General features: G+C 66.1%; 57 protein-coding genes and 1 tRNA gene (2 of these 58 cut by a window edge). 25 read left to right on the forward strand and 33 right to left on the reverse strand.

The window, feature by feature from the left end; genetic code table 11:
• The 6 genes from ACQ3HB_RS12170 to ACQ3HB_RS12195 all read left to right on the forward strand — a co-directional run.
• Positions 1-223 carry the end of a S1C family serine protease gene (locus ACQ3HB_RS12170; RefSeq protein ID WP_430920324.1) on the forward strand. The gene continues 1,631 nt to the left of window position 1, outside the view, so the window shows 223 of its 1,854 coding nt (coding positions 1,632-1,854); the start codon falls outside the window, past its left edge; it ends in the stop codon at positions 221-223.
• Between the two features lie 118 nt (positions 224-341).
• On the forward strand, positions 342-1,430 hold the full coding sequence (locus ACQ3HB_RS12175) for a glycosyltransferase family 2 protein (RefSeq protein ID WP_430920325.1): 1,089 nt from the start codon (positions 342-344) through the stop codon (positions 1,428-1,430).
• The gene (locus ACQ3HB_RS12180) at positions 1,411-2,226 is read left to right on the forward strand and encodes a CDP-alcohol phosphatidyltransferase family protein (protein WP_430920326.1); all 816 of its coding nucleotides are present in this window, start codon (positions 1,411-1,413) and stop codon (positions 2,224-2,226) included. The genes ACQ3HB_RS12175 and ACQ3HB_RS12180 overlap by 20 nt, the downstream gene beginning before the upstream one ends.
• A gap of 2 nt (positions 2,227-2,228) precedes the next feature.
• Positions 2,229-3,110, forward strand: coding sequence for a glycosyltransferase family 2 protein (locus tag ACQ3HB_RS12185; RefSeq protein ID WP_430920327.1), 882 nt, complete (start codon positions 2,229-2,231; stop codon positions 3,108-3,110).
• A gap of 123 nt (positions 3,111-3,233) precedes the next feature.
• Positions 3,234-4,523 (forward strand): hypothetical protein, encoded by a 1,290-nt coding sequence (locus tag ACQ3HB_RS12190; protein WP_430920328.1) that lies wholly within the window; start codon positions 3,234-3,236, stop codon positions 4,521-4,523.
• A 100-nt stretch (positions 4,524-4,623) separates the two neighbouring features.
• Positions 4,624-5,838, forward strand: coding sequence for an acyltransferase family protein (locus ACQ3HB_RS12195; protein WP_430920329.1), 1,215 nt, complete (start codon positions 4,624-4,626; stop codon positions 5,836-5,838).
• Positions 5,839-5,907: 69 nt separating this feature from the next.
• Here the strand turns inward: ACQ3HB_RS12195 and ACQ3HB_RS12200 are convergent, their stop codons facing one another.
• The 5 genes from ACQ3HB_RS12200 to ACQ3HB_RS12220 form a co-directional block, all read right to left on the reverse strand.
• On the reverse strand, positions 5,908-7,380 hold the full coding sequence (locus tag ACQ3HB_RS12200; RefSeq protein ID WP_430920330.1) for a glycosyltransferase: 1,473 nt from the start codon (positions 7,378-7,380) through the stop codon (positions 5,908-5,910).
• A 65-nt stretch (positions 7,381-7,445) separates the two neighbouring features.
• Positions 7,446-8,282 carry a hypothetical protein gene (locus ACQ3HB_RS12205; RefSeq protein WP_430920331.1) on the reverse strand — a complete coding sequence of 279 codons (837 nt, stop codon included), beginning with the start codon at positions 8,280-8,282 and terminating at the stop codon, positions 7,446-7,448.
• 97 nt (positions 8,283-8,379) lie between these two features.
• Complete coding sequence (locus tag ACQ3HB_RS12210; protein WP_430920332.1) at positions 8,380-9,129, reverse strand: ABC transporter ATP-binding protein; 750 nt, start codon at positions 9,127-9,129, stop codon at positions 8,380-8,382.
• Entirely contained in the window at positions 9,129-9,896 is a 768-nt protein-coding gene (locus ACQ3HB_RS12215) for an ABC transporter permease (RefSeq protein WP_430920509.1), read from the reverse strand. The genes ACQ3HB_RS12210 and ACQ3HB_RS12215 overlap by 1 nt, the downstream gene beginning before the upstream one ends.
• A 97-nt stretch (positions 9,897-9,993) precedes the next feature.
• Positions 9,994-10,686: a phosphocholine cytidylyltransferase family protein gene (locus ACQ3HB_RS12220; protein WP_430920333.1), complete on the reverse strand. Its 693-nt coding sequence runs from the start codon at positions 10,684-10,686 to the stop codon at positions 9,994-9,996.
• Between the two features lie 258 nt (positions 10,687-10,944).
• On the opposite strand from ACQ3HB_RS12220, the gene ACQ3HB_RS12225 reads away from it, so the two are divergent.
• The 3 genes from ACQ3HB_RS12225 to ACQ3HB_RS12235 all read left to right on the forward strand — a co-directional run bounded on the left by ACQ3HB_RS12225 (position 10,945) and on the right by ACQ3HB_RS12235 (position 14,548).
• Positions 10,945-12,648: an ABC transporter ATP-binding protein gene (locus tag ACQ3HB_RS12225; RefSeq protein WP_430920334.1), complete on the forward strand. Its 1,704-nt coding sequence runs from the start codon at positions 10,945-10,947 to the stop codon at positions 12,646-12,648.
• A complete protein-coding gene (locus ACQ3HB_RS12230) occupies positions 12,624-14,195 on the forward strand; it encodes a hypothetical protein (protein WP_430920335.1) in 1,572 nt (523 codons plus the stop codon). The genes ACQ3HB_RS12225 and ACQ3HB_RS12230 overlap by 25 nt, the downstream gene beginning before the upstream one ends.
• Before the next feature lie 77 nt (positions 14,196-14,272).
• Positions 14,273-14,548, forward strand: coding sequence for a DUF3039 domain-containing protein (locus tag ACQ3HB_RS12235; RefSeq protein WP_430920336.1), 276 nt, complete (start codon positions 14,273-14,275; stop codon positions 14,546-14,548).
• A gap of 93 nt (positions 14,549-14,641) precedes the next feature.
• On the opposite strand, the gene ACQ3HB_RS12240 is transcribed toward ACQ3HB_RS12235, so the two are convergent.
• The gene (locus tag ACQ3HB_RS12240; protein WP_430920337.1) at positions 14,642-15,970 is read right to left on the reverse strand and encodes a nicotinate phosphoribosyltransferase; all 1,329 of its coding nucleotides are present in this window, start codon (positions 15,968-15,970) and stop codon (positions 14,642-14,644) included.
• 89 nt (positions 15,971-16,059) lie between these two features.
• Here ACQ3HB_RS12240 and murI point away from each other — a divergent pair, with 89 nt between their 5' ends.
• From murI to rdgB, 3 genes are read left to right on the forward strand one after another with little or no spacing between them, the layout of a single operon-like run.
• Positions 16,060-16,893, forward strand: coding sequence for a glutamate racemase (gene murI, locus ACQ3HB_RS12245; protein WP_430920338.1), 834 nt, complete (start codon positions 16,060-16,062; stop codon positions 16,891-16,893).
• A gap of 2 nt (positions 16,894-16,895) precedes the next feature.
• Entirely contained in the window at positions 16,896-17,633 is a 738-nt protein-coding gene (gene rph / locus ACQ3HB_RS12250) for a ribonuclease PH (RefSeq protein ID WP_430920339.1), read from the forward strand.
• Positions 17,630-18,277, forward strand: a complete 648-nt coding sequence (rdgB, locus tag ACQ3HB_RS12255; RefSeq protein WP_430920340.1) for an RdgB/HAM1 family non-canonical purine NTP pyrophosphatase — start codon at positions 17,630-17,632, stop codon at positions 18,275-18,277. The genes rph and rdgB overlap by 4 nt, the downstream gene beginning before the upstream one ends.
• A gap of 44 nt (positions 18,278-18,321) precedes the next feature.
• Here rdgB and ACQ3HB_RS12260 read toward each other — a convergent pair whose 3' ends face one another.
• Positions 18,322-19,503 carry an anhydro-N-acetylmuramic acid kinase gene (locus tag ACQ3HB_RS12260; RefSeq protein WP_430920341.1) on the reverse strand — a complete coding sequence of 394 codons (1,182 nt, stop codon included), beginning with the start codon at positions 19,501-19,503 and terminating at the stop codon, positions 18,322-18,324.
• 126 nt (positions 19,504-19,629) lie between these two features.
• On the opposite strand from ACQ3HB_RS12260, the gene ACQ3HB_RS12265 reads away from it, so the two are divergent.
• Entirely contained in the window at positions 19,630-20,541 is a 912-nt protein-coding gene (locus ACQ3HB_RS12265) for a cation diffusion facilitator family transporter (RefSeq protein WP_430920342.1), read from the forward strand.
• Between the two features lie 62 nt (positions 20,542-20,603).
• Here the strand turns inward: ACQ3HB_RS12265 and ACQ3HB_RS12270 are convergent, their stop codons facing one another.
• Entirely contained in the window at positions 20,604-21,347 is a 744-nt protein-coding gene (locus tag ACQ3HB_RS12270) for a DedA family protein (RefSeq protein WP_430920343.1), read from the reverse strand.
• A 137-nt stretch (positions 21,348-21,484) separates the two neighbouring features.
• A tRNA-Leu gene (locus ACQ3HB_RS12275) sits at positions 21,485-21,566 on the reverse strand.
• A gap of 284 nt (positions 21,567-21,850) precedes the next feature.
• Here ACQ3HB_RS12275 and ACQ3HB_RS12280 point away from each other — a divergent pair.
• Positions 21,851-23,737, forward strand: a complete 1,887-nt coding sequence (locus ACQ3HB_RS12280) for an anthranilate synthase family protein (protein WP_430920344.1) — start codon at positions 21,851-21,853, stop codon at positions 23,735-23,737.
• A 26-nt stretch (positions 23,738-23,763) separates the two neighbouring features.
• Here the strand turns inward: ACQ3HB_RS12280 and ACQ3HB_RS12285 are convergent, their stop codons facing one another.
• A complete protein-coding gene (locus tag ACQ3HB_RS12285) occupies positions 23,764-24,486 on the reverse strand; it encodes an NAD(P)H-hydrate epimerase (protein ID WP_430920345.1) in 723 nt (240 codons plus the stop codon).
• A gap of 119 nt (positions 24,487-24,605) precedes the next feature.
• Here ACQ3HB_RS12285 and ACQ3HB_RS12290 point away from each other — a divergent pair, with 119 nt between their 5' ends.
• Entirely contained in the window at positions 24,606-25,247 is a 642-nt protein-coding gene (locus tag ACQ3HB_RS12290; protein ID WP_430920346.1) for a GntR family transcriptional regulator, read from the forward strand.
• Positions 25,244-26,509, forward strand: coding sequence for an MFS transporter (locus ACQ3HB_RS12295; protein ID WP_430920347.1), 1,266 nt, complete (start codon positions 25,244-25,246; stop codon positions 26,507-26,509). The genes ACQ3HB_RS12290 and ACQ3HB_RS12295 overlap by 4 nt, the downstream gene beginning before the upstream one ends.
• Positions 26,510-26,538: 29 nt before the next feature.
• Here ACQ3HB_RS12295 and ACQ3HB_RS12300 read toward each other — a convergent pair whose 3' ends face one another.
• The 7 genes from ACQ3HB_RS12300 to ACQ3HB_RS12330 all read right to left on the reverse strand — a co-directional run bounded on the left by ACQ3HB_RS12300 (position 26,539) and on the right by ACQ3HB_RS12330 (position 33,518).
• Positions 26,539-27,318 (reverse strand): ABC transporter ATP-binding protein, encoded by a 780-nt coding sequence (locus ACQ3HB_RS12300; RefSeq protein WP_430920348.1) that lies wholly within the window; start codon positions 27,316-27,318, stop codon positions 26,539-26,541.
• The gene (locus ACQ3HB_RS12305; RefSeq protein ID WP_430920349.1) at positions 27,315-28,433 is read right to left on the reverse strand and encodes a FecCD family ABC transporter permease; all 1,119 of its coding nucleotides are present in this window, start codon (positions 28,431-28,433) and stop codon (positions 27,315-27,317) included. The genes ACQ3HB_RS12300 and ACQ3HB_RS12305 overlap by 4 nt, the downstream gene beginning before the upstream one ends.
• Positions 28,405-29,178 (reverse strand): class I SAM-dependent methyltransferase, encoded by a 774-nt coding sequence (locus tag ACQ3HB_RS12310; protein WP_430920350.1) that lies wholly within the window; start codon positions 29,176-29,178, stop codon positions 28,405-28,407. Before ACQ3HB_RS12310 ends, ACQ3HB_RS12305 begins: the two co-directional genes overlap by 29 nt.
• Entirely contained in the window at positions 29,175-30,179 is a 1,005-nt protein-coding gene (locus ACQ3HB_RS12315) for an ABC transporter substrate-binding protein (RefSeq protein WP_430920351.1), read from the reverse strand. The genes ACQ3HB_RS12310 and ACQ3HB_RS12315 overlap by 4 nt, the downstream gene beginning before the upstream one ends.
• 122 nt (positions 30,180-30,301) lie before the next feature.
• Positions 30,302-31,447 (reverse strand): fatty acid desaturase family protein, encoded by a 1,146-nt coding sequence (locus ACQ3HB_RS12320; RefSeq protein WP_430920352.1) that lies wholly within the window; start codon positions 31,445-31,447, stop codon positions 30,302-30,304.
• A 182-nt stretch (positions 31,448-31,629) separates the two neighbouring features.
• Complete coding sequence (locus ACQ3HB_RS12325) at positions 31,630-32,412, reverse strand: SGNH/GDSL hydrolase family protein (RefSeq protein ID WP_430920353.1); 783 nt, start codon at positions 32,410-32,412, stop codon at positions 31,630-31,632.
• On the reverse strand, positions 32,409-33,518 hold the full coding sequence (locus ACQ3HB_RS12330) for a helix-turn-helix transcriptional regulator (protein ID WP_430920354.1): 1,110 nt from the start codon (positions 33,516-33,518) through the stop codon (positions 32,409-32,411). Before ACQ3HB_RS12330 ends, ACQ3HB_RS12325 begins: the two co-directional genes overlap by 4 nt.
• Positions 33,519-33,619: 101 nt before the next feature.
• Between ACQ3HB_RS12330 and ACQ3HB_RS12335 the strand changes: the two genes are divergently transcribed.
• Positions 33,620-34,087, forward strand: coding sequence for a VOC family protein (locus ACQ3HB_RS12335; protein ID WP_430920355.1), 468 nt, complete (start codon positions 33,620-33,622; stop codon positions 34,085-34,087).
• Positions 34,088-34,136: 49 nt separating this feature from the next.
• Here ACQ3HB_RS12335 and ACQ3HB_RS12340 read toward each other — a convergent pair whose 3' ends face one another.
• Genes ACQ3HB_RS12340 through ACQ3HB_RS12350 form a run of 3 tightly spaced genes read right to left on the reverse strand, consistent with a single transcriptional unit; the run spans position 34,137 to position 35,378 of the window.
• Complete coding sequence (locus ACQ3HB_RS12340) at positions 34,137-34,481, reverse strand: iron chaperone (RefSeq protein WP_430920356.1); 345 nt, start codon at positions 34,479-34,481, stop codon at positions 34,137-34,139.
• Positions 34,482-34,512: 31 nt separating this feature from the next.
• Positions 34,513-35,130, reverse strand: coding sequence for a hypothetical protein (locus tag ACQ3HB_RS12345; RefSeq protein WP_430920357.1), 618 nt, complete (start codon positions 35,128-35,130; stop codon positions 34,513-34,515).
• Positions 35,127-35,378 (reverse strand): hypothetical protein, encoded by a 252-nt coding sequence (locus ACQ3HB_RS12350; RefSeq protein WP_430920358.1) that lies wholly within the window; start codon positions 35,376-35,378, stop codon positions 35,127-35,129. Before ACQ3HB_RS12350 ends, ACQ3HB_RS12345 begins: the two co-directional genes overlap by 4 nt.
• Before the next feature lie 274 nt (positions 35,379-35,652).
• Here ACQ3HB_RS12350 and ACQ3HB_RS12355 point away from each other — a divergent pair, with 274 nt between their 5' ends.
• The 8 genes from ACQ3HB_RS12355 to ACQ3HB_RS12390 all read left to right on the forward strand — a co-directional run bounded on the left by ACQ3HB_RS12355 (position 35,653) and on the right by ACQ3HB_RS12390 (position 42,625).
• Entirely contained in the window at positions 35,653-36,888 is a 1,236-nt protein-coding gene (locus tag ACQ3HB_RS12355; protein WP_430920359.1) for a TadA family conjugal transfer-associated ATPase, read from the forward strand.
• Positions 36,885-37,754: a type II secretion system F family protein gene (locus ACQ3HB_RS12360; protein ID WP_430920360.1), complete on the forward strand. Its 870-nt coding sequence runs from the start codon at positions 36,885-36,887 to the stop codon at positions 37,752-37,754. Before ACQ3HB_RS12355 ends, ACQ3HB_RS12360 begins: the two co-directional genes overlap by 4 nt.
• The gene (locus ACQ3HB_RS12365; protein WP_430920361.1) at positions 37,742-38,683 is read left to right on the forward strand and encodes a type II secretion system F family protein; all 942 of its coding nucleotides are present in this window, start codon (positions 37,742-37,744) and stop codon (positions 38,681-38,683) included. Before ACQ3HB_RS12360 ends, ACQ3HB_RS12365 begins: the two co-directional genes overlap by 13 nt.
• A 9-nt stretch (positions 38,684-38,692) precedes the next feature.
• Positions 38,693-39,109 carry a hypothetical protein gene (locus ACQ3HB_RS12370; RefSeq protein ID WP_430920362.1) on the forward strand — a complete coding sequence of 139 codons (417 nt, stop codon included), beginning with the start codon at positions 38,693-38,695 and terminating at the stop codon, positions 39,107-39,109.
• Positions 39,106-39,516, forward strand: a complete 411-nt coding sequence (locus tag ACQ3HB_RS12375) for a hypothetical protein (protein ID WP_430920363.1) — start codon at positions 39,106-39,108, stop codon at positions 39,514-39,516. The genes ACQ3HB_RS12370 and ACQ3HB_RS12375 overlap by 4 nt, the downstream gene beginning before the upstream one ends.
• 150 nt (positions 39,517-39,666) lie before the next feature.
• Positions 39,667-40,116, forward strand: a complete 450-nt coding sequence (locus ACQ3HB_RS12380; protein WP_430920364.1) for a hypothetical protein — start codon at positions 39,667-39,669, stop codon at positions 40,114-40,116.
• Positions 40,117-40,431: 315 nt separating this feature from the next.
• Positions 40,432-41,706, forward strand: coding sequence for a hypothetical protein (locus ACQ3HB_RS12385; RefSeq protein ID WP_430920365.1), 1,275 nt, complete (start codon positions 40,432-40,434; stop codon positions 41,704-41,706).
• A 91-nt stretch (positions 41,707-41,797) separates the two neighbouring features.
• Complete coding sequence (locus ACQ3HB_RS12390; RefSeq protein ID WP_430920366.1) at positions 41,798-42,625, forward strand: hypothetical protein; 828 nt, start codon at positions 41,798-41,800, stop codon at positions 42,623-42,625.
• Here the strand turns inward: ACQ3HB_RS12390 and ACQ3HB_RS12395 are convergent.
• The 13 genes from ACQ3HB_RS12395 to ACQ3HB_RS12455 form a co-directional block, all read right to left on the reverse strand.
• Positions 42,622-43,119 (reverse strand): DUF488 domain-containing protein, encoded by a 498-nt coding sequence (locus ACQ3HB_RS12395; protein WP_430920367.1) that lies wholly within the window; start codon positions 43,117-43,119, stop codon positions 42,622-42,624. The genes ACQ3HB_RS12390 and ACQ3HB_RS12395 overlap by 4 nt on opposite strands.
• A gap of 93 nt (positions 43,120-43,212) precedes the next feature.
• A complete protein-coding gene (locus ACQ3HB_RS12400; protein ID WP_430920368.1) occupies positions 43,213-46,059 on the reverse strand; it encodes a phage tail tape measure protein in 2,847 nt (948 codons plus the stop codon).
• A 291-nt stretch (positions 46,060-46,350) separates the two neighbouring features.
• Positions 46,351-46,638 carry a hypothetical protein gene (locus ACQ3HB_RS12405; RefSeq protein ID WP_430920369.1) on the reverse strand — a complete coding sequence of 96 codons (288 nt, stop codon included), beginning with the start codon at positions 46,636-46,638 and terminating at the stop codon, positions 46,351-46,353.
• A 76-nt stretch (positions 46,639-46,714) separates the two neighbouring features.
• Positions 46,715-47,254 (reverse strand): hypothetical protein, encoded by a 540-nt coding sequence (locus tag ACQ3HB_RS12410; protein ID WP_430920370.1) that lies wholly within the window; start codon positions 47,252-47,254, stop codon positions 46,715-46,717.
• Positions 47,255-47,395: 141 nt separating this feature from the next.
• Positions 47,396-47,779, reverse strand: a complete 384-nt coding sequence (locus tag ACQ3HB_RS12415; RefSeq protein WP_430920371.1) for a hypothetical protein — start codon at positions 47,777-47,779, stop codon at positions 47,396-47,398.
• Positions 47,766-48,119 carry a hypothetical protein gene (locus tag ACQ3HB_RS12420; RefSeq protein WP_430920372.1) on the reverse strand — a complete coding sequence of 118 codons (354 nt, stop codon included), beginning with the start codon at positions 48,117-48,119 and terminating at the stop codon, positions 47,766-47,768. The genes ACQ3HB_RS12415 and ACQ3HB_RS12420 overlap by 14 nt, the downstream gene beginning before the upstream one ends.
• Entirely contained in the window at positions 48,116-48,319 is a 204-nt protein-coding gene (locus tag ACQ3HB_RS12425; protein ID WP_430920373.1) for a WhiB family transcriptional regulator, read from the reverse strand. The genes ACQ3HB_RS12420 and ACQ3HB_RS12425 overlap by 4 nt, the downstream gene beginning before the upstream one ends.
• 38 nt (positions 48,320-48,357) lie before the next feature.
• Complete coding sequence (locus ACQ3HB_RS12430; protein ID WP_430920374.1) at positions 48,358-49,659, reverse strand: DUF3631 domain-containing protein; 1,302 nt, start codon at positions 49,657-49,659, stop codon at positions 48,358-48,360.
• Positions 49,656-50,105 (reverse strand): hypothetical protein, encoded by a 450-nt coding sequence (locus ACQ3HB_RS12435; protein WP_430920375.1) that lies wholly within the window; start codon positions 50,103-50,105, stop codon positions 49,656-49,658. Before ACQ3HB_RS12435 ends, ACQ3HB_RS12430 begins: the two co-directional genes overlap by 4 nt.
• A 656-nt stretch (positions 50,106-50,761) precedes the next feature.
• Positions 50,762-51,226: a hypothetical protein gene (locus ACQ3HB_RS12440; protein WP_430920376.1), complete on the reverse strand. Its 465-nt coding sequence runs from the start codon at positions 51,224-51,226 to the stop codon at positions 50,762-50,764.
• Between the two features lie 19 nt (positions 51,227-51,245).
• Positions 51,246-52,145, reverse strand: a complete 900-nt coding sequence (locus ACQ3HB_RS12445) for a tyrosine-type recombinase/integrase (protein WP_430920377.1) — start codon at positions 52,143-52,145, stop codon at positions 51,246-51,248.
• Positions 52,142-52,426 carry a hypothetical protein gene (locus ACQ3HB_RS12450; protein ID WP_430920378.1) on the reverse strand — a complete coding sequence of 95 codons (285 nt, stop codon included), beginning with the start codon at positions 52,424-52,426 and terminating at the stop codon, positions 52,142-52,144. Before ACQ3HB_RS12450 ends, ACQ3HB_RS12445 begins: the two co-directional genes overlap by 4 nt.
• 131 nt (positions 52,427-52,557) lie before the next feature.
• Positions 52,558-53,978 carry the 3' portion of a recombinase family protein gene (locus tag ACQ3HB_RS12455; protein WP_430920379.1) on the reverse strand. It continues 1 nt past the right edge of the window, so only the last 1,421 of its 1,422 coding nucleotides appear in the window; the start codon is cut by the window's right edge — 2 of its three bases fall inside, at positions 53,977-53,978; the stop codon is at positions 52,558-52,560.

Consider the following 53,978-nt stretch of genomic DNA (forward strand, 5'->3'; position numbering starts at 1 on the left):
CGGTGCACTCATCGACAAGCCGACCGCGAACGGGGCCGCCGAGAAGGCAGGGCTCCAGGCCGGCGACATCGTGACCGAGTTCAACGGTGTGCCGATCGGCAGTGCGAACGACCTCACCGCTCAGGTCCGTGCGCTCGCCGGTGGAGCCTCTGCGAAGCTCACGTTCGTTCGCGGCAGCGACACCAAGACCGTCGACGTGACGTTGGGAACACTCGCCCTCTAAACTGACAACACCCAAGCAAGCGCCCGCGCGGACACGCTCCGCGCGGGCGCTGTCGTGGGCGGCCGACGACGAGACCCGGCTGGTAGGCTCGACCGAACGATTCACGGAGTGAAACTGCATGCCGAACGACGCGACTGGGCCTGACGACCGATCGGTGCCCGGCGTCTCCTATGTGATGCCGGTACTGAACGACGTCCGTCATGTACGGGCGGCGGTGCACAGCCTCCTCGCGCAGGACTATCCCGGACCGTTCGAGGTCACGATCGCCGTCGGACCGAGCATCGATGGGACCAACGAACTCGTCGAGGAGCTCTCTCGAGCCGATCGGCGGATCCGGGTCATCGAGAACCGCGTCGGGTCGACGCCCGCCGGTCTCAACCTCGCGATCTCCGCATCGCAGTACCCCATCGTCGTCCGCGTCGATGCGCACTCCGAGCTGCCGACCGACTACGTGAGCAACGCGGTCGAGGCGATGCTGCGCACGGGCGCGGACAACGTCGGCGGCATCATGGACGCGCAGGGGCGAACGAGCTTCGAGAAGGCCGTTGCGCGGGCGTACGGTTCGCGCGTCGGCCTCGGCGGCACCCCGCATCACGTCGGCGGCGCCGAAGGGCCGGCCGACACCGTCTACCTCGGCGTCTTCCGCAGGGAGATGCTCCGTCGCGTCGGCATGTTCGACGAGCGGGTCAAACGCGGTCAGGACTGGGAACTCAATCGCCGGATCAAGCAGGCGGGCGGCCTCGTCTGGTTCACCCCGCAGCTCCGCGTCGTCTACCGGCCGCGGCCCACCGTGAAAGCCCTCGCCAGACAGTTCTTCTCCACCGGTCTGTGGCGCGGCGAACTCAGTCGCAGCTTCCCCACACGCGGCACGCTGCGCTACTTCGCGCCGCCCGTCCTCGTCCTCGGGATCACGATCGGCACCCTCCTCGGCATCGCCGGGCTCGTGCAGGCGGCAATAGGCGCCACTCCGTGGCTGCTCATCGGCTTCGCCGCGCCTGTCGCGTACGCGCTCATCGTGCTCGCCGCGAGCTTCCTCGTCACCGGTCGCGACGGGTGGCGGACGAGCCTCTGGATGCTCGTCGTCCTCCCGTGCATCCACTTCTGCTGGGGCGTCGGCTTCATCCTCGGCTATCTGACGCTCGCCAAGGACATCTCGGCGCTCAAGAATCAACGAGGGGGACCCACCGGTGTCCGATCAGCACGATGACCGACCGGTGCGTCCGCGCACCATCGCCGAACTCCGTGCCATCGCGCAGCCGCCGGAGGTGCGCAGCCGCCGCAACGCCGAGCACTGGACGGCCAACCTCTACCTGCGGGACCTCTCGCCGTACGTGACGTGGCTGCTCCTCCGTACGAGCATCAGTGCGAACGGCGTGACGGGGCTCATGATCCTCACCGGCTGGGCGACGGCCGCGGCCCTACTCATCCCCGGCATCGGGGGAGCGGCGCTCGCGCTCGTGCTCGGTCAGACGCAGATGCTCGTCGACTGCTGCGACGGCGAGGTCGCCCGCTGGCGGCGCACATCGAGCCCGGCGGGTGCATTCCTCGACGCGGTCGGGCACTACTCCACCGAGTCCCTCGTCGCGATCGCCCTCGGCATCCGCGCCGCCGGCTGGCCCGTGGACGCCCCTGCCGACTACGGCTGGATGACGCTCGGCGTCCTGCTCGCCTTGCTCATCGTCCTGAACAAGGCCCTCAACGACATGGTCCGGGTGGCGCGGGCGAACTACGGCGCTCCGAAGCTCACCTACTCGGAAGCGGAATCGGCTCCGCGAGGCGGCGCACTCGCCCTCGCCCGCCGGGTCGCGAAGTTCCTGCCGTTCCACCGCCTCTTCCACTCGGTCGAACTCACCATGGTCATCTTCGTCGGTGCGATCGTCGGACTCTTCATCGGCGACGTCGACGCGATGCGCTGGACGCTCGCCATCCTCGTCCCACTCGCGTTCCTGACGCTCATCGGCCACTTCGTCGCCATCATGACCTCGCAGAGGCTGAAGGCGTGAGCATGGCCGCTCCTCAGCCGGATCGGAGTGTCGGGGTCGTCGTGCTCACGCAGGGGACCAGGCCGGACGACCTCGCCAGGGGACTTCGCAGCCTCCTCGTCCAGAGTGGCGTCGAGCTCGACATCGTGGTCGTCGGCAACGGGTGGGTGCCCGAAGGACTGCCGGAGGGCGTCGCCGGACTCGCACTCGCCGAGAACCTCGGCATCCCGGCTGGTCGGAACCGCGGAGCGGCGAAGGTCTCGGGGGAGTTCGTGTTCTTCCTCGACGACGACGCGTTCCTGCCGGACCCCGCATTCCTGCGCGAGGCGATCGGACGGATCGATGCGGACCCCGGCATCGGCCTGATCCAGCCCCGGCTCGCCGATCCGACCGGGAAGCCCGCGCCGACGCGCTGGGTCCCGCGCACACGGGACAAGGACGCCACGCACTCGAGCGACGTCTTCTCCTGCCTCGAAGCCGCCGTTCTCCTGCCGCGGCCCGTCTTCGACGCCGTGGACGGCTGGGCAGAACCGTTCTTCTACGCTCACGAGGGCATCGAGCTCGCGTGGCGCGTCTGGGATCAGGGGAAACGCGCTTGGTACGACGGCGTCCTCGAAGCGAACCACCCGGCGACGGAGCCGACGCGCCACGCAGACTACTACCGTCTGAACGCCCGCAACCGCGTTTGGCTCGCCCGGCGCAACCTCCCGGTGATCCTCATCCCGATCTACGTCGGCTCGTGGACCGGCATCCAGATCCTCCGCTGGTGGCGGAAGCCCGAGGCGCTGCGCCCGTGGTTCGGCGGATGGCGGGAAGGCTGGCGGACCGCTCCAGGCGGTCGGCGGCCGATGCGATGGCGCACCGTGTGGCGGATGACGCGGGCAGGTCGTCCTCCGGTCATCTGAGCAGCCTCCGGTCATCTGAGTCGTCGGCGTTGTCCTCACCTGTCGACGTCCACGGGCCGGCCGCTTCCGGCGTGATCGGACCGTGATGTGGCGCGGCTACGCTGGAACGGTGCTGGGTCTGACATGGGATTGCTGAAAGACGGGAAGCGCGCGCTCACGCTCGCGCGTGAACTGTTCGCGAACCGCAAAGCGCGGGGGGTCCTCGCGCAGAAGATCGCGGCGGCGCCCGACATCGAGCGGGGCCGATTCAAGATCGCCGTGTACTTCGCCGACGGCGCGGTGAACCTCTACCAGATCCGCCAGTGGTACAAACCGCTCGAGGAGCTCTCGAAGACGTGGCCCGTGGTGATCCTCAGCCGCGGCGCGACCGCGGCGACGCAGCTCTTCGAGGAGTCGCCCATCCCCACGGCGTACGTGCGCACGGTGGCCGCGCTCGAGCAGACGCTCGATGAGCAGGACATCCGCATCGTGTTCTACGTCAATCAGAACGCCAAGAACTTCCAGATGTTCCGGTACGGCGCCAGATGGCATGTGTTCATCAATCATGGCGAGAGCGACAAGATGTACATGACCACGAACCAGTTCAAGGCGTACGACTACAGCCTGATCGCCGGTGCCGCGGCCAAGGAACGTCTCGAGAAGGTGCTCTGGGACTACGACTTCGACAAGCGCGCCATCCAGATCGGCCGACCGCAGGCCGACCACTACTCGGGAACGCTGCCCTACACGCCGGACGACCGCACCGTCGTGCTCTACGCGCCCACCTGGGAGGGCGACCGCCCCGCAGCCGCCTACGGCTCCATCGCCTCGCACGGGGTCGGCCTCGTCGAAGGCCTCGTGGCATCGGGTCGTCACCGGGTCATCTACCGCCCGCACCCGCGCAGCGGTGTGCTCGATCCGGCGTACGCGGCAGCGAACCGACGGATCATCGCGACGATCGAGGCGGCCAACCGCACCGACCCGTCTGCGCAGCACGTGTATGACACGGGAGCCGAGCTCGGTTGGCAGCTGTCCGCCGCAGATGCCGCCGTCGTCGACATCTCCGCCATGGTCTACGACCGTCTCGCGAGCGGGAAGCCGTTGTTCATCACCCGGCCGCTCAACCCCGAGGCGGAGATCGACACGGGCGGATACCTCTCCGCGTGCGAGTGGTTGACGACGACGCAGGTTACATCGGTCGTGTCGGAAGTCGACCGTCTGCTCGAGGATCCGGAAACGGTCGCGCGCCTCCACTACTGGGTGCAGCACTACTTCGGCGACCCGACGCCAGGCGCGCCGACCCGGCGCTTCCATGAGGCCGTCGAGACGCTCATGGGGGAGTGGGAGCGTTTCGCCGCCCTGCACGCCTCGGATCCGAAGACGGCCAGGGACCCCAAGCGGAAGCCAGACGCGGACGACGACTCCGACGACTGACCTCGGGCCGGAGCGGCAGGTCGCGTCGCGGTCGGCTCGGGATCACCCCGTTCAGGGTGCATGGAGGTTCCGCCCAGGCGGGACCGCTAGCGTCGGTGCGATGAGTCCAGTCGCAACGGGTCGCCTGCATGCGCTCGACGGCATGCGCGGAGTGGCCGCGCTCGTGGTGGTGTTCTACCACGTGTCCCTGCTCGCCCGACCGTTCGCCGGATCGGGCTTCTCCGGCACGGCTTGGACGGTCGCCACGGAATCGCCGCTCAAGCTCGCCTTCGCTGGCACGGAAGCGGTTCAGGTCTTCTTCGTCCTGAGCGGTCTCGTCGTGGCGCTGCCCGTTCTGAAGGGGGGAGTGTCCTGGGTCGGATTCCTCGTCTCACGCTTCGCCAGGCTCTACCTCCCGGTCTGGGGTGCGCTCGTCTTCGCGACGCTCCTCATCGGCATCTTCCACCGAGACCCATCGGCCGTGACGCCGGACGCGTGGATCATCAATGCGAACGCGACGTCGGTCACGCCCCTGGCCTTCCTGCGGGAAGCCACCCTCACCCCGGCGAGCTACAACATCGTCAACACGCTGTGGTCACTCCGTTGGGAGCTCATCTTCTCGGCTCTCCTGCCGCTCGGCGTCGCGATCGTCGTGGCGATCCGTCGCCACGCGTGGATCGCTGCGGGTGCGTTCATCGCGCTCATGGTCATCGGCCGAGTGGTCGGCAACGACGCGCTCGTCTACTTGCCCGCGTTCCTCCTCGGCAGCCTCATGGCGGTTCGGCTCGACGACATCCGCGCATGGTCGGTGCGACCGCGCCCCTGGCTCTGGAGCGTCGTGGCCATCGGCTCAGCCGGCCTCCTCGTCGCCAGCTGGATCGCCCGTCCGCTCGTCGACAGCGGATCGCCCGCGGGCAAAGCGCTCTGGGGACTCTCTGGAGCCGGCGCGGCGGGACTGATCCTGCTCGCGATCGGCTGCGCAACTGCCGCACGCGTGCTCGAGTGGTCGGTCCCTCGCTGGCTCGGCAAGATCTCCTTCAGCCTCTACCTCGTACACGCACCGCTCTTGGCGACCCTCGCGTTCGCACTCGGCGACGAGCGCTGGTGGCTCGTCGGCGTCATCGGCATTCCGCTCAGCATCATCGTCGCGGCCGGCTTCTACCAGATCGTCGAACGACCCTCGCACCGCATTGCGCGCTGGTTGGGCGCGCGCGCCACCAAGCAGCTTGACGCAGTCCGGCAGCCGAAACCCGTGCAGGACGTCGTCATCGACGACGTCGCCGTCGAGGAATCTGCTGCTCAGCGGGCGGCGCTGTCCGCCAACTCGTACCGCTGAGTCGTCGCGGCCGGGCGGCAGGCGAGCATGCTCGCGAGCCGCCGGGTGCGCAGCGCTTCCGCCGCGTGCTCAGGCGCGCAGGCTCGGTTTGACGCGCTTCCGCCGAGCAGCCCGCTGCAGTTCGGCCGCCCACTCGCGGGTGACCTCCTCGTCGCTGAATCGACGCGCGGAGGAGCGTGCGTTGGCGCGCATCCGTTCCACTTCTGCCTGGGGGAGGGAGAGGAGGCGCTCGACCGCGGCCGTGACCGCTGCCTGGTCCCCGTCTGGCACGAGATACCCGTTCCAGCCGTCACGGATGATGTCCGCTGGGCCGTACGGGATGTCGTAGACGATGGGCAGGCATCCAGCGGCGAGACTCTCCACGAGCACGAGCGGGAAGCCCTCCGAGGTCGACGTCATCACGAGGAACGACGAGTCGAGCAGGCGGTCCCGTGCCGCGGGGTCATGGCCGTGGAGACGGATGGCGTCCGCAGCTCCGAGGTCCTCGATCACCGTTTCCATCGCCGCGGTGAGCTCGCCGCCACCGTAGAGGTCGAGGGAGACGGATGCCCCGGCGGGTGTGCGCGCCGCCGCGAGAGCACGGATGGCGTGCTCTGGTCGTTTGCGGGCGGTGAGGGAACCCAGGAAGATGCCACGATCCTGCGGGCGCGGGGCGGCATCGGCTGGGATGTCCGGGAAGTCGCGCGAGTTCGGGACGACGCGCACGTTCTTGTGCTTGCCGAGCAGGATCTCGATGTCCTGCCGCTGCCGCTCGCTCAGCACGATCACTGCGTCGTACTTGTCGAGCTCCTCGAAGACGGTCCGACGGGACTCCCGCAGCGTACCGTGCGGCCTCGCCGTGCCGCTCAAGTGCGAAGCATGAACGACGTGGGCGGTCACGACGCTGCGTCGACGATACGTCAGCATGAAGTTGGCGATGGTCTTGCTGTCGACGATCATCCAGCTCTGCTCGCCCGCCGTGAGCGCGTCGAGCCACGAGCGGTAGAGCTGCCAGACGCCGCCCCAGGAGCGGACGGGCTGACCCTGCGCATCGCACAGGACGACCGAGCGGCCCCCGAGCGTGCCGCGTTCCTTGACGTCCCGGCGATCGCTCGCGAGGAGCGTGCCGTCGATGCGGTAGTAGTCGTTCTGCAGAACGGTCTTGCCGTCGGCCGCGTGACGCGTGCGGGAGAGGACGTGGCCGTCGCGCGATCGCGTGGTCGTCGTGTCGTCCGTCTCGTCGAGCGGCAGGAACGGGTGGCTGCTGAGCTTGAGGGAACCGCCCGGCAGCGGGTTGCTGCGGAGCCAGTCCCACAGATTGACGATCCGCACGCCGTCGATCAGCTGGCCTTGCTCGCGCAGGCGCGCTTCGAGCTGCGGATAGTCCGGCCGGGCGTCGAACGTCACGATGTCGACCGACTGGCCGCCGAGGCGGACGAACGCCCGTGAGCGATGCAGCATCGCGTTCGTCATGCCGCCGAAGTCGTCTGGGATGCCCCAGGTCACGGCGAAGTGATGGCCATCGGGGAGTCGGACCTGCCGACGTGGGAACCTGAGCTGCACCGACTGGACGCTATCTTCTCAAGCTGAACGTTTGCTTTCGATCACCCATGGGCGTTCGGCCCGGATCACTCCTCCCCGACGCCGTCGACCGCCTTCTGCTTGCGACGGAGGACCTGGTCCCGCAGCTCCCGCATCGACTTCTTGGGTCGTTCGACGCGCATGCGTGGCTCGAGGTCGAGCGGGACGACGAACGGCGCCGGTCCGAAGGCCAGGCGCGCGGCGCGGACCACCTGCCGGCCGAGGACGTGGTTGCCGATGCCGCCGACGGCAGCACCGACGCCGAACGGAAGTGCTTTGCCGACGAACCCGGCCGTGCCGCTCGCCGCGAAGTGCTTCACGAAGCGGATGCGGATCTGGTCAGCGACGGGACCGACGAGGACCTGCGGGACGTTCTGGGCGATCATCTCGCCCCAGAAGACCTTGCGCGGTTGCCCCTGCCCGAGCACCTGGGTGCCCATGTTGCGGAGGAGATCAGTGCCGGCCTTGCCGAGCATCATCGTCATCACGAGCGCACGGGAACGGACGGGATCGGCGAGTGCGATCCCGTGGACCTCGGTCACGGACTGGGCGAAGAGTGCCGTGGCTTCGAGGAAGCTCGCCGTCTCGACCCCGGACAGGGCGAGTGTCGTCGCCGTGCCGACGGCTGGGATGACGGCTGTGGCTCCCACCGCCGCTCCGGTCGTGGTGACGGTCGCGAGGTAGCGGTGTTCGAGCACACGGATCAGCTGGTCGGCCGTCGCGTTCGGATGCGCGCGGCGGATGCTCCTGATGTGCGCCACGACGACGGGTCGTTGGACCCAGAGCAAACGGTCGAGTCCGCGCACCCACGTGGGCTCGCGGAAGGCCTGGGGCGGCACGGTTCCGGTCTGGATCGGACGCGCGCCATCGTTCGGATGCGACATGTGGCCTCCTGGGGGACAGGCGAACAGTCTACGTCCGGGTTGCCTGGAAGACGCCGTGATCAGCCGTCGTGGCGTCCATCGGCCGGCGCACCCGGGATCAGCTGTTGTAGTCGGCGTTGTAGCGGTCGAGCACCTCGCCGATCGACGCGTCGAGGACGAGGGCGCCCTTGTCGAGGTACAGGCCGCGCGTGCAGAAGCGGCGCAGGTCCTTCTCGTTGTGGGAGACGAAGAAGAGCGTCCGTCCGCCTTCCAGCATCTGTTCGATGCGTCGGTAGCACTTCTCACGGAACGCGCGGTCACCGACGGCGAGCACCTCGTCGACGAGGATGACGGGCTCTTCGAGCTGTGCGATGACCGAGAACGCGATCCGCACCTTCATACCGCTCGACAGGTGCTTGTACGGCGTGTCGATGAAGTCGCCGATCTCCGCGAAGTCGATGATCTCGTCGAAACGGTCATCGATCTGGCGCTTCGACATGCCGTGGAGGCCGGCCGTCAGATACACGTTGTCGCGGACGGTCAGGTCGTTGACGAACCCACCGGTGATCTCGATCAGGGGAGCGACGCCCGCGTTGACCTTGACCGTTCCCTCATCGGGCAGGACCACGCCGGCCACGAGCTTGAGGAGTGTTGACTTGCCCTGGCCGTTCCGTCCGACCACGCCGATGGCCTCGCCGGCCTCGACGTGGAAGGACACGTTGCGCAGCGGCCAGAACTCGCCCGGCCGCGAACGGCGGTCCCGCGAGGACAGGAGGTCCTTGAAGCTCCGCCTGCCTCCGCGGTTGCGCCGGAATCGGATGCCGACCCCGTCCACGCGAATGGCCGTCGTCTCCGTCTTCGTCGACATCAGATCTCCTTCAGCACGGAACGCTCGCAACGACGGAACACGGTGAGCCCGATGCAGAAGATCAGGACGCACATGCCGGCCGAAACCCCCACGAGACCCCAGTTGAGCTCCTGCGTGAAGAACGCCGATCGGTACAGGCTGAAGATGCCGGACAGCGGGTTGAACGCGCCGATGACGTGGAAGCCGCTCGGCAGATCCCTCGCGCTGTAGATGATGGGCGATGCGTAGAACAGGAAGCGCAGAAGGAGCTTGACGGCCCGCTCCAGGTCGCGGAAGAACACCACGAGCGGGGCGACGAGCAGGCCGACCCCCATCGTCAGCACGATCTGCATGAGGATCGCCACGGGGAACAGGAAGATGTTGAGTGTGACGTGCGCTCCGCCGATGATGGCGAAGAGCGCGAGCACGGGAAGGGCCGCGACGAACTCGATGCCCTTGGAGAGGACGATCCGATTCACCCAGATGGTGCGGGGGATCGTCGTCGACCGGACGAGCTTCGCCTCACGGATGAACGCGCGGGTGCTGTCCGAGACGGCCCCGTTGAACCACATCCAGGGCAGGAGCGCCGCCAGGAGGAACACGATGTACGGTTCCTCGCCGACGTCGCGCTTGAACACCTGCGTGAAGACGAACCAGTAGATGCCGCTCATGAGGAGCGGATCCAGGATCGACCACACGTAGCCGAGGGCGCTCGTGGAGTATCGGACCCGCAGGTCTCGAACCGTCAGGAGCCACAGGGCGTGGCGGTAGCGTTTCGCCGGCGACATCCGGGGGCGCACGTCGGCAGATGAACTCACGGGATAAACATAATCGCAAACACGGCCGCTCGCGGCCCGTGACCCGCTGAGGGGAAGCGAGGACCGATCAGACGAACAGGTTCGCGCGGACGAGGTCCTCGGCGAAGTCGACCTCGACGGCGTACAGATCCGAGATGTCGACGGGCTCGACGAGCATGCCCTCGTTGGCGATCGCGAGCTCGATGCCGCGCTCGAAGTAGTCCTGGTCGCCGACCTTGGTGAGGTAGCGGTGCAGCATCGCCTTGTCCGCGGACGAGATGTAGTTGATGCCGACGGCTTCGCCGAGGCCGCCCACGACGGTCTTCGAGAGTTCCTTGATGTAGCCCTCGGCGCTCGTCGTGTACTTGACCTCTTCGTCCGAGACCTTCGAGGTGTTGACGGTGACGAAGGACTGGTCCTTGGCGATCATGGCCGCCGCGCGGTCGAGGACGGCGGGGTCGAAGACGACGTCGCCGTTCATCCAGAGCACGCCGCCGGCCTGCGACGCAGCGAGGGCGCGCATGAGGCTCTTGGACGTGTTGGTCTGGTCGTACTGCTCGTTGTAGACGAACGATGCTTCCGGGAAGGCTTCGATGATGTGCTCGAGCTTGTAGCCGACGACGATCGTGACCTTGGCGCTCGAACCGAACGCGTGGTGGATGTTGTCGAACTGCTGCTGCATGATGGTGCGGCCGTCGTTCAGCTCGGTGAGGGGCTTGGGGAGCGAGCGGCCGAGACGGCTGCCCATGCCGGCGGCAAGGATCACTACCTGGGTGGTCACGATGTTCTCCTCTTGAATGAATGGAATCACGCGGAGCCACCATGCTGTGGAGAGTTCACCGCGGATTAACCAAGACGTATGTAGAAAGACACTCCGTTATGCCAGTGTCTAAACTAGCCGGGGCGCGGTGTGCCTGTCCTGAGTTCTGGGCGTCCGTTGTCCTTTTGTGATCGAGCACCCGGCGTTTACACAGCTTGGGTTTCGCCATCCTGGGTCACTTCTGTCGGCTTCGACGCTGCTTCTTGGTAGGTTTGATCGGTGACTTCCGCGACTCCGCCAGACCCAACTGACAAGAAGCCGACGAGTCCGCGTTCTCCGCGTGCGACACCAGCCTCGACAGGCCCGTCGGAGACCCCTGCCGAGGGCGTTCCGGACGATCAGGCTGCGCCGAAGACCCCGGCGAAGCGCCCTGCGGCTCGCACGACGGCCGCCTCGAAGACGACGGCGGCGAAGCCGACGACCGCGCGGACGAGCACCCGGACGACGGCGGCGAAGACTCCGGCCACCAAGAGCTCGACGACTCGCAGTCGTGCGGCGGCGAAGCCCGCCACCGAGGGTGAAGGCGCCCCCGAGACACCTGCCACGAAGCCTGCGGCCCGCACCACTGCGGCGAAGAGCACTGCGGCGCGATCAGGCACCGCCGCGTCGCGAGCCAAGACCACGACGACCCGCACCACGGCGACGAAGTCCACGGCCACGGGCGTCCCCGGTACCGGAGCCACCAAATCCACGGCCTCCCGCACGCCCGCCAGGCGCCCGGCCGCACCGCGCACCACTGCCGCGAAGAAGCAGGACGTCGCAGCGGCCAACGCCGGAGTCCTGGACGAGGTGCGTGCACCCGAGGCAGAGAAGGCGGCCGCCGAGACGTCCCTCAGTGCGACCGCGGCGCCGGAGACGACGGTCTCGCCCTCGACCGCCGCGCCGGCCGAGGAGGTTCCCCGCGTCGAGGACGCTCCCGTCGCCGAGGTGACGTCGGCATCGTCTTCCGCATCGGCCGCTCCCGTCGAGACTCCTGCCGCTCCCGCTGCCCCCGCTGTACCCGAATCGACGAAGGCCGACGCGGAAGCGGCGGACACGACCACCGCGCCAGCCACTGCGAGCAAGCCCGCACGCCGCCCCGCACGCCCGACCGCAGCGCCGAAGTCGGCCCCCGCCGCATCCCCGGCGACCACGACGAAGCCGGACACGGCGTCTGAGGCCAATCCCGTCGTCCTCTCGATGACCGGCCTGATCAAGCAGTTCGGCGAGACGCGCGCGGTCGACGGCATCGACCTCGAAGTGCACCGCGGATCCTTCTACGGCATCGTCGGCCCGAACGGCGCAGGCAAGACGACCACGCTCTCGATGGTCACAGGCCTGCTGCGCCCGGACGCCGGAACGATCACCGTCCAGGGCGTCGACGTCTGGCAGGAGCCCGAGATCGCGAAGCGGTCCATCGGCGTCCTGCCCGACCGCCTGCGACTCTTCGACCGCCTCACCGGCAACCAGCTCCTGTACTACTCCGGTGTGCTCCGCGGACTCGACCCGGCCACCGTCCGGTCCCGCACGGCAGACCTCGCCACCGCGTTCGGCCTCGACGACGCCCTCGGCCGTCTCGTGACCGACTACTCGGCCGGCATGACGAAGAAGATCGCCCTCGCCGCGGCGCTCATCCACTCGCCCCGCCTCCTGATCCTCGACGAGCCGTTCGAATCGGTCGACCCCGTGTCGGCCGCGAACGTCATCGAGATCCTCCAGAAGTACGTGGACAACGGCGGCACGGTCGTGCTGTCGAGCCACGGGATGGACTTCATCCAACGCGTGTGCGATCACGTCGCCATCATCGTCCAGGGCAAGGTCCTCGCTGCAGGATCGGTCGACGACGTCCGTGGGTCGGGAACGCTCGAAGAGCGATTCGTCGAACTCGCCGGAGGCCGCAAGTCGGCAGAGGGAATGGAATGGTTGCACAGCTTCTCCGACTGAAACTGCAGCTCACGCTGAACACGTTCCGCCGGAGTGCGTGGCAGGTCGTCGGCCTCGTCCTCGCCGTCCTCGGCGGCCTGTGGGTCATCGTGCTGGCAGGTACCGGCCTCGTCGCCCTCCGCCTCGTCGAGCCGGAGATCGCGCGGAACATCGTGGTGCTCGCCGGCTCGCTCGTCGTGCTCGGCTTCATCCTGCTGCCGCTCGTGTTCGGCGTCGACGATCAGCTCGATCCGCGGTCGTTCTCGCTCTTCGGCATGAAGAACCGCACGCTCGCGGCCGGTCTCTTCGCCGCTGCGCTCATCGGCGTCCCCTCGATCGTGCTCGCCGTCCTGAGCGTGACGACGGTCGTGACCTGGTCGCGTGGCGCACTGCCCGTGGTGTTCGCCATCCTGTCGGCGGTCCTCGCGGTGGCGACCTGCGTGCTGCTCGCCAGGGTGACGACGTCCATCGCCGCCAGCCTGCTCGCCACCAGGCGCGCCAAAGAGGTCATGGGCGTCATCGGCCTCGTCCTCATCGTCGCCGTGAGCCCTGCCATCGTTGCCCTCGCTACGGTCGACTGGCAGCGCGACGGGTTCGCCGTCGGCGCGCGGGTGGCCGACATCCTCAGCTGGACGCCGCTCGGCGCCGTCTGGTCCTTCCCGGGCGATGCCGCGCTCGGCGACGTCGGCGCCGCCGTCGTGAAACTGCTGCTCGTCCTCGTCACCCTCGGCCTCCTCTGGCTGCTCTGGGAGTGGATCGTCGCAAAGATGCTCGTCACCCCCGAGCGCGCGGGCCAGGCCAAGGAGTACGGCGGCCTCGGCTGGTTCGACCTCCTGCCGGGTCGTCCCGCAGGCGTCATCGCCGCTCGCAGCATGACCTACTGGCTGCGCGACTCGCGCTACCTCGTGCCGCTCATCATGATTCCGATCGCGCCGTTCCTGATGCTCGTGCCACTGAGCTTCGCGGGAGTGCCAGGCAACGTCCTGGCCCTGCTGCCGTTGCCCGTCATGTGCATCTTCCTCGGCTGGGCCATCCACAACGACCTCTCCTCGGACTCGACGGCCATCTGGTTGCACGTGGCGTCAGGCGTGAAGGGAACGGCGGACCGCATCGGCCGGCTGTTCCCCGTGCTGCTCGTCGGCATCCCGCTCGTGATCATCGGTTCGACCGTGAGCATCCTCTTCTTCGGGGACTGGGACGCACTGCCCGCCATGATCGGCGTGAGCACGTGTCTGCTCCTGAGCGGTGTCGGCATCTCCAGCTTCACCTCGGCGATGTTCCCGTACCCGACGAGCCTTCCCGGCGACAGCGCGTTCCTGCAGCCGCAGTCGTCCGGAGCGACCGGAGCCGCGGTGCAGTCGTTCAGCCTGCTCGGCTCCCTCGTCCTGACGATCCCGGCGGGCATCTTCGCGGGTCTCGGACTCGCCGGGAACCCGAACTGGCACATGGCATCGCTCGTCGCGGGCGTCGGCATCGGACTCATCGTGCTCGTCGCGGGAGTGCTCGCCGGCGGACGCGTCTTCGACCGCCGCAGCCCCGAGATCGTGGGCTTCGCGACCGCGCACTGACGCGGCTCGACATCGCACGCACGCACGGGACGGGTCCGTCCGACCGGCGGTACCATGGAGGAATGGTGGAGCACAGCATGAGCATCAGCGATCCAGGCTCGATTCCGGACGGCGGCGGCACGGCCACGCTGGACCGTGAACTGCAGGAGCTGCTCGAGAACGAGAGCATCGAACCCGGCGACCACGAGCGTTTCTCCCACTACGTGAAGAAGGAGAAGATCCTCGAGTCCGCGCTCAGCGGCAAGCCAGTGAAGGCTCTCTGCGGCAAGAAGTGGACGCCGGGGCGCGATCCCGAGAAGTTCCCGGTCTGCCCGCAGTGCAAGGAGATCTACGAGAAGCTCCTCCGCGACTGACGCACCCCTCCCGACACCGCGAAACCTCCGTTTTCGTGCAATGTGACCCGTTTCGAGGGCACGTCTTGCACGAGAACGGAGGTTTCGTGTGGGTCAGGCCTCGAGGTAGACCGTGGGGATGACGGGGTCGCCGCGGGTGAGGCTCACCGCGCGTGGCGGCAGTTCGGCCACTGAAGCGGCACGGTGCTCACGTGCGAGGAGCGTCCCGGCGCGTCCGAGATAGCGTTCGTCGATCTCGCCGCCCTCGACGAGCGGGACGACGAGCCGACGCTCGGTCGCTCCATCGGCTGCAGCCTCGACGGCACCGCCCGGGCCGTCGCCGAGGTAGACGCGCTCCTCGCGGGCCACGCCGTGCCGGTCGTAGGCGCGAGCCGCGCTCTTCCGGCCGCCGACGGTCGCCTTCTCGGCAGACTTCTTGGCAACGCTCACCCACTCGCCGTCGTCGCCGCGGTGGGCGACGAGCTTGTAGACCATGCCCATCGCGGGGGAGCCGGAACCCGTGACGACCGACGTGCCGACGCCGTAGGAGTCGACGGGCGAGGCGGCGAGGGCCGCGACGGCGTGTTCGTCGAGGTCGTTCGTGACCGTGATCTTCGTGTTCACTGCGCCGAGCGAGTCGAGGAGCGCCCGTACCTCCGCGACGACCGTCGGCAGGTCGCCGGAGTCGATGCGGACGGCTCCGAGTTCCGTTCCCGCGATCTCCACGCCGAGGCGCACCGCCGCGTCGATGTCGTAGGTGTCCACGAGCAGCGTCGTCCCGGCGCCCATCGAATCGATCTGGGCGCGGAAGGCGTCCGCCTCGGTGTCGTGGAGGAGTGTGAAGGAGTGCGCGGCGGTGCCCATCGTGGGGATGCCCCACGTGCGTCCGGCTTCGAGGTTCGAGGTGGCGCTGAACCCGGCGATGAACGCGGCGCGCGCGGCGGCCACGGCCGAGCGCTCGCCCGTCCGGCGGGATCCCATCTCGGCGAGTGGCCTGGTTCCGGCAGCCGAGGTCATCCGGGCTGCGGCGGTCGCGACGGCGGAGTCGTAGTTGAACACGCTGAGCGCGAGGGTCTCGAGGATGACGGCTTCGGCGAAGGTGCCCTCGACGACGAGGATGGGGGAGCCCGGGAAGAAGACCTCGCCCTCCTGGTAACCCCAGATCGAGCCGGAGAAGCGGTAGTCGGCGAGCCAATCGAGCGCCGCCGCGCTCACGACCTGCTCCTCACGCAGCCAGTCGAGTTCGGCGTCGCCGAACCGGAACCGCTGGAGAAGTTCGAGGAAGCGGCCGGTACCGGCGACGACGCCGTAGCGGCGTCCGCCGGACAATCGCCTCGCGAAGAGCTCGAAGAGGCACTCGCGATCCGCCGTGCCGCGCGCCAACGCGGCGTCGAGCATCGTGAGTTCGTATCGGTCGGTGAGGAGAGCTGAAGACTCGTGCACCCCGTCAGCCTATCGCCGGGACGGCGGCGGGCGTCCAGCGGTCCGGAAGGAATCGGGTCGCGGCGCTCGCGAGGGTAGGCTTGGACATCGTGAACGACGCACCCATCGGCATCTTCGACTCCGGCGTCGGCGGCCTCACCGTGGCACGCGCGATCAGCAATCAGCTGCCCGGAGAGTCCATCATCTACATCGGTGACACGGCGCACTCGCCGTACGGTCCGAAACCCATCGCGGACGTGCGGCGCTACTCGCTTGAGGTCCTCGACACGCTCGTCGACCAGGGCGTCAAGATGCTGGTGATCGCGTGCAACACGGCTTCTGCCGCGATGCTGCGCGATGCCCGGGAGCGGTACTCCGTCCCGGTGATCGAAGTGATCCAGCCCGCCGTGCGCGCGGCGATCCGGAGTACGCGCAACGGTCGCATCGGCGTCATCGGAACGGTCGGAACCATCAACTCCCGCGCGTACCAGGACATGTTCGAGGTGCACCCGGACCTCACGGTGTACGGCCAGGCCTGCCCGAGATTCGTCGAATTCGTCGAAGCCGGCGTCACGACCGGCAGCGAACTGCTCGCCTCCGCCGAGGAGTACCTCGCGCCGTTGCGCCACGCGGGCGTCGACACCGTCGTCCTCGGCTGCACGCACTATCCGTTCCTGAAGGGCGCCATCAGCTACGTGCTGGGGCCGGACGTCTCGCTCGTGTCGAGCGACTCCGAGACGGCGAACGACGTGTACCGCACGCTCGTGACCCGTGACCTGCTCCGCACCTCGCCGCTCTCTCCCTCGTACAGCTACGAGGCGACGGGGACGAGCGCCGAGGAGTTCATCACACTCGCCAACCGTCTCATGGGCCGCGAGATCCAAGCCGTCTCGCTCGTCCAGACGGGCGTCATCGATCTGCCATCCACCATCACTGAGGAGTGACCATGTCCGACACCCTGCGCGCCGACGGCCGTACCAACGAACAACTGCGCGAGATCACGATCGAACGCGGATGGAGCGAGCAGGCCGAGGGGTCGGCGCTCATCTCCTACGGTCGCACGAAGGTGCTGTGCACGGCATCGTTCACGAACGGCGTGCCCCGCTGGCTGAAGGGCAAGGGCACCGGCTGGGTCACGGCCGAGTACTCGATGCTGCCCCGCTCGACCAACGAGCGCATGGACCGCGAGTCGGTCAAGGGCCGCATCGGCGGTCGCACCCACGAGATCTCACGGCTCGTCGGACGGAGCCTCCGCGCCGTCATCGACACGAAGGCCCTCGGTGAGAACACGATCGTGATCGACTGCGACGTCCTCCAGGCGGACGGCGGCACTCGCACCGCTGCGATCACGGGTGCGTACGTCGCCCTGGCCGACGCGATCGAGTGGGCCCGCACGCAGAAGTTCATCGCCCAGAAGGCGACGCCGCTCACCGACAGCGTCTCCGCGGTGTCCGTCGGCATCATCGACGGCGTGCCCATGCTCGACCTGGCATATGTCGAGGACGTCCGCGCGGAGACCGACATGAATGTCGTCGTGACCGGTCGCGGGCACTTCGTGGAGGTGCAGGGAACGGCCGAGGGCGCGCCGTTCGACCGCGCCGAGCTCGACTCCCTGCTCGACCTCGCCGTCGGCGGCGCAGCGACTCTGGCGACCATCCAGCAGACGGCGCTCGGCCTCCGATGACACTCGAAGTCGTCCTCGCCACGCACAACCAGCACAAGGTCGAGGAGTTCCAGCGCCTCCTGTCGCGGGACGTGCCCGGGATCCACGTCGTGGCCTATGACGGTCCCGAGCCGGTCGAGGACGGCACGACGTTCACCGAGAACGCGTTCATCAAGGCGCGCGTCGCGGCGGCCCACACCGGCAAGATCGCCCTCGCGGACGATTCCGGACTGAGCGTCGACATCCTCGGTGGCGCCCCCGGCATCTTCTCCGCGCGCTGGGCGGGTTCACAGCACGATGCTGCAGCCAACCTCGCGCTCCTGCTCGACCAGCTGACCGACGTCCACGCCGAGCACCGTGGCGCGATGTTCTCCTGCCACATCGCACTCGTGGTGCCTGGGGATCCCGGCCTCGAGCACGTCGCCGTCGGCGAGTGGCGCGGCGAGCTCGCGACGGGACCGCGCGGCGCCGACGGATTCGGCTACGACCCGATCTTCGTGCCGGCGGGTGACACCCGCACGGCCGCGGAACTCTCGCCGGAGGAGAAGAACGAGGTCAGCCATCGTGCGCTGGCCTTCGAACGACTCGTACCGGTCCTCCGCGGACTCATCTCGACGACGCGAGGACGCCAGGACGACGCAACGACGGCGCGACGACGACGCTGAACCGGATCCCGCGGGATCGGCTCAGCGTCGTCGTCGTTCAGCCGCTAGTGCGCCGCGACGCGTGACTGCAATGCGAGCGAACGGGGCTGCTCCGTCAGGGGCGTGGGGAGGGACAGCGGTCCGGCACCCGGCGTGAACGTGCCGAGGATCCGGGGTTCCCGTGCGCCCGTCCCGGCGATCGTCGTTCCGGCGAGGCCGTGCGCGGAGCACCAGCCGATGAGCGCGAACGCGATCGCCTCCTTGTCGTCCGCCGGGGCTCCGAAGGAATCCGACAGGACGACGTCGACCTCGGGAAGTGCTGCGCGCAGGCCGCCGAGGAGGACCGGGTTGCGGCACCCGCCGCCCGAGACGACGAGGGTCGTGACGCCCGCAGCGGCCACATCGGCAGCGACCGTCCGCACGGTGAGCTCCGTGAGGGTCGCGATGAGGTCGGCGGGTTCCGGGGCTGTTCCGGCCTCGGCGATCGCGTCGTCGATGTAGCTGCCGTGGAAGTGCTCCTTGCCCGTGCTCTTGGGCGCCTGGATGGCGTAGTAGGGGTCGGCGAGCAGCACGGCGAGCAGGGTGTCGTCGATCGTGCCGGAAGCGGCGATGCGGCCGTCCTCGTCGTACCCGAGGCTGTTCGCGCCCGTCGAGACGATGACGGAGTCGATGAGCGCGTTCGCGGGGCCGATGTCGTACGCCGACAGCCCGCGGTCGGGCGAGACGATCGTGATGTTCGAGATGCCGCCCAGGTTGAGCGCGGCCGGAGTGCCCTCGACGTCGGCGAGGAGGAGCTCGTCCATGTACGAGATGAGCGGAGCTCCGTGGCCGCCCGCCGTGATGTCGCGGATCCGCACGTCGGACAGCACGGGTGCGCCCGTGCGCTCCGCGATCCAGGCCGGCTGGCCGATCTGCAGCGTGCCGAGCGCGTGGCCGCCGGCGACCCAGTGGAAGACGGTCTGGCCGTGGGTGACGACGAGGTCGACGTCCCCCGCGGCGGCGATCGCGTCGGCCGGGGCGCCGGCGAACGCCTGGCCGATGAGGGTGTCGAGCTCGCACACCTCTGCGAAGGTCGTCGGAGCAGGAGGGAGCGCCGCGACGAGCCGTGAACGGAGCTCGTCCGGGTACGGCGTGCTGTCGGTGAACTCGACCGTTCCCGTCAACCGCCCGTCGATCAGATCGAAGTCGACGATCGCCGCATCGATGCCGTCGTGGGACGTGCCGGAGATCATTCCGAGAACGCGCATGCCGTGATTCCTCCTGGGGGATTCGGGGTGGGGAGCGGATGCGGATCCTTGTTGATCATGCGCATCATTCCTATCTTGCCCGACCCTCTGGCGCGCCCCGGACGATCCTCGTACGGTGAGAGGGACATGGCACACGATCACTCCCACACCAACTCCGCGAACCGCACCCGATTGACGATCGCCATCGCGATCATCGGGACGGTGCTCATCGTCGAAGTCATCGGCGCCTGGATCAGCGGTTCGCTCTCGCTCCTCGCCGATGCCGGCCACATGCTGTCCGACCTGACCGGCCTCATCATCGCGCTCGTCGCGACGATCGTCGCGGCCAGGCCCGCCACCGACCGTCAGACGTTCGGGTATCAGCGAGCCGAGGTCTTCGGTGCGCTGATCAACGGCCTCATCCTCGTGGCCGTGGCGATCTCCGTGCTCATCGAAGGCGTCTCGCGGCTGATCACCCCCGCGGAGGGTGAGGTGCAGAGCCTCCCCATGCTCATCGTGGCCATCATCGGCCTCATCGCGAACGTGTGTGCGCTCGTCGTCCTGAGCGGCGGCCGGGGCACCTCGATCAACATGCGCGGCGCCTACCTCGAAGTCCTCGGCGACATGCTCGGCTCCATCGCCGTCATCATCGCGGCAGTCGTCATCATGACGACGGGCTTCGTTCAGGCGGACGCGATCGCGTCGCTGGCCATCGCAGCGATGATCGTGCCGCGCGCCCTGTCCCTGCTCCGCGACGTCGTGCGCGTGCTGAGCGAATCCGCCCCCGCCGACACGAACGTGCAGGAGATCCGGGACCACCTCACCGGCACCGACGGCGTCGTGGCCGTGCACGACGTCCACGTCTGGCAGATCACCTCCGGGCACCCGGTGTTCTCGGCGCACGTCGTCGTCAAGCGCGAGGTGTTCGAGCGCGGCGGCACCGGTGAACTCCTGGACCGCCTCGGCTCCTGCCTCCACGACCACTTCGACGTGGAGCACTCGACCTTCCAGTTGGAGCCGGAAGAGCATGCGGCGCACGAGGACACCCACCACGCTTAACGCACGGATCCTCCGCACTCAGCAGGGCTGAACGCGGAGGATCCGGTGCGTGGGACGGGCTGCTACGACTCGGTGCCTTCGCGCTTGCCGAAGACGTCCTCGTTCGCGAGACGGGCCGCCGCAGCTGCGCGCTCCTCGTCGGTGACGGAGTCCTGCAGCTGCTTGGCCTTGCGTGTGGACTGGATGTAGTGCCACACGGTGGGGATGAGGGTGACGACGACGGCGCCGATGAGGATGACGTCGATGTAGTTCTGCACGAACGTCGCGACCGGCGGGATGTATCCGAGGAGGTAGCCGAAGTAGGTGAGACCCGCGCCCCAGATGAGCGCACCGATGAGGTTGTACAGCGAGTACTTCTTGTAGTTCATGTGGCCGATGCCGGCGGCGACCGGCGCGAAGGTGCGCACGATCGGGACGAAGCGGGCCAGGATGACGGCGAGGGCGCCGAATCGCTCGAAGAACGAGTTCGTGCGTTCGACGTTCTTGATGCTGAAGAGCCCGGACTCCTTCTTCTCGAAGACCTTCGGCCCGAGCTTGTGTCCGATCAGATAGCCGACCTCGCCACCGAGGAACGCCGCGAACCCGATCGCGAGACAGACCCACCAGATGTCGATGTGGATGATCGCCGCCGGACCGAAGGTGAGGAGTCCGGTGATGACGAGCAGGGTGTCGCCGGGGAGGAGGAAGCCGACGAGGAGGCCCGTCTCTGCGAAGACGATCGCGCAGACGACGACGAGCGCCCACGGCCCGACGGACGTGATGATGCCCTCCGGGTCGAGCCACGGGATGAGTGCGGTATGGACCATGGGCTGGTGCTCCTGAAGTTCTCGTGGCCCGAGGGTGGGCCGTGAAGGTCGGGTCGGTCGGAGTATCGGTTCTTCGGCCGGCAGCAGCCTGCTGGAGGTCAGGCGTCCGCGACAAACGGTGAACGGTGCCGCTCACGTACGGGAGAAGGGACTTGAACCCTCACGCTCGAAAGCACAGGAACCTAAATCCTGCGTGTCTGCCAATTCCACCACTCCCGCGGGTGGGATCAGTCTACGTGAGCAGAAGGCCGACGCTATGAGGATTCCCTGAGCTTCCCAAGGTTCATCACAGGGTCGCGGAGGACGATAAAACGCCATCCGCGTGCACGTGAGGCCGTCGCCCGTGTAGGATCATCGCCATGCAAACCCCGTGCGTTCGAAGCTGGTGGCCCGCCTCTTAGGCGGACATCGCTCGTACCCACACGACGAAACGACCGCCCTGCAGGGTGGTCGTTTTCGCGTCCGGTGCCCTGCACGGACGGTCCCATCACCGAGGACCCGCCATGCCAACGCTGCTGCACCGCCTGCTCCGCGCCGCTCCGGAGACCCCGTTCGCCGTCATCCGACGGCAGGGGAGCCCCACGGTCGACGTCCTCACGGGCGACGTCGTCGACGTCGACCTGCTCCGTGACATCCCGCTCGGCGCCGATGGTGACGCCGAGCGACCCGAGGTGCTCGCGATCGTCCCGTTCCGCCAGGTCCGCGAACGCGGGTTCGAGGCGATCGACGACGACGCCCCGCTCCGCTGCCTCGTGGTTACGGAACGGGAGGAGCTCGCCGTCGACGACGTGATCGCGGCACTCCCCGACGTGCGCGTACCGCTCGATGGCGGCGGATTCGACGTCGATGACGAGGAGTACGCCGAGATCGTCCGTCGGGTCATCGAGGACGAGATCGGCCGCGGCGAGGGCGCCAACTTCGTGATCCGACGCGAGTACCGCGCCACGACCGGGGTTCCGGCCGCCCAGGTGGTGCTGGCGTGGTTGCGTGCGCTCCTCGTGGGCGAGACGGGTGCGTACTGGACGTTCGCGGTGCACACCCCCGGGGTCTCGATGGCGGGCGCGACGCCGGAACGGCACGTCGGCGTCGACGTCGACGGCGCGACGGGCGACCGCACCGTGACGATGAACCCGATCAGCGGCACCTATCGTCACCCGGCGAGCGGCGTCACGGCGGATGCCTTCCGCGCTTTCCTCGCCGACGCCAAGGAGACCGAGGAGCTCTTCATGGTGGTCGACGAGGAGATGAAGATGATGAGTCGGGTGTGCTCGTCTGGTGGGCGCATCGTCGGCCCGTTCCTTGCACAGATGTCCCGGCTGACGCACACCGAGTACCTCCTGGCCGGGACGAGCGACCTGGACGTGCGCGAGGTGCTCCGACTCACGATGTTCGCGCCGACGGTCACCGGCTCGCCCATGCAGAACGCGTGCTCGGTCATCACGCGTCACGAGCGTGGCCCGCGCGGCTACTACTCCGGCGTGCTCGCCCGCTTCACGCCCTCGATCGACGGCGCGTACTCGCTCGACGCCCCCATCCTCATCCGCACGGCGTACGTGGACGACCGTGGCGCCGTTCGGGTCCCGGCCGGTGCGACGCTCGTCCGGCACTCCGATCCGGTCTCCGAGGTCGCCGAGACGGCCGCCAAGGCGTCCGGCGTCCTCACGGCCCTCGGCGTCATCGAGCCCAAGGTCGCAGGCGAGACGATCGACCTCGCATCGCAGGACGGCGTGGAGGCGGCCCTGCGCGGACGCAATGAGCGGCTCGCATCGTTCTGGCTGCAACCGCAGCATCCGGCGTCCGACGACCGTCTCGCTGGACGGACCGCGGTGATCGTCGATGCTGAAGACGAGTTCACGGCGATGCTCGCGCACCAGCTCCGTCACTTCGGCATGACGGTGCACGTGGAGCACTGGTCGACGACCGAGACGGAGCACCCGGAGGCCGATCTGCTCGTCGCCGGTCCTGGACCGGGCGACCCCACGGATCTCACCGAACCGCGGATCCGACGGATGCACGAGATCGTGGCCGCCCGGCTCGCATCGGGCGCCGCGCTCCTCGCCGTGTGCCTCAGCCACCAGGTGCTCGCGCTGCACCTGGGGCTGCCGATCGTCCGACTCGATGCTCCGCGTCAGGGCGTGCAATTGCAGCTCGACCTGTTCGGCGAGCCCTCGCTCATCGGGTTCTACAACACCTTCACGGCGCGTGCGGGCGACGTCTCCGTCCACGACGAACCGGTCGAACTCGCGGCTGACCCGACGTCCGGGGACGTGTTCGCGATGCGGGGGAGGAACCTCGCGTCAGTGCAGGGACATCTCGAATCCGTCCTGTCGCGCGACGGACTCCGTGCACTCGGCGCGCTCGCCGGGCACGCGCTGGCGGACGGGTCCTGACGGACTAGCCCTCGGGGCTGGGCCGACTAGACCTCGCGTGCGACGGTCACGAGCGGTTCGACGCCGTCGAGCTCGGGAAGCAGCCCGATGTCGACGAACCGGAGGTCGCCGGCGTACGCGGAGGCAGGCGGGATGAGGAGGCCGGCCTTCACCGCGCCGAAGGTGACGGTCACTTCCGCGGGGAGGACCGATCCGTCGGGGACGGTGCCCTCGTCGGCATCGATCCCGCTCGGCAGGTCGACGGCGACGACGGTCGGGCCGCGATGCGACTGCACCACCGGGAGCAGTGCTTGGACCAGCTCGAGGGCCGCGCCCCGGAGCGTCGGGTCGATGCTCGCGCCCGTGCCGACGATGCCGTCCACGATGAGGTCTGCGTCCTTGGCCGCAGCCACGGCGTCGTCGGTCGGCGTCGGCGCCTCGCCGAGCTGACGGGCTCCTGCCGCGAGGGCCGCTTGCAGGCCGTCCTGGTGCACGAGGGTGCTCGTCCGGGCGATCGCGACGTCCACGCCGGAGGCTGCGAGTGCCGCTCCGGCGAAGAGCGCGTCACCGCCGTTGTCGCCGGAGCCGACGAGGAGGAGGACGCTGCCTGGGCCGTCGGCTGCGAGATCCGGGTCCGCCAGGCGGGCGGCGAGGAGTTCTTCGAGCACCGAGGCGAGTCCGGCGGCGGCGCGTTGCATGAGCGGTTCACCCGCGGCGATGAGCGCCGCTTCTGCTGCGCGGACGTGGGCTGCTGCGTATCCATCGGTCATGGCTCCACTCTCGCGGGTCGGCGGGGACCGGGCAAGGGGGACGGGTGGTCGGTGGCCGGTCGGCGACAGGACGTCCCGTTATGCACGCATCGTTGCATGCAAGAGCGTAGACTGTTGTGGTGACCGATGCTCCGACCGTTTCCAGCGCTGAACGCGCCTACCTCTTCACCAAGGCTCAGATCATCCGCGGTGTGCTCCCGGGCGGTGAGCTCGTCAGTGAGGGACAGATCTGCGACGAGCTCGGCATCAGCAGGACGCCCGTCCATGAGGCGTTCCTGCGCCTCGCGGCCGAGCACCTGCTCGTCCTGTCCTCGCGCAAGGGAGCCGTCGTCGCCCCGATGTCGCCGAGCGAGGGGGAGGACGTGCTCGAGATGCGGGAAGCCATCGAACGCGCTGCCGCCGACCGCCTGATCAGAGCCGGCGGTCCGGCTCCGGAGGTCGCCGCGCGCCTGCACCTCCTGCTCGAACGGCAGCAGGCCGCGCTCGAAGCGGACGACGTCGACGAGTTCGTCGACGCGGACGACGAGTTCCACTCCGGTGTCGTCGCCGCGAGTGGCAACGGGATCGCCGTGCACCTCTGGGGCCTGCTCAGGGATCGCCAGCAACGCATGCGTAGTCAGCTGCTCCGCATGCGCCCCGACCGGTTGCCCGCGGCGCTCGACGACCACCGGCAGCTCCTCGACCGACTCGTCGCCGCCGACCTCGCCGGATTCGAGGCGGTCCTCACAACGCATCTCGAACGCCATCGCGGCGCCCTGTGAGCGGCGACCGACCACTTCGCAACGACGCGTCACATCGAGCACCCCGTCCCTGGGTCGCCCTGTTCGGACTGATCTTCATGATGTCCTGGAGTGGCAACCAGTTCACGCCGCTCCTGCTGCTCTACAAGGCGGAGGACCACTACTCCTCGCTCGTCGTGAACGCATTCCTCGGCATCTACGTCCTCGGGCTCGCTCCGAGCCTGCTGCTGGCCGGTGCGCTGTCCGACCGGTACGGACGCAAGCCGGTCATGTTCATCGGCGTGTTCGTGACGATCGCCGCCAGCGCCGCCCTGGGGTTCGGGGTGTTCGGCGCCGGTCCGCTCTACCTCGGCAGGCTCCTCGCAGGCGTTGCAGTCGGCATCGCGATGGCCGTCGGAACCAGCTGGATGAAAGAGGTCTCCAGTGCGCCGTACGACACGAGCGGCGATGTCGGCGCCGGGGCGAGGCGCGCATCGCTCGCCTTCACGATCGGTTCGGCGACGGGTGCGCTCGTTGCGGGAGGCGTTGCTCAGCTCACGCCATTCGGTGAAGTGCTCCCGTTCGTCGTGAACATCGCCCTGACGATCCCGTTCCTGTGGCTGATCGCACGGGTGCCGGAGACGAGTCTCACGGGTGGTGTCCGCGGGCCGCTGCGTGAGCAGTTCCGGATCCCGGCGGCAGGTCACAAGCGATTCGTCCGGGTCGTCGCGGTCATGGCGCCATGGCTGTTCGCCGCCGCCGCGATCGGCTACGGCTACCTGCCGGTGCTCCTCGACGGACCGAGTGCGGGATTCGGTGTCGGCTACGCGACGGCCCTGTGCGTCATCATGCTCAGCACCTCGGCCCTCGTGCAGCCGTTCGCGAAGCGGCTCGATTCGCCGACGAGTGCGCGCGCGATGCTCGTGGGGCTCGGCATCATCGTGGTCGGTCTCGCCGGAGCCATCGTCGTGGATCGGACGCAGTCGCTCGTGCTGGGAGCGGTCGTCGCGTTCGTCTTCGGCGCGGGATTCGGCATCGGCCTCGTGTCGTCGTTGCTGGAAGTGCAGCGCATCGCGAAACCGACCGATCTGGCGGGCCTCACCGGTCTGTTCTATGCGCTCGCGTACTCGGGATTCGTCCTGCCAGCGCTGCTCGCCGCGATCACCCCTCCGTTCACCACTCCCGTGCTGTTCTCGGTGCTCGTGGTCCTTGCGATCGTCTGCTTCTTCGTCATCCTCGCCTCCACGAGACGGCACCTGCCCGAGCTGGAGCCGAGGACCGACTCGAACCCTGACGATCGGTAACGCTGAGAGCGCGAGCCTGCCCCGCGCCCTCAGCGACTCCGTCCGAGGAACCGCAGCGAGACGGACCCGGCACTCCGGTCGACCACGGCACGCACCCGGAAGACCTCGTCGATCAGTCGTTCCGTCAGCACTTCCGTCGGAGGCCCCGCGCCGACGGAGCGCCCCTTCTGCATGACGAGCACCCGGTCGCAGTGCATCGCGGCCATGTCGAGGTCGTGCAGCACCACGACCACCGTCGCCCCGGACGCGCGCAACAGGTCCATGAGGAGGAATCGGTGATGGAGGTCGAGGTGGTTGGTCGGCTCGTCCAGCAGGATGATCGTCGGATCCTGGGCGAACGCCCGCGCGAGCTGCACCCGTTGCCGCTCTCCGCCGGACAGGGTGCTCCACCGGCGCTCGCCGAAGCCGTCGAGCCCGACGCGTGAGAGCGCCTCGGTGCAGCGCGCGGCGTCCTCGGTGGACGGTCTGTCGAGTCTGGATCGGAACGGGAGCCGTCCGAGGCCAACGACCTCCTCGACCCGAAGGTCGACGTCAGTCTCTGACGACTGCTCCACATAGGCGAGGCGTCGTGCGACATCGCGGCGACGCATCGACGAGAGCTCGTCGTCCCCGAGCCGAATCGTGCCGAGGGTGGGTGTCAGGAGCCCGGCCAGGCAACGGAGCAGGGTCGACTTGCCGGAGCCGTTCGGACCGACGATGCCGAGCACCTCGCCCTCGCCGACGTCGAGCGAGACGTCGTCGACGATGCGTCGTCCCGCCCGAGCGACCGTCACGCCGGTTGCGCGCAGTCCCATCGCCTTCGCCCTCATGCGACGGCCCTCCTCCGCATGATCGCGAGGAACACCGGGACACCGAGCAGCGCTGTGATGACACCGGCGGGGATCTGCTGCGGTTGGAACAGCAGGCGACCCACAGCGTCTGCTGCGACGAGGAACACCGCGCCCGCGAGCGCCGACACGGGGAGGAGCAGACGATGCGAGGAGCCGACGAGGAACCGGGCAGCGTGCGGAACGATGAGTCCCACGAAGCCGATCGCGCCGACCGAAGTCACGATCGCGGCGGTCGCGAGGGCGGCGCACACGAGGACGATGATCCGGGTCCGCCCGACGTCGACACCGAGGGCGGACGCCGCATCGGTCCCGAACGCGAACGCGTCGAGCGCGGAGGACCTGCTCACCAGGACGGCGACCACGACGACGACGACCGCCGCGCACAGCCCGACCGAGGACCAGCGGGCGGCGGCGAGCGAGCCGAGGAGCCAGTAGGTGAGCCCTCGCGTCGAATCCGCGTCGCCCCATGCCATGAGGACGAGGGAGGTGAGTGCGGTGAAGAGCTGACCGACCACGACGCCGATCAGCACGATTCGCCCGGCGCTCGCCGACTGGCGGCCGAGGAGGCCGAACACGAGGGCGAACGCGGCGAGTCCACCGATGAGCGCTCCGCCGGCGAGCGAGACGGTGCCGGCTCCAACGCCGAGCACGAGGACCAGGACGGCGCCCGTGGACGCGCCGGACGAGATGCCGAGCAGGTAGGGCTCTGCAAGGGCGTTCCTCGTGATCGCCTGCAGGACGGCGCCGCAGCACGCGAGGCCGGCTCCCGCGAGCGCCGCGAGCAGCACGCGGGGGAGTCGGAGTTCCCAGACGATCGAGTCGGTCAGCTTCGGCAGCGGCGCGACCGGCAGACCGAGGTGCGAGGCGAGGGCCGTGAGCGTCTGCGGGAGCGTGACCGTCCCGCCGATCGTGATGGCGAGGAGGACCGTTGTGATCAGGACCAGGGGCAGGACGACGCGGATCGTGAGGGTCCGACCGCGCCCACGGACGGACCCTCGCGAGACGGGAGCGCTGGAAACGATGAGACCGTCGGCGTCGTCGAGCACACCCGCCGATCGCTCCGACTCAGCGACGGGCGAGGACGATGAAGTCATCGAAGTGCTGCCACACGGGACCCGCCTCTGCGAAGCCGGCCATCCGCATCGACTCGACGTGGAAACCGAGGCTCAGTTCCGGATTCGGCGGCCGCTCGGAGAAGCGGCGCTCGCGTTCGGGGGCGAGCGCGGCGAAGTGCGGCACCGCGACGAGCTCGTTCCACCATTCGTCCCAGTCCTGGGCACCGTTCCGGCGGTCCTGTCGTTGCGTGCGCTCGTCGTCGAGACGGCTGAGCTCTTCGAAGAGCGGCCGACCCTCCTCGAAGCGCAGATGATCGGCGTTGAGGACGATCCCGCCTTCAGGGACCACCGTGGCGAGGTCCGAGTAGACCCTCGTGAGGACGTCCGCCGGAAGCCAGTGCAGGGCGGTGGAGCTCAGGACGGCGTCGGGGGTACGGCCGTCGAGGGCCAGCAGCCAGTCGCGATCCCAGAGGTCGGCATCGATGAACGTCACCCGGTCGCCGTGCTCAGCCAGCGCCTGCCGCCCGAGTTCGAGGAGCACCGGGTCGACGTCGACGGCGATGCATGTGGCGTCCGGCAATCGCTCAAGGATCCGCGCGCTGATCGACCCCGGTCCGCACGCGAGATCGAGGATCGTCCCGTCGGAGGGAATCGTGTCGGCGACGATGTCGAGCATGAACGTGAACCTGGCTTCACGGTTCGTGATGTACGCGGCCTGCTGCGCGTCCCAGGCGGCGAGGAGCTCCTTGCTCCGTGCCGTGAGACCGGGATCGGCGGCGCTCATGCCGCGGGTCCGGCGAAGTCGTGCAGGCTCTTCGACAACTGCCGGAGGGCCTGGATGCTGCGGACGGACGGGTCGAGTTCGGTCGCCGGGAGCGCGATGATCCGGTGGTCCACGACTGCGCGCATGTGGGAGGTCACGGCGTCGCTCGTCAGGAAGGCGAGCTTGTCCGATGCGCTGTCGCCGGCGATGCCGCGGGTCGAATCGGCGATCACGAGCACGTCCGGATCCCGCTGGGCGATGTCGTCCCAGCTCACCTCGGTCCACTGACTGCGCAGATCGCTGAACGCGTTGGTCCCGCCGGCGAGCGTCGTCATGACGTTCGCGAGGCCGGTCGAACCGGCGACGATGGGGGAGCCGTTGATGGTCGAGTACAGCCAGACGATCGACGGCTGCTTCGGAAGAGGTGTCGCCTTCGCAACGTCGTCGAGCACGTGCTGCTGCTTCGTGACGAGGGCTGCGCCTCGCTCCGGCACGTCGAAGATCGTGGCGAGGTCGGTGATCTCGTGACCGATCTGTTCGAAGCCGGCGGGCGCGATGAGGGACTGGTCCTCGCAGTCGTTCGAGGAGAGGTACGCGGGGACGCCCAGGTCGACGAGGTCCTTGCGGCTCCCCGCGGCATCTGGGCCGAACGCGGAGGAGCGCATCGAGTACACGAGGTCGGGATTCTGCTCGCGGACCTGTTCAGTCGTCGGGTACTGCTCGGAGAGGACGGGGACGGTCGCGTAGTCCTTCTGGAACTCGGTGCCGATGACGTCGGTTCGGTAGGCGGTGCCGATCATGCGGTCGTGGAGGCCGAGGGCGAGGAGCATCTCGGTCGCCCCTTGGTCCATCGTGATGGCGCGGGTCGGCGGCGTGGTGACGTCGAGGGGGAGGCCGCAACTGTCGATCCGGGTCGCGGAAGCGGTGGGGGATGGGGCGCCGGCTGCGGGCGATGAGCACGCGGTGAGGACGAGCGCCGAGGCGATGAGGGGGACCATCGCCTTATTGAGAATGATTGTCATGAAGGGTACTTTAGGGCATGCCGAGCTGCCGGAGCGAATCCGAGAGACTGTCGGATTCGCTCCGGTGCAGGCGAGGACCCCGGCGCCTTCGCAGCGCCCGGAATCCGGCGGAAACGCGCGGCTCAGCGCCCGAACGCGGTCGCCGAAGGGCAGTCGAACGGATCTCCGCCGGCGGACAGCCCCACCCGGTTGAGGTAGCGGATGACGATCGCGTACGACTCCCGCAGACTCGTCTCCGTGTACGTCACATCGCGCGACTCGCAATATTCCCTGGCGATGAGACGCGCCCGGTGGAGGTTCGGCCGGGGCATGTTGGGGAAGAGGTGATGCTCCACCTGATGGTTCAGGCCGCCCATGAAGGTGTCCATGACCCAGCCGCCGCGGATGTTGCGCGAGGTGAGGACCTGGCGGCGCAGGAAGTCGACCTTCGAGTCCTTCGGCAGGAGCGGCATGCCCTTGTGGTTGGGCGCGAACGATGCGCCCATGTAGACGCCGAACACGGCCAGTTGCACTCCGAGGAAGGCGAACGCCATGCCGAGCGGCATGAGGAGGAACACGATGGCGACGTACACGCTGATGCGGGTGACGAGCATCGAGATCTCGAGCCACCGCTTGTCGACCTTGCCTCGGCCGAACACCGTGCGGAAGCCGTGCAGGTGCAGGTTGATGCCCTCGAGCATCAGGATGGGGAAGAAGAAGTAGCCCTGGCGCTTCGTGAACCACGCATACGGGCCCTTCGCTCTCGCGGCGTCCTCGCCCGTGAAGGAGACGACGTCGCGTTCGATGTCAGGGTCCTTCCCGAGGACGTTCGGGTTGCCGTGGTGTCTGCTGTGCTTCGTCATCCACCACGAGTAGCTGATGCCGACGAAGAGGTTCGCGAGCGTCCGGCCGGCGACATCGTTCGCCTTGCCTGATTCGAAGACCTGGCGATGGGAGGCCTCGTGGGCGAGGAACGCGAACTGGGTGAATACGATGCCGAGCGCGCCGGCGAGGATGAGTTGGAACCAGGAGTCGCCGAGCAGGGCCATTCCCGTGCCGATGCCGGCGAGCACGAGTGTGAGGCCGGAGAACATCGCGAGGTAGAAGCCTGTCCGGCGCTTCAAGAGGCCGGCGTCGCGCACCGTGTGGAGGAGCGCGGAGTATTCGGAGGTCGGGTTGGGGCGGCCGTCTCGCGGCGTCGTCCTGCGGACGGGCCCGAGGCTCGCATCGCGGGCGACGGCTGGCGTGTGCGCACTCGAATCTGCTGCGGGTGCTGCTGAGGTGGTCATGAAGCCCTCCAAGCCTCGAGTCGCGTGGAGCGCGACATCTGCGGAACGGTGACCGAGGTCTGGGGCTACCACGGCCAACCGTACGCTCGTTCCCTGCGGGTGGCGCCCAGCCAACGGTCAGGCCGGAAGGGGCGAGTCAGATCGACGGGTCGTTGACCGCGCGGACGTTGGGATCCGGGCGCTCAGAGTTGCAGCTGGGAGAGTGCCTTGTCCATCTCCGACGCCATGTGCGCGTAGCCGTCGTCGTTCGGGTGCAGGCCGTCCGCGGCCATCCACTCCGGGTGGCCTTCGATCCAGTGGGACGCGCCGGGGACCGTGTCCGCGCCGATCCGTTTCGCGGCATCGGCGACCCAGTCGCTGATCGTCTGCAGCGAGGCAGGCCGCTCGTCGGTGTACCAGAACGGTTCGACGACGATGAATCTCGCTTCCGGCAGTGCATCGTGGAGCCGCGTCAGGTCGGCGTCGATCTGCGAGTGGATGCGGTCCGCCGCGATGTCGAAACTGAAGTTGTCGTTCAGTCCCATCGTGACGAAGACGATGTCCGGGTGCTGTTCGATGATGAGGGACGGGAGGTCGCCGCTGCCCTCGCCTGCACCGTTGCGGTTGTTGACGAATCCGAGGCCGTTGACGCTCGGGTTGAATTCGCGCCAGCCGCGTTCCTGGCAGATGATCGTGGACCATCGTTTCGCGGGATCGCTCGCCCCCGTGCCGAGCGTGTAGGAGTCGCCGTAGAACGCGACGAGTGGTTCGCCCTCGTTCGATCCGACGGGGCCGGCGTCGTTCCCCTGAACGCCGGCGGTGGCGCAGCCGGCGAGGCCGATGCCGACCGTGGCGACGGCGAGCGCCGCGAACAGGGCCGTGCGGACTCTGATCCAGATCGGGACGTGCGACTCTCGCGGGTCCAGCCTCTGGGACCGACTCCGCTGGAGGCGGGTGGGCTCTGTGCGTGCTCGGCGCGTGGTCATGTCGGGAGTTCGGAGCCGACGGTCGATCGGCTGGGTCTGTCGGCCGTGGCGGCAGCGCCGGCCGTGGCGGCAGCGCCGGCCGAAACGGCACGGCCGGATGAAGCGGCGTTCCGTCCCGCGAGCAGTGCGAACGCTTCGGTGAGCTCCGGCGGCCCGATCACGTCGACGTCCGTGTCGAACCGACCGAGCGATGCGGCGAGCGCGACCCAGGACCACGACCCGACCGTGTAGCGGGAGCGGTCCGGCCCGATCGCCTCGACGGTGCCGTCTCCGGCGAACGGGAGCACGGCGCTTGCCGGGAGGTGGAGGACGACCGTGCCGATGCACGGCCAGGCGTTGTCCCGCTCGGAGCCCTTGAAGCGGGCGGAGACGAATGCGCGGGCGTCACCGCCCGGGACGCGGCGCGGGGTGAAGCGCGGACCGTTCGGTGTGCGCGGGACGATGCGGTCGGCGCGGAAGATACGCCACTCGTCGTGTTCGAGATCCCAGGCGACGAGGTACCAGCGCCCGAGGGACGTCACGAGGTGGTGGGGCTCGACTTTGCGGGGCGGCCGGATCGCCTGATCGCCGCCTGCAGGACCGGTGTCGACACGGGAACCGGTGACCTCGTCCGGACGACTGCTCCTGTCGTCGAATCGCAGGACCTCGTGCGCTCGGACGGCCGTCGACAGTGCGATGAGCACGTGCGGCGAGACGGAGGCCGCGGGTCCGTCGCCAGGGCGCGGCACGGTCGTGAAATCGATGGCGTCAGCGCGATGGCGGAGCCGTGACGGCAGGACCTGCCGGACGGTGGTCAGCGCCCTCAGCGCCGATTCCTCGATGCCCGCTCCCGTCATCGTCGCCGTCTGGAGGGCGAGTGTCAGCGCGATGACCTGGTCGTCGTCGAACAGCAACGGCGGCAGCTCGCTTCCCGCGTCGAGCCGATATCCGCCATCGGGACCCATCGTCGCCTCGATGCGATAGCCCATCTCCCGGAGCCGATCGATGTCCCGACGCACCGTGCGATGACTGATCTCCAGACGCTCGGCGAGGACCGCACCCGGCCAGTCGCGTCTCGTCTGCAGGAGCGATAGCAGATTGAGGAGGCGCGTGGTCGGAGTGGGCATGGTTTGAGCATATTCGGAGTCGAGGACCGAAAGTGTCCTAGATGATTGCGAGAGTGGATGCTGTCGGGGAGACGCCCCGCGCAGTGCACCGAGGAGCAGTCATGAGCATCACAACCACCACCCACCTCAACTTCCGCGGAGACGCTCGTGCGGCCCTGGAGTTCTACCAGTCGGTCTTCGGCGGCCGGGTCACGATCGCCACGTACGGCGATTTCGGCATGCCGAAGGACCTCCCGGGCGCTGACGGCGTCGTGTTCGGTCAGGTCGAGAACACCGACGGCTTCCGTGTGATGGCGTACGACATCCCCGGCCAGTCCGGCGGTTCGGCCGCACACGCGGGATCAACCCGTCGTGAGAACGGCGCCACCATCACCGATCAGCCGTTCTTCGTCTCGGTCCGCGGCGACACCCTCGAAGCAGTCCAGACCTACTGGTCGGCCCTGTCCGTCGGCGCCACCGTCGTCGAGCCGCTCGCGGCATCGGCGTGGAGCCCTGGATTCGGCATGTTGACCGATGCCTTCGGCGTGACCTGGGTCATCGACGTCGCCGCTGCGTACAGCGCCGAGTAGTCATGAGCTCTGCGGCGGTTCGGGCGTGCCCGCGCCGCTGCAGACGCTTTCAGCTGAGCTCCGCCAGGCGGGTTCGCACGATCGTCTCGATCACGTCGTCCGGCAGGGGATGGTCGGCCGTGAACCTGATCGTGCCCTTCGAGAGGGAGTAATCGCCCAGCTGGTCCGCCACGGCTTCGACGACGGCGGGGGAGAAGGGGAGCACCGACAGGTGCTTCGCGGACGCGGCGACGCCGATGAGCGGCCGGCCGTCGACCTTGAGTGCCGGCATCCCGTAGCTCGTGCCGTCGACCGCGTCCGGTGCGATGCGTCGTGCGATCTCGATGACGTGCAGCAGGCTTGCCCGGTCCGCCGGTGTGGCCTCGGCCAGTGCTTCCTCGATCGATGCCGTCATGCGGCGATCCTGCCAGCCCACGGCCGATCCTTCAACCGTTCCGTGTGCTCGCGAGGTCCTCCTGCCCGAGAGGCGGTCGCGTTCTCGCTCCCAGGACGATCCCGAGGATACCGATGAAGATCTGGACGGTGGCAGTCACCAGGGCGGCCCATGATGTGACCACAAAAACAGCCCAGTCCTCGGCGCCGCGCGCGTTGGCGAGGACTGCTTGCGTGAGCAGCCAGCAGACCGTCTGCACGGTGACGGCGCCGAGAGGTGCCCAGCGCCATCTCGGTGGAAGGGTCACTGTTCTTCCGAGGTGCACGACGACCACAGCGATGATGCCCAGACGCACGAATCCTGCCGTCGCGCTGACATCCGGCACGGTGAGCGGGGCGGATGCTTCGTCCGGGAGGATCACGGCGAGCCCGGCGGCGAGCGAGCCGGCCGCGAGTACGACGGTGGCGAGTGTTGCGGTATGTCTGCCGCGGAAAATGTTGTGTACGGAGCCTCCGCCGAAGGCGAACAACAGCAGCCCTGCCGCGAAGAGAATTCCACCGATCAGCCCGGACCCGAGCACATGAGCTGGAAGGGTGAACTCCACGATGGACGACGCGACGAATGCCGACCCGCCGAGAATCCAGTCCCATCTCACGGTTGCCTGCGTCATCGTGCGTCCTTCATTCCGGGGTCTGCTCGGGGAGCGCTGCGTCGTGAGGAATCGCTCATGGTGCGGCGAATGTGGCGCCAGACGGAGAAGTTCACGTACCAGAAGAGGGCGTCGATGCCGGCGACTCCGACGGCGTCCGAGGGTGACACGGTGCCGATGTCTAAGAGGAAGAGGACGAGTTGTAGCGCTACAAGCGGCGACATCACGATCGTTGCGAGCAGCGCGGGACCGATCCGCTTCCGCGTCATGCGACGCCTTCGATCCTCTCCGACGGCTGAGGTCGAGTGACGGCAGCTCCTGGACGCGGTGCGGAATGCTTGCTTCGGAACCATCTCATCCGACCAACATACGACAGCACTGAGCATCACACATATTAAGCTTGAGTAACGACCGCTGCAGCGCGGAAGCTGCCGAGCTGTTCCCGATCGACACGCTCCGGTAGACGGCGCCGGCGGACCGAAGCCGTCGGCCGCCTGTGGAGAACTTTGACGGGGGTCGTGCCGCTTCGAGCATGATGCTCCGATGGGTTCTGCAGCGGAGTACATCACGGGTCGGGTTCGTGAGCGGGTGCGCGCGGAAGGCGATCGTGATGCGAGACGGTCGCCCGATGCCGCCGGCCGGATCACGCGCGAGGAGGTGCGGCGGTACAACGAGCACGCGTTGAACGGCTCGGCTGCGCTCATCGGTGATGAGGCCGGCATGGAGTTCGAGGTCCTCGCATCGGTCACGGGTTTCGGCGCACTCCAGCAGTACCTCGACGATCCGTCGATCGAAGAGATCTGGATCAACGAACCGACGAAGGTGTTCGTCGCCCGCGACGGCCTCGCGGAACTCACCGGGACGGTCCTGACCGAGTCGATCGTCCGAGACCTCGTGGAGCGGATGCTCCAATCCACCGGCAGGCGCGTGGATCTCTCGAGCCCCTTCGTGGACGCGTCGCTCCCGGACGGCTCGCGTCTTCATGTGGCGATCCCGGATGCGACGAGACGCCACTACTCCGTGAACATCCGCAAGTTCTCCTCCCGCATCCGTGACCTCGGCCACCTCGTCGCTTCGGGCTCCCTCAGTTACGACGCCGCCGACTTCCTGCGCGCGAGCGTGCTCGCCGGAGCGAACATCCTCGTGTCGGGTGCCACCCAGGCTGGCAAGACGACCCTGCTCAACGCGCTCATCTCCACCGCGGAACCGCGACTCCGGATCGTGACCGTGGAGGAGACGTTCGAACTGTCCCCGCAGAACCGCGACATCGTCGCGTTGCAATGCCGACAGCCCAGTCTGGAGGGGACCGGCGAGATCACGCTTCGCCGCCTCATCAAGGAGGCGCTGCGGATGCGTCCTGACCGACTCATCGTCGGCGAGGTCCGCGAGGCCGAGAGCCTCGACCTCCTCATCGCTCTGAACAGCGGTATCCCCGGCATGTGCAGCATCCACGCGAACTCCGCACGAGACGCCCTCGGGAAGCTCTGCACGCTGCCGCTCCTGGCCGGACGCAACATCGACTCGTCGTTCGTCCTGCCCACCGTCGCCGCGTGCATCGATCTCGTGGTGCACTGCGAACTCGACCGCCACGGGCGTCGTCATGTGGCCGAGATCGTCTCGGTGAGCGGTGCGACCAACGGGCACATCATCGAGACCTCCTCGCTCTTCGAACGGCACGACGGTGAGTTGCGGTCGACGGGGAGGCATCCGATGCGTGACGGGAAGTACCGCCGTGCCCGAATCGATCTCGGGCCGATGCTGCGCGGGGACGGGCGATGAGCCTCGTCGTCGGATCGATCCTCGCCGCAGGGCTCCTCCTCGTCGGCGCGCCGTGGCTCTGGCCCGACCCGATCGGCGTCCGAGCGTTCATCGAAGGCATCGGACCGATCAGCACGCTGCGCGAGATGCTGCAGCACGCGGGACTTCCCGGCCGATTCTGGGCGCCGTTCCTCGTCGTCTGCGCGGTCGTGGGGGTCGTGATGGCCGTCGTCGTCCATGGACTGTGCCGGGTGCTGCCCCTCACGATCGTCGTCGGTGTGGTCGGGGTGGTCGCCCCGGTCGTGGTGCTCCGGACCCGATCAAATGGCAGACGTCGTGTGCAACGAACGCTCTGGCCGGACGTCGTCGACCATCTCGTCTCCGGCGCCCGCTCCGGCCTCGCGCTGCCCGACAGTGTCGCGGCCCTCGCGACGGTGGGACCCGTCATCCTCCAACCCGCGTTCACGGAGTACGTCCACGATTACCGGATGACCGGCAACTTCGCCGTCTGCCTCGATCGACTCAAGACCGCGCTGGCCGATCCGGTCGCGGATCGCATCGTGGAGACGTTGCGCATGGCTCGCGATGTCGGCGGCACCGATCTGCCGATCGTCCTCCGGACCCTCGCGAGTCAGCTCCGGGAGGACGCCGCGATCAGAGCGGAAGCGGAAGCCAGGCAGGGCTGGGTTCGGAACGCAGCGCGGCTCGGCGTCGCCGCACCGTGGCTGATCCTCCTGCTGTTGGCGTCGAGGCCCGAAGCAGCGGCCGCCTACAACTCCCACGAGGGAGCCGTACTCATCGTCGGCGGTCTCATCGTGTCTGTGCTCGCCTACCAGGTCATGCTGCGGGTCGGCCGGCTGCAGACCGAACGGCGATGGTTCCGATGACGGCATCTGGCGAGTGGTCCATCTGCTTCGGCGTCCTGCTCGGCCTCGGTCTGTGGACGCTCGCGCATCTCGTCCGTCCGCTCGGCACCCCGCGGCTGCTGGACCGCACGGCGCCGTACCTCCTCGACGTCTCGCCCGGAGCTCGGACCCACCTCGCACGGCGGAGCTCGGATCCGCTCCCGGTCGTCGGGGTGCTGCTGGCTCCCGTGTTCGGGTGGACGAGGCATCTCATCGACACCACGCTCGGCGATCCGGCGATGTTGGCGCGGCGACTCGCGCAGGCGGGGACGCCGGGGACGGAACGGTACCGTGCCCGCCAACTGCTCTGGGCGGTGGGCGGCCTCGCGCTCGGTGCCGCTGCGGCCGTGCTCGGCTACAGCTCTGGACGGTTCCCGGGCCTGATCGCCGCGCTGGTCCCGTTCGCGGGAATGGCAGGCGCCGTGCTCCTCCGAGACCGGTTGCTCCAGCGGGCCGCGAAACGTCGCTTGGGGCGCATCGAGGAGGAACTCCCGACGATCCTCGAGTTCGTCAGTCTCAGCCTGGCCGCAGGAGAAGCGATCACCGATGCGATCGCTCGCGTCTCCCGGGTCGCCGGCGGTGAGCTCAGCGGAGAATTCGAGACCTTGACCGCGGAGGTGCGGACGGGGATCCCGTTCGTCGCCGCACTCCGCGCGCTCGACGCCCGGCTCGACCTGCCGTCGTTCACCCGATGCGTCGAACAGGTGCTCAGCGCGCTCGAACGCGGCACCCCGGTCGCGGCGGTGCTGCGATCACAAGCGCAGGACAGTCGCGAAGCCGCGAAACGGCAGCTTCTCGAATCTGCGGGCAAGAAGGAGGTCGCGATGCTCGTGCCTGTCAAGACTGATTTAAGACCTCTTTTTGTGCTCCATGCCTTTCGTGATGCTAGCTGTGCCGCCCATCGCCGATAGGGTTCTGCCATGCTCCTTGATCGCTGCGTCCTCGATGGCCCGACCGTTGACGCACAGCTGCAGCAACTAGCGACCTGTGTGGAGTCCTCCGACAGCGCCGATCCGTGGCAATTCAACCTTGGCATGCTGATGACGATTGGTGTGGCTGTCTTGGCGCTCATCGGTGTTGGGGTCACCGTCCATCAGCGACGGCGCGCGGACGGCAACGATCACCTTTGGCATCGGATGCAGTGGGCGTTGGAGCAAGCGGAAACCGGCAACGAGAACGCAAGGACTGCTGGGTTTCTGGTGATGGCAAAGTTACTGGATCCGAGCGAAGCGAAAGCTGCGGGCTACAAACTCTCAGGGGTGGACAAGGATCTTCTTCGCGTAGTATCGCAACAGGGGCTCCCCGCGCGCCCTGCGAGACAGGAGGAAGCCAAGTGAAGAACTCTGAGATTGCTGCGGCTAGAGTTCAGGTCGCACTTGCGAAGATGGACAAGACCACAGTCGACGACTGGGTGGCGGAGCTCGCCTCGCGAGAATTCTCGGTCGAGTCAGAACAGGCTGAGGCGCCTGCGGTCGAGACGAGAACGGCCCAAACCCCGGATCGAAGCGGGATTATTAAGTATACCCATGGTCATGGTTCCGCCTTCTTCAACGCAGGCGCGATTTCGCCTTTCATACTGGTGGACGGATCTCGTGAGCCTTTCCGTGAGTGGGTGCACGGCGGGATTGGCAGTCACAACTGGGTAGCCCGGGATCTGACCGAAAAGGCTCACGCCGGGTCGGGGTTGACTGACTCTGGAACTGATGTCGATGTGGAACCGTCGAAGAGGTTCATGCGGCCGTAGGCCGATTTCGATACGTGGGTCTGCATTCGCAAGCTCAGTGTCTTTCGAACAGAACTAGGGCACTCACCCTGCTCTGTAGCTCGGCCGGCCGCACTCCAGGACTGGCGACGTGAACTGCTTTTGTAGTAGGTCAACCGATACGCTTCGACAATGAAGCCCCTGCTGCCAATACTGATTGCCGCTTTCCTGCTCACTGGATGTGCCGGTGGTCAGGCAGAATCGGCCTCGACGCCGAGCCCCACACCGACACCGACGACGAAGATCCCGGCCGTGTCCCTCGAGACGAGCTGCACCTTCCTCTACGGACGCAATGTCGATGGCCCGCTCTCCACTACCGCTGACATCATCGGCCGGTTCGTCGAGGCACCCGACGGGACGACAATCACCACCGACGAGCTGCGGTCGACGATCGATAGCATCCAGTCGGCTCGAGATCGTGCACAGCCAGAGATCCAGCCGTTCATCGATGCGCAGATCGCCCCGCTCGCCCAACTCCTTGACGCAAAGACTGGCGGCGGGAACGGGACCATCAACTTCGAGGACTACAAAGCTTCAGGGATCGAACTCCTCAACCAGTGCAAGCCCTACCTGCTGGGCTGAGCGGGCGCTGACTACCCCCGGACAGGGATATGGCGCCACAACGTGGCCAGCAGTACGCTTGCCCCTCCCCGATGGCAGTCATACACGCCCCACGACTCGCCCAGCCCCCGAAGCGAGTCGTGGGGCGCATCACCGTTCTCGACGGCCTCGGCCGCGCACACTGATGTAAGGCACCGAGCGAGCTGAGCTCGACGATCGCGCACGGCTATGGTCGCCCGATTGCAGCACCCCTGTCGCTCGCGACAGGTTGCACCCCGGTTCTCACGAAGCATGAAACCAACGCTATATTCAGGGTAAATCTGATTAGGGGGCGCAATGCTCAGAGCTGACTTTGAAGCGCACATACTGTGGCGGAGACTCAAGAACACAGACCAGCAGGTCAGCGAGGTACTCAGCCTTGGTGAGATCAGTGACGCACCGGACCTTGAAGTCGTCCGATTCGTTGCGGGGCACTATTGGTCCTTCCACAAGCAACGAAATCGGCTTTCGTCGCTCTTCACTGCGGCCATGCTCGACCAAGTCGATCAGGCATGGAGCGAAGTCGAGGGGTATGTCAACTCGCGACTCTCGTCGGGAACGGTCACCTACTCCCAGTACGCTCGTGATTCGGCTGAGAGCAGCCTTCTTCGCAAGGCCGCCTGGCCAGCGCTTCGACCGTCACCTGCTCAAATCAATGGCGATCGAACCTTGTTCGAGGACCTGCTGGAGACTCAGCGGCTCTCGATTGAGGCACTCGACAGGGCTCATGCGAAGCTCAGAGCCGAGATCGTTGAGTTGAAAAACGATGCGTCGATAAAGGTTGACGAGACGGCAACATCGCTCGACGAACTCGTGAGTCTTGGCCGGGCGATCCGTGCTGATATGGAAGTACAGAAGGGCCGCGTCGACGAAGTGGTGGCCGACGGAGTGAAGGAGGTTTCTTCGCTCCAGACAAAGAACGAGTCAGCGTATCGAGAGTGGCGAAATGCTCGCGAAGCAGAATTCAACGAGAATTTTGAGCCGCTTCGCCTATCGATCAAGGAGAAGCTAGACGAAGCTTCCGAGGATTTGACTCAGCTTCGAAAGGTCGTCAAAGAATACAAGGCGTTATCCTCTGCCGATGCGGCAGACACTCTCGCCAAGAACTACGAAGCGGAGGCCAAAGCCAGCCGTCGCTGGGGCGGGTTGCTCTACGCAGTGGGCATCATACTGCTCATCGGCGGCGCAACGCCACTCGTGCTCGGCCTGGGGCAGCAACCGACTGACTCTGGAGCCGAGGTTCTCAATTGGCAGCAGATCACACTTCGAGTTGCTGTGGGTGCGCTCGCAGCATCTGCGGCGACCGTTGCCATCAGGCTGGGCTCGAGACTCATCTCGGATGCAGGAGCAGTCAAGCGGATGGCGCTTGAGTTCAGGGTGATCGACCCATTCCTCGCGAACGTTCGTGACCGCGAGAACGTTGATACTGTTCGCGTTGACCTCGTCGATCGTACTTTCGGAAGGAGCTACATTCCTGCGCAAGGAGACAAGTCCAAAGACGATGACGAAGTCGTAAACGTTGGTGCCGTCTCGCAGTTGCTCGGAGCCGTAGGGAAAATGCTCAACCGTTGAATGAGGTGGCTAACCGGCTTCGTGTCGCCCACATCGGCTAGGGTTCGAATGTGCAGAAAGGCGCTTCGATGCAGAACCCAACTCTGATCCGATGATCGACGGACAGTCTGCTCGGGTTTTGATCACCGTCAAAGCTTCTCCCGAACCATCTGAACAGCATGGTGACACTGTTTGCGTCGCTGGTGTGAGACTTGACCGCGGGAAACCAGAATGGATCAGGCTCTACCCTGTTCCTTTTCGCTGGATGTCGACGGCTCAGCAGTTCGGCAAGTATGAGGTCATCGACGTAGACATTCATCGTCCCCGAGATGACACCAGATTCGAGAGCTACCGCATCAATGGTGAATCCGTATCACGCTCGGTGACTGCAGTCAAAGATGCTGCTGCTCGCGGTGCAATCCTCGATCCGATGATCGGTCCAACCATGTGTGAGCTGCGGCAGGGCGTGATCGCAGACCCTCGGGCGCAGTCTCTCGGGCTGGTTGAAGTGCGCGAGATGAAGGGCATGACTGTTCGTCAGCACCCCGGATGGAGTCCCGAGCAGCAACGGAAGATCGACCGGGCTCTAGAGCAACAACCACTATTTGGAGATGGGCCACCGCCTCGTCTGGATGCTCCGCGTTTTTTGGCGCAGTACAGCTACCTCTGCATGACTGATACGTGCGCTGGACACGACCAGCGCATGCTGGACTGGGAATTGACTGCCTTCGAACGTCGCTGGCTGGGACGGAGCGACGAACTCACGAAGGAAGCGATCAAGAAGCGCTTTCTCGATGAGCTCTGTGCACCGTCAAAACGGGTGAACTTCTTCGTTGGAAACATGGCGCACCCAACGAAACGCCGAAGCTACAGCATCCTTGGCGTGTACGCGCCGTCCCGACATTCCGACTACTCAAACGCGCTCGTACTCGATTTCTAGGCCTCTACGAGCATGGACTTCAAGACGCGCTCGATGATCTGCTCGCGATGGCAGTTGCGCTCGTTCGCTTCGAAGCACAGCAACGCCACGCGGGACGCGGAGGCCCACTGTGCGATCGCGGAGATCGCTTGCTGCCCCGACGGCGTCTCAATGCGCTCCACGTACTGTGCGCGGGCTCGATCTGCCGCAGGAGTAGCGCGCTCAGCGTAGCCATCTCGGTTGTCCTTCAGGTTGCCGAGCTCCGGCATGTGAACGTACTCAATGTCCGCGCTTTCCAGCGCAGCTTTGAGAGCAGTCTTCGAGAATCCACGTTTTCTCGACAGCGGAGTGAGGCGGACATCCACGAGCTTGGTCACCTGCCACGCGGCCAGCCCCTCGACGAACTCATCGATCGAACGTCCTTCGTAACCGACACCGACGAGTCCATCATTCTCATTCCACACGCCACCAGTGTGACACGCGTCAACGGGCCACAACTCGAGTTCCAAGGTCATTCTGTGTTCCACATCGGCACCTTTCCGTCTGCTTCACGTATGGAACAGCCCCGCCTGAACCCACCCGAAGGTGAGCCCAGACGGGGCTGAGCGCTAGATCCGTCGTGAACCAGCGCGTGAGCGCTCTGCTTCGGAGGTCAGGGCTTCGTGTACGACGATCTGCGCTTCACCGTTCGCCATCTGCCGCATGACACCGAACAACTTCCCGTCCATCATGATCGGCCGGTCGCCCACCGTCGGAGAAACGTTGATCGTCTGAGCCATCGACGAGCTGGCGTACTGAGGAGAAGACCCGACAGCACCAGAGGCGAAACCTTGGACGCCGAGACGACGACCGGTTTCCTGCCAGATGTTCAACGAACGGACGCGCTTCGACGGCGACAGGGGGATGTACGCCTCGCCACCCGTTTCCGGTTCAGCCCACACCCGCCACGACCCAGCCGGCGCTATCTGCGCCACATGGTTCTCACGAGTGCCGCCATCGGCATAGAAGTCGAGGGTGCCGCCGTTCGCCATGCCGCTCCCGCTACCTCCGCCACCGAGGACAGGAAGCGACAGGAACACATCGCGCAACTTGCCGATGGCGGCCTGCAGGTCTTGCACCTTGGCTTTGGCGTCCTCGGCCCCCAGAAGCGTGACTTGCGTCTGAATCGCGGTGGGTGTCGCGATGAGTCGATCGGCGTAAGCCGAAGCCGCCTCAGCGCTATCCCCAAGCGCAAGCCGGGTATCGATGATGCGCTGGCGACCCTCATTGAGGCGGGCGGCGATCGCTTCCGTTGAGCCGCCGACCGCCGCGATAGCGCCGGCGGAATCGTTCGCTGAGGACGCGACAGCGAGCATGGCGTCGCTGGTGCTGCGGCCCTGATCGGTGAGCTGGTTGAGGCTTCCGCCGCCCTCATCCATCAGCGCATTGAGCGCGTCGAGCGAGTCGTAGAACGAGTTCGTGGACTTCTCGACGTCGAACTGAGCTGACCCGAAACCGCGGATCTGCTTCGCCAGCTCGTCGATCGCCTCGTTCGTATCAACCGCCACCCCTGCGATCTCCTCCAGAGACTTCTTCGGCGCCTCAGCCGCCGGTCCAAGCTTCCCGAGTGCGATCGCGAGGATGTTGTTCTTGTCCGCCGCGTACCCCGCTCCGGTGGCCTGGGCGGTGAGCGCTGCGAGCAGTTCCGGTGATTCGGAGATCAGCTGGTAAAGCTCGTCTCGTGTGAGTTTCCCTTCTTCTTTGATCCGAGAGAGGTTCGCGGCGACGGTCGGCATGCCTCCCGAGCCTGCGAGTGCTGCCATCTCCTTGCCGAGCTTTCCCCAGCCGTCGGTGAAGTCATCGAGCTCGTTCACCATCGGGTCGAGGGTCTTGAGGGCCTCGCCGAAGAAGTCCTTGCTGTAGTGGGCGCTCTCGGCGAGTACGTCCTTGAGCCGTCCCATGTCTTCGATGAACGGCTTGTAGTCCGGAATCGCGGCGGATCCCTTGTTGGTCAAGGTCTTCGCGAACACATCGGCCGCGCTGGTCGACGTTGTGAGTGCGTTCGTGAGTTCTTCCGACGAGACAGCGGCGCTCTCTACTGCGGTCTGCCATGCATCGAGGAGCGCGATCGCGGTGGCGACGGTGGCGACAGCGCCGAGGGCCTTCGAGACCCCACCGATGATGCGCCCGGTTGTCTGTGCCCTGGGTCCGAGCTCTTCGAGAGCGAGACGAAACTCGGCGATCTTGGGAACCATGGTGAGGAAGGTGCCGCCAGCAAGTGCCGTTGCAGCGACGACACCGCCAAGTCCCAGAACCGCTCCCTGCACTGGCCCGGGCAGATTTCCGTATGCGTCGACCACGGCTGTGACGGCCTGGACCATTCCGCGAAGCATGTCATTCGCTGCCGAACCGGACTTGATCAGGACGGTGTCGAACGCGCCGCCGAGAGCTTCGATGTCGCCCTTGAGGTTGTCGAGACGCTTCCGTGCCTGCTCGGCCGCATAGCCCTGGTCGTCGACTGCCTTCGTCCACTCATCGATGCCCTGAGCGCCTTCGGAGTAGAGGACGGTCGCAGCACGCACAGCATCGGATCCGAAGATCGTCGCCATAGCTGAGTTCCGCTGCTCCGGCGTGAGGTTCTTGAGCGCGTCCTGAAGGTTCCCGGCGAACTTCGACAGGCCGATGAACTGGCCCTGAGCGTCATACGCGGAGATGCCGAGCTCGGTCATCTTGTTCTTCGCTTCAGCAGACTGAGGGGTGAGGCGCTGCAACATCGACTTGAACGACGTACCAGCGTCAGAACCCAAAAGCCCCTGCGAAGCGAACGCCGACAGGGCTGCAGTCGTCTCTTCGATCGAGAGCCCCGTCTGCGCGGCAACCTGACCGCCCTGCGCGAGCGCAGCAGACAGGTCACTCACGTCACCCATCGCCTTACCGGCACCCGCAGCCAAGAGGTCGGCGACGTGAGACATGTCCTTGCCGTTCAGGCCGAACGTCTTCAAAGCGACAGCAGCGATACCAGCAGCGTCAGCGACACCGAGCCCGCCAGCCGCGGCAAGATCGAGTGCGCCGTCGAGACCGCCGGACAGGATATCGGCCGTCGAAACGCCCGCCTTACCCAGCTCCTCGATCGCGTTCGCGGATTCCGTCGCGGAGAACACCGTGCGAGCGCCAGCGTCAAGTGCCGCAGCGCGCAGGAGTTCCATGTTCCCGGCGGACTCATTCGTCGCAGCAGCAACGTTCGACATTGCCTGGTCGAACTCAGCGAACTTCGCGACGGCGATACCCACAGCAACACCAGCAACCGTGCCGATCGCGAGCATCGAACGCCCGAGGATGTCGAACGCTTCCTTCTTCTGCGCCAGTTTCTCAGCCTCAGTACCCGTCTCACGGGTCGACTGAGCCGCTTTCTCCATGCCGGCGATGTATTGCGCTACGTGCGCTGTGAGCGTGACCTTGACCGTTCTATCTGCCATTTCCTTACCTCGTTTCTGGCGCCTGGAGCGCCCTCGTTAAACCAAGAACCCGGCCTCTCCAAGCGGAGAAACCGGGTTTGGCCCTGATGCTTCTGTGCCCTGCGAGGGCTCAGTTTGTGGAAAAAAAAGACGGGGAGAGATATCGCCTAGCCCCGGAGGTCCATCTATTCGAGGGGTGGGGGGACCCCGGGGTGGGGTCTGATTCGTCCGTCGTCGACCTCGATCGGGCACTCGAGAGGACTTGCTTAGTCGTGCTTGTGATGCCCTACAGCTCACCCGCTGTGCGCCCGCTCAGACGACGTGCGCGCTGCGTGTGCGCATGGCTTGGTCGAGCGCTCCTTGTGGGTTGTACTGGTCGGTGAAGCCGTCGCTGATGGTGATGGTGACTTGGGTCGCTGCGGTCACGATGATGGTTGTGTCGTTGTCGATGACGAGTGGGCCGCCGCGTCGGCTGATGAGTGCGGCTGCGGCGAGGAACAGTGTTCGTCCTTCCTCTTCTGGGAGTTCGATGGTGCGCTCGTTGATCGTGACGGTGCTGGTCACGCTCTCGTTGGTCGACTGGGTTCGTCGTGGGTTCATGTGGTCCTTGCTGCGTGGATATGGCAAGGGCCGGCACCGTGTGAGGGTGCCGGCCCGAGGCGTGTGTGGTGGGGTGTCAGCCGAAGTAGGCGTAGTGCATGGCTCGTTCGAAGCCGGCGGCCTGTTCTTCGCGGATGTTGAGGAGGTCGGTCGCGGCCTCTGCTGCGCTCGGCTTCTCGTCGGCGAAGAGGTTGACTGGCTTGGCCCACCGTGATTCGAGGGACCGTCGGAAGACGGCGTAGGCGAGGGAGTCGTCGTTGTTGCGGAGGGCGCGGGCGATGACTCGTTCGGCTTCGTCTGCGTCAGTGATGTTCTCTGCCCGGTCCTGTGCGTCACGGAACGCGATGATGTCGGATCCAGTGTGGCCGACCTTCGCGTCGAGGGTCTTCTCGATCTCTTTGGCCTTGTCGGCGACGAGCGCCTTCTCCTTCTCGCGGAGATCCCGCAGCTTGGTCTTTGCCGTCTCCGTGTTGGTCTTCGTCAGTTCGTCCTTGTACGCATCTGTGAAGTTGGGGTCGCGACTGATGCGCTGGGCTTCCTCGGAGTGGAAGGTCTGTGCGCGTGCCGCTTCCTGACGGACGGTGCTGATCTGGGCCTTGAGGTAGTCGAGTGACATGGTGTCTCCTTCTTTCGCGCACGGCGAGGGTTCTTGTGTGGGCGTGTGTTCTGCCCTGCTGTGGTGGTTCCAGCTGTTTCTAGGTTCGCGGGACTGCCGCCGACTGCCGCGGTTATGTGCCGTTGACGGCAGTCCCTGCGTTCACTGGTTCCTGTACCGCTGGATGGAAGCGCGACTGATCTGCCAGCGGCCGTCGACGAGCTCCCCGTCGAGGCGCCCTTTCTCACACGCATCCCTCACACCTCGAGGTGTGAGCTGCAGCTGTGTTGCCGCCTGACGCGTGGTGAGCATCGTGGGACGCTCCACCGCCTCCGCTGTGATGATCGTCGAGGTTCCGGCCCTGTACGAGAGAGCGGCACGGTGGAGGCTGTTGAGTACGTGGTACACCTCCGCGTCGCGCATGTCCCTGGCGTTGAGCCTGAGCTCATCGAGCTTGATCCGCTGTTTCAGGTAGGCGGCGACTCGGGCCGGCACGATGACGATTGGCCCCTCTTCGCCGTGGAGATAGGAGTCAGGGGCTTTCATTTCGCTCACCTCCCCGGGTTGGGGCAGTGATGTCGAGCGCGCGGCAGAGCATCGAGAACCGCGTGAAGCCTTTCGTGTATATCGGCATGAGGCTGATGTTGCCTTCAGCCATGACGTATGTTGACCAGAGTCGTGCTGCTGCCAAGCACACCTCGCGGACGTACAGGGGTTCGGTGGTTTCACGAAGGTTGTACACGCTCTGGAGGTTGTTGCCCGGAGCGAGAGGCGTCATGATCTCGACGCACACAGCACGGACGTCTTGCTCGAAGAGATCGCCGATGAAGAGCGTCCGTTCACCCTGTGGACCGATGATCTCGTAGTCGTCGAACTGGGAGCTCACGTGGTGTCCTTTCTGGTCGTCGAGTGTGTTCCCCATCTGCGTCCCGCCCAGATGCCGCCGGCGGGGCGCTCTTTCGCTGCGTAGTCGCGGCAGAGCGCCATCAGCGGGCACCTATGACAGATGTAGGCGACGGACTCGGTTGGTTGGTCGTCGAGGATGAACCGGCCGTCGTCGTGACATTCCGGGTCGGTGAGCCGCATTGCATCCTGTAGCGCGGCGAAAGCCGCTTGTGAGCCCTTCACAGCGACGCTCCCGGGTCGCAGTTGGGGTGAGTTGCGGTTGACCCCAAAGCCGGATGCATCGGGTTGTGGCAAGTGACGCAGGTCCTTCCCTGTGAGTCAAATGACTCACCTGTCCCAATTGGGACAGGTGCCGGGTTACCGGAGTTACTGTCGTTACCGACTTCCGGGACAACGGGGGAGGCGAGGTAGCGGTCCCACGCGTCAGCGAAGTGACTGCGCTGATACCCCTTCACGGCGTGCCCATCGACCTTCAACGTGTTGTTCGTCGGGATCTCATACTTCGCTAGTGTGCGAGCGAGAAAGCGGGAGTCGATCGCTTCGCCCTTGATATTTCCCCAGGGTGAGGTCTCGAGGCCGTGCAACCGCGAAAGCAAATCGTTGGTACTGAGTCGGTCATCGTTGAACATGACGTCGCGGATGTCCGAGAGCAACTTGATGCCGAGAGTCGCAGGCTTCTTCTTCGCATCGGCGACCATCATCACCGCGGCGTCCCGAGCTGTTGTCGGCCAGTGCCCGCCGGCAGCGTCCGCGATAGCGAGGATCGGTTCCCAGATGTCAGCGTCGCGATCCTCGATTCCTTCAGGGAGGTCAGGCCATGCATCCGACACCTCCGTCCTGACGCCAGCCGTGGCATTTGCGAGGCGCTCTGTGAGAGATCGTGCTTGGGGTTCGTTTACTCGTCTCCTGTACGGCTCCACGATTTGTCCGTGCTTCCGTCGCTTCATGTTGACGACGATCGACCGGGTCATCAGTGTGTCGGGAAGTTGGTTCAGGCCAGCGAGGGCGACCGCACAGTACGACGGCCATTCCTCCGTGACGATCTCCTTCCCTCGGATCGCTGCTCGTCCGGCCGTTGCTCCCTTTCTGTATCCGGAGTTGAGGAGGCCTCGGAGGTCCTCGTTTCCGTCTGACTTACTTCCACTGAATACCGCATCGATCTCGTCCATCAGCAAGGTGGGCAGTCCGGCTTCGTCTGAGATCTTCCGGAACACGTACGCCACCGAAGCGTTCACCGACAGCACTGGCCGAGGGACGAGAGCTTCGGTGAGCTCCATGCATCGGCTCTTGCCGCTACCCGGTTCAGGGGAGAGGAAGGCAAGACGAGGGGTGTTCTCGAAGGAGTCCACGAGGTGGGCGTGGGCGATCCACAGCGTGTGTGCTGTGGACGATTCGGGGGAGGGGTAGGCGATGAATCGTTCCAGGAACACCTTCACCTCATCAAGGAGCTCAGAGAAACGAACGCCCCCGTCTTCGCCAGAATCGGTAACTGCGGTAACGAAGGTAACTGGTGCGCTCATCGTGGGCCTCCTGCAGCAGCGGCCGCGACTACAACGTTTAGTACGTCGAGTTCGGTGACGAGGGCGCCTGCCTGGTCTGCAGCATCCAAAGCTTCGTCGATTCGACGCTGCTTCATCTCGGAGAGCTGCTTGCCAGGGTTCATAGCGGACTCGTAGTAGCGATCGCGATCCGCCAGAGCACTCGTGAGCGCCGGCTGTAGCGAACGATTTCCTTCAGCAAATGCGAAGTGCCACCATGCAGCGAGAGCCGGTGTCAGCTGCCACAGCTGAATGGTTCCGTCCATCAAGCGCCATAGGGTTGCCTCGAGTTCTGATTCAACCGATGCGCCGATCAGTTTCGGGGTCTGGTGCGTTGCGCGTGGGAGAATTGAGGTGTCGTCCCGCCCCTCAGCGAGATTTTCGGCCGTCTGGTTGCCCGCCAGGCGGCTTTCTCGTGTGGCGTTCATCGCGTACCCCGCTTCAAGGCCACGATGTCTCCCCGGGAGAGGTTCGTAGAACGAATCGCTCCCGCGTCGAGTCCCATGCGATCGAACGCATCGACGTTGAATGCCGCAGTTTCTCCGGTTGGATCGGCGTGAGACAAGCAGTAGCCCAGGAGCTCTGTAGCGGTTTCGACGGTTCCGCCTCGACGGATATGGGCGCGTACGAGCCGTGAGCATTTCGAGGGAGAGAGCTCGAGCCCGTTTTCTGCCGCAGACTCGACTGCGCGTCGGATGAGCTTGTCGACCGAAGAGGTCTGGCTTCCCTGTTCGTGCTTCCAGGCGCCGGTTGCGTTGATGGCGTTCAAGAAGCACCACCGCCCATGGGGCGAAGAAGCGCAGCGATTCGATCGCGTTGCTCCTGTGTGAGTGGCGGCGCGCTACTTACGACTTGAGCGACGTACTCTGCGATTCGAGCGGTCGCGAGGTCACGAGCTGTCTCGCGTTGGTTGGGCTTGTCCCATCGCACTGCAGCAGCATGGCGAGCGAGGGCGGAGCGCTTCTCCGAGGAGGGCATGGAGGAACCTTTCGGTTCCGGAGCCCTGTCAAACCCGGGTGCCTACGTAGGCGGGCAATTCACTTCTAAGTGCAGACTACAGGAGCATTTGGCATGTCTTTGCCATTCAAAGGCGTGTCGGCTTTCCTGGGTAGCCTGGCCGCACCGAGCTGACCAAGGTCAACATGTCCTTCGCGAGAACGGTGCCATGAAAGTGTCGGCAGACCATGCTGATGCCTGCCGCATCGCCCCACGTCGCTAGCTCGGCAACGTCGTACACGTGGCCAGGCCAGTGATTGTTTCCGTTCAGCGTGTTTCGCTCTCTGGCCGATTGGACGGACTCCGCCAGATTCATGCCAGGTGAGTACTTATAGTCTCGAACTGCACAAAGTATGAGATCGCCTAGTTTCACGACGCGAGCAATCTGGCAAGCTTTCGGTCGGCTGCACTGGTAGCGGTGAAGCGTGACCTTCGAGAGTAGGCCGGCGCGCTCAAGTTGAATGTAGCCATCCTCGATTGCCGTCGCTCGATCGTCCGACGCATCCATCAGCTTGGTTAACCAGATGGACAGGTCTGCAGCGTTGTCGCTCATACCTTCCTCACTTCACCGCTCATCGGAACCTTGTCGGAACGTTGACCAGCGGCAATCGCCCGATCGCTTCCGTGATCAGCTTTGCCGACGGCTTTACGTAGTGCTTGAGCGTATTGGCGTTCGCGTGCCGCATCGCATGCTGAACCGTGAGCATGTCGGCGCCGGACTCAACGAGCTCTGTTGCGTACCAGGCCCGGAGCTGGTGTGGTCGGTGCTTGATTCCGGCACGATGGACAGCCTTCGAGAGCGTGTTCGATACCGATTTGGCGTTGACGTGTCCTCCGGTGTTCGGTCCGATTCCGGGGAACCAGAATCCATCGATGGGGAACTTGTCGCGGTTCGCAAGCGCGTGCTCGATAATGAGCGGATGAAGGGGCCTCCACACTTCAAAACCGCCTTTCGCTTCGACGGTTAGAATCTGTCCAGTCTCCCAATCTATGTTTGCGCCGGAGGTTGCCGCGATCTCTACCGCTCGGAACCCCTGGTAGGCCGCAAGAAGCACCATCATGAGCGTCTTCCCGTAGATTCCGGAGCTCAGGAGCCTCTGGACGTCGTCGGTTGAGAATGGGTTCGCTTCCACCCGGACCGTGCGGCCTCGAGGCAGCCGCGCTGCCGGGTTGTCGATCCTCAATCCCTCGTCCTGCATCAGCGTGAAGAACGTATGGAGGAAGGACTTGTAGTTCTGGCGAGTCTTCGGCGACAGGTGCGGGCGGGCGAGGAACGAGATGAGTTCGTGACGCGTCGCTTCCAGCACCGGGTGGGCGAGGAATTGTCCGAGTGACCGATAAACGATGGAGCGTTCCTTGATCGTGCGCTCGGTGCAAGACGCAGAACGCATGTGGAGTACCCAGACGTTGAATGCGTCCTCGTCCGAGATAGTGGCTGTCTCGTGTAAGGGAGTGACTGCGGCGAGCGTCATCGGTTCCATCCTTCCGCGACAACATCAGCGCGAACGAAGGTTGAGATCTCGGTCCCGTCAGCACAACGTCTATCTGCAGCCAAGATGTAGACCCCGACGAACGCGCCCGGCTCGGTGAAGGCCACAAGAGGCGAATGTGCGGTCTCGAGCGCGTAGTCGAAACCCGTGCCGTCCAGATGTCTTGCTCTGAACAGCTGAATCCTGCCGGTCTCGTCACGAGCGTGTCGCCTGTCGAAGAACTCGACGGTGAGCGGGGCGTTGTTAAGATGGGTATTGTTCATGATTCTGATCCCTTCATCGGTATGGTTCGTCATCGGTATGGTTCGCGAACTTGCCCTCGGACTGTTGGCGCAGTAACGGCGGCGTTTCGTTTCAGGTGTCCAGTCCTGGACACCTGAGCTCGAATCGATGGCTAGGTGCGCCACACGATCGAGACGTCTTCTGGGTCAAAGCGACGACCGCTCCCTGACGGTTGAATGGTGACAGTCAGGAGCGACTCGACGACCTCGCGTTGCGCTGCGATCGGCATGGCCTCCCATTTGGCCCGGACATCACCGCCAGCGAGATCGGCGACGACAGTCCGCGGTTGCGCCGCTCTTAACAGCCGCTCAAGCTGCACACGCTCGTCTCTGAGCCTGCTCGTGATCCGCTTCAGCTGCGTGGCCGTGATCTCGTCAGCGGCGAACTGATCGGCGACGATGTCGAGCTTCGCGTCGAGCGCGGAGAGCTGGGATCTGTGCTCATCTGCGGCAGCGGTATCGGTTTGTGCGAAGAGATCGAGTGCATCAGGCCGTGACAGTCGGGCGACAAGGACCTCCGTAACGAGTTCATCGACCGGTGCTTGTTTGCGTCGTACCTTGAAGCACTCTGAGCAGTTGTACGAGGGGTCCTGCCGCTTCGAACTGCCGGTCTGCTTACTCACTACGGTTCGACCGATCTGGCGCCGCATGGGACCACCACATAGTCCGCAGATCGCGAGTCCGCTGAGGAGGTACTTGAAGCCCGGTCCAACATGGTTCGAGCGACGCGATGGGTCCGTCAGAAGCGCGACGAGTTGATCGTGAGTCTCAGAAGAGTAGATCGGTTCGGTGGTCGACTTACCGATGACCTGTCCTTGGTACTGCCGGAGGCCAGCATTTGTCGGCCGAGTGAGGATCTGGCGAAGGATCGTGGAGTTCCACATGGGCGCCTGCGGGCCATGGATGCCTCGAGCGTTGAAGTCGTTGACGATGGAGCGCAGAGACTCGTGGGCGAGTACGCGTCTTGCTGCTTCACGCACAACTGCGGCCTGCTCTTCGTCGACGACATCCCGACGGACAGTTGCAACCGAGTCGCCATCGGCATCGAGGATCCGTTTGAAGCCGTACGGGCTGTAGCCGTGCGGTTCACCCTTCTCGGCTTTCTCCTGAAACTTTCGCTTGAGCCGGCGGGACATGCTCTCAACCTCCCGTCGCGCGACCGTGCCCTTGATGCGCGCCATCATTCGTCCGTCTGGTGTGGAGATGTCGATATCACCACCGACGTTCGCGAGGGCGAGCCCGTGGGTGTTCGCCATGTCGATGACGTCCTCGAGCTCGCGGGGAGTACGTGTGAGCCGGTCTACATCCCAGACGATGATCGCGTTGATGTGGCCAGCCTTGATGTCCGTCACCATGCGGTCGTAGGCGGGGCGCTTCTTGGAGCGAGTCGCGCTGACGTCGTTGTCCGTATAGACGCTCACGACGTCCCACCCGCGACGCTCAGCCTCACGGCGGCAGTCCTGCTCCTGACGTTTCACGCCGAGCCCGGTGCCTTCCGTGTCCTTGCTGATTCGTGCGTAGATTCCAGCTCTCA

The organism is Plantibacter lichenum, from assembly GCF_050587525.1.
GTDB lineage: Bacteria > Actinomycetota > Actinomycetes > Actinomycetales > Microbacteriaceae > Plantibacter.

What these genes read in the sequence shown, in the direction of transcription:
- ACQ3HB_RS12175 (WP_430920325.1), top strand. Translation starts at nt 342, where the DNA reads ATGCCGAACGACGCGACTGGGCCTGACGACCGATCGGTGCCCGGCGTC.
- ACQ3HB_RS12185 (WP_430920327.1), top strand. Translation starts at nt 2,229, where the DNA reads ATGGCCGCTCCTCAGCCGGATCGGAGTGTCGGGGTCGTCGTGCTCACG.
- ACQ3HB_RS12190 (WP_430920328.1), top strand. Translation starts at nt 3,234, where the DNA reads ATGGGATTGCTGAAAGACGGGAAGCGCGCGCTCACGCTCGCGCGTGAA.
- ACQ3HB_RS12195 (WP_430920329.1), top strand. Translation starts at nt 4,624, where the DNA reads ATGAGTCCAGTCGCAACGGGTCGCCTGCATGCGCTCGACGGCATGCGC.
- ACQ3HB_RS12205 (WP_430920331.1), bottom strand. Translation starts at nt 8,282, where the DNA reads ATGTCGCATCCGAACGATGGCGCGCGTCCGATCCAGACCGGAACCGTG.
- ACQ3HB_RS12210 (WP_430920332.1), bottom strand. Translation starts at nt 9,129, where the DNA reads ATGTCGACGAAGACGGAGACGACGGCCATTCGCGTGGACGGGGTCGGC.
- ACQ3HB_RS12215 (WP_430920509.1), bottom strand. Translation starts at nt 9,896, where the DNA reads ATGTCGCCGGCGAAACGCTACCGCCACGCCCTGTGGCTCCTGACGGTT.
- ACQ3HB_RS12230 (WP_430920335.1), top strand. Translation starts at nt 12,624, where the DNA reads ATGGTTGCACAGCTTCTCCGACTGAAACTGCAGCTCACGCTGAACACG.
- ACQ3HB_RS12235 (WP_430920336.1), top strand. Translation starts at nt 14,273, where the DNA reads ATGAGCATCAGCGATCCAGGCTCGATTCCGGACGGCGGCGGCACGGCC.
- rph (WP_430920339.1), top strand. Translation starts at nt 16,896, where the DNA reads ATGTCCGACACCCTGCGCGCCGACGGCCGTACCAACGAACAACTGCGC.
- rdgB (WP_430920340.1), top strand. Translation starts at nt 17,630, where the DNA reads ATGACACTCGAAGTCGTCCTCGCCACGCACAACCAGCACAAGGTCGAG.
- ACQ3HB_RS12260 (WP_430920341.1), bottom strand. Translation starts at nt 19,503, where the DNA reads ATGCGCGTTCTCGGAATGATCTCCGGCACGTCCCACGACGGCATCGAT.
- ACQ3HB_RS12265 (WP_430920342.1), top strand. Translation starts at nt 19,630, where the DNA reads ATGGCACACGATCACTCCCACACCAACTCCGCGAACCGCACCCGATTG.
- ACQ3HB_RS12270 (WP_430920343.1), bottom strand. Translation starts at nt 21,347, where the DNA reads ATGGTCCATACCGCACTCATCCCGTGGCTCGACCCGGAGGGCATCATC.
- ACQ3HB_RS12280 (WP_430920344.1), top strand. Translation starts at nt 21,851, where the DNA reads ATGCCAACGCTGCTGCACCGCCTGCTCCGCGCCGCTCCGGAGACCCCG.
- ACQ3HB_RS12285 (WP_430920345.1), bottom strand. Translation starts at nt 24,486, where the DNA reads ATGACCGATGGATACGCAGCAGCCCACGTCCGCGCAGCAGAAGCGGCG.
- ACQ3HB_RS12300 (WP_430920348.1), bottom strand. Translation starts at nt 27,318, where the DNA reads ATGAGGGCGAAGGCGATGGGACTGCGCGCAACCGGCGTGACGGTCGCT.
- ACQ3HB_RS12305 (WP_430920349.1), bottom strand. Translation starts at nt 28,433, where the DNA reads ATGACTTCATCGTCCTCGCCCGTCGCTGAGTCGGAGCGATCGGCGGGT.
- ACQ3HB_RS12310 (WP_430920350.1), bottom strand. Translation starts at nt 29,178, where the DNA reads ATGAGCGCCGCCGATCCCGGTCTCACGGCACGGAGCAAGGAGCTCCTC.
- ACQ3HB_RS12315 (WP_430920351.1), bottom strand. Translation starts at nt 30,179, where the DNA reads ATGACAATCATTCTCAATAAGGCGATGGTCCCCCTCATCGCCTCGGCG.
- ACQ3HB_RS12320 (WP_430920352.1), bottom strand. Translation starts at nt 31,447, where the DNA reads ATGACCACCTCAGCAGCACCCGCAGCAGATTCGAGTGCGCACACGCCA.
- ACQ3HB_RS12325 (WP_430920353.1), bottom strand. Translation starts at nt 32,412, where the DNA reads ATGACCACGCGCCGAGCACGCACAGAGCCCACCCGCCTCCAGCGGAGT.
- ACQ3HB_RS12330 (WP_430920354.1), bottom strand. Translation starts at nt 33,518, where the DNA reads ATGCCCACTCCGACCACGCGCCTCCTCAATCTGCTATCGCTCCTGCAG.
- ACQ3HB_RS12335 (WP_430920355.1), top strand. Translation starts at nt 33,620, where the DNA reads ATGAGCATCACAACCACCACCCACCTCAACTTCCGCGGAGACGCTCGT.
- ACQ3HB_RS12340 (WP_430920356.1), bottom strand. Translation starts at nt 34,481, where the DNA reads ATGACGGCATCGATCGAGGAAGCACTGGCCGAGGCCACACCGGCGGAC.
- ACQ3HB_RS12345 (WP_430920357.1), bottom strand. Translation starts at nt 35,130, where the DNA reads ATGACGCAGGCAACCGTGAGATGGGACTGGATTCTCGGCGGGTCGGCA.
- ACQ3HB_RS12350 (WP_430920358.1), bottom strand. Translation starts at nt 35,378, where the DNA reads ATGACGCGGAAGCGGATCGGTCCCGCGCTGCTCGCAACGATCGTGATG.
- ACQ3HB_RS12355 (WP_430920359.1), top strand. Translation starts at nt 35,653, where the DNA reads ATGGGTTCTGCAGCGGAGTACATCACGGGTCGGGTTCGTGAGCGGGTG.
- ACQ3HB_RS12360 (WP_430920360.1), top strand. Translation starts at nt 36,885, where the DNA reads ATGAGCCTCGTCGTCGGATCGATCCTCGCCGCAGGGCTCCTCCTCGTC.
- ACQ3HB_RS12365 (WP_430920361.1), top strand. Translation starts at nt 37,742, where the DNA reads ATGGTTCCGATGACGGCATCTGGCGAGTGGTCCATCTGCTTCGGCGTC.
- ACQ3HB_RS12370 (WP_430920362.1), top strand. Translation starts at nt 38,693, where the DNA reads ATGCTCCTTGATCGCTGCGTCCTCGATGGCCCGACCGTTGACGCACAG.
- ACQ3HB_RS12380 (WP_430920364.1), top strand. Translation starts at nt 39,667, where the DNA reads ATGAAGCCCCTGCTGCCAATACTGATTGCCGCTTTCCTGCTCACTGGA.
- ACQ3HB_RS12385 (WP_430920365.1), top strand. Translation starts at nt 40,432, where the DNA reads ATGCTCAGAGCTGACTTTGAAGCGCACATACTGTGGCGGAGACTCAAG.
- ACQ3HB_RS12390 (WP_430920366.1), top strand. Translation starts at nt 41,798, where the DNA reads ATGATCGACGGACAGTCTGCTCGGGTTTTGATCACCGTCAAAGCTTCT.
- ACQ3HB_RS12395 (WP_430920367.1), bottom strand. Translation starts at nt 43,119, where the DNA reads ATGACCTTGGAACTCGAGTTGTGGCCCGTTGACGCGTGTCACACTGGT.
- ACQ3HB_RS12400 (WP_430920368.1), bottom strand. Translation starts at nt 46,059, where the DNA reads ATGGCAGATAGAACGGTCAAGGTCACGCTCACAGCGCACGTAGCGCAA.
- ACQ3HB_RS12405 (WP_430920369.1), bottom strand. Translation starts at nt 46,638, where the DNA reads ATGAACCCACGACGAACCCAGTCGACCAACGAGAGCGTGACCAGCACC.
- ACQ3HB_RS12410 (WP_430920370.1), bottom strand. Translation starts at nt 47,254, where the DNA reads ATGTCACTCGACTACCTCAAGGCCCAGATCAGCACCGTCCGTCAGGAA.
- ACQ3HB_RS12415 (WP_430920371.1), bottom strand. Translation starts at nt 47,779, where the DNA reads ATGAAAGCCCCTGACTCCTATCTCCACGGCGAAGAGGGGCCAATCGTC.
- ACQ3HB_RS12425 (WP_430920373.1), bottom strand. Translation starts at nt 48,319, where the DNA reads ATGCGGCTCACCGACCCGGAATGTCACGACGACGGCCGGTTCATCCTC.
- ACQ3HB_RS12430 (WP_430920374.1), bottom strand. Translation starts at nt 49,659, where the DNA reads ATGAGCGCACCAGTTACCTTCGTTACCGCAGTTACCGATTCTGGCGAA.
- ACQ3HB_RS12435 (WP_430920375.1), bottom strand. Translation starts at nt 50,105, where the DNA reads ATGAACGCCACACGAGAAAGCCGCCTGGCGGGCAACCAGACGGCCGAA.
- ACQ3HB_RS12440 (WP_430920376.1), bottom strand. Translation starts at nt 51,226, where the DNA reads ATGAGCGACAACGCTGCAGACCTGTCCATCTGGTTAACCAAGCTGATG.
- ACQ3HB_RS12445 (WP_430920377.1), bottom strand. Translation starts at nt 52,145, where the DNA reads ATGACGCTCGCCGCAGTCACTCCCTTACACGAGACAGCCACTATCTCG.
- ACQ3HB_RS12450 (WP_430920378.1), bottom strand. Translation starts at nt 52,426, where the DNA reads ATGAACAATACCCATCTTAACAACGCCCCGCTCACCGTCGAGTTCTTC.